Source organism: Sphingomonas sp. Leaf30, from assembly GCF_001422525.1.
Classification (GTDB): domain Bacteria; phylum Pseudomonadota; class Alphaproteobacteria; order Sphingomonadales; family Sphingomonadaceae; genus Sphingomonas; species Sphingomonas aerolata.
This window is the reverse complement of the sequence record NZ_LMKZ01000018.1, coordinates 1-47580: the sequence shown is the minus strand read 5'-3', so window position 1 is coordinate 47580 and position 47580 is coordinate 1. Positions and strand designations below refer to the sequence as shown.

Annotated in this window: 47 protein-coding genes; 28 read left to right on the top strand and 19 right to left on the bottom strand. The window is 69.0% G+C overall.

Annotation, left to right across the window (positions count from 1 at the left end; all coding sequences use genetic code 11):
- Nucleotides 1–200 precede the first annotated feature (200 nt).
- Genes ASE89_RS13975 through ASE89_RS13965 form a run of 3 tightly spaced genes read left to right on the top strand, consistent with a single transcriptional unit; the run spans nt 201 to nt 1769 of the window.
- A complete protein-coding gene (locus tag ASE89_RS13975) occupies nt 201–860 on the top strand; it encodes an HAD-IA family hydrolase (RefSeq protein WP_056678943.1) in 660 nt (219 codons plus the stop codon).
- On the top strand, nt 857–1075 hold the full coding sequence (locus tag ASE89_RS13970; protein WP_037532554.1) for a hypothetical protein: 219 nt from the start codon (nt 857–859) through the stop codon (nt 1073–1075). The genes ASE89_RS13975 and ASE89_RS13970 overlap by 4 nt, the downstream gene beginning before the upstream one ends.
- A gap of 13 nt (nt 1076–1088) precedes the next feature.
- Nucleotides 1089–1769: an ATP12 family chaperone protein gene (locus tag ASE89_RS13965; protein ID WP_056678940.1), complete on the top strand. Its 681-nt coding sequence runs from the start codon at nt 1089–1091 to the stop codon at nt 1767–1769.
- A gap of 39 nt (nt 1770–1808) precedes the next feature.
- On the opposite strand, the gene gmk is transcribed toward ASE89_RS13965, so the two are convergent.
- The 5 genes from gmk to ASE89_RS13940 all read right to left on the bottom strand — a co-directional run bounded on the left by gmk (nt 1809) and on the right by ASE89_RS13940 (nt 5256).
- On the bottom strand, nt 1809–2459 hold the full coding sequence (gmk, locus tag ASE89_RS13960) for a guanylate kinase (protein ID WP_031394372.1): 651 nt from the start codon (nt 2457–2459) through the stop codon (nt 1809–1811).
- A gap of 72 nt (nt 2460–2531) precedes the next feature.
- Nucleotides 2532–2735, bottom strand: coding sequence for a hypothetical protein (locus ASE89_RS13955; protein ID WP_031440271.1), 204 nt, complete (start codon nt 2733–2735; stop codon nt 2532–2534).
- Nucleotides 2732–2944 (bottom strand): hypothetical protein, encoded by a 213-nt coding sequence (locus ASE89_RS13950; RefSeq protein WP_056678937.1) that lies wholly within the window; start codon nt 2942–2944, stop codon nt 2732–2734. The genes ASE89_RS13955 and ASE89_RS13950 overlap by 4 nt, the downstream gene beginning before the upstream one ends.
- A gap of 269 nt (nt 2945–3213) precedes the next feature.
- Nucleotides 3214–4605, bottom strand: coding sequence for a class II fumarate hydratase (gene fumC, locus ASE89_RS13945; protein ID WP_056678934.1), 1392 nt, complete (start codon nt 4603–4605; stop codon nt 3214–3216).
- Nucleotides 4606–4770: 165 nt separating this feature from the next.
- Complete coding sequence (locus ASE89_RS13940; RefSeq protein WP_031394376.1) at nt 4771–5256, bottom strand: SspB family protein; 486 nt, start codon at nt 5254–5256, stop codon at nt 4771–4773.
- A 71-nt stretch (nt 5257–5327) separates the two neighbouring features.
- On the opposite strand from ASE89_RS13940, the gene hisB reads away from it, so the two are divergent.
- The 8 genes from hisB (at nt 5328) to ASE89_RS13905 (ending at nt 10970) form a co-directional block, all read left to right on the top strand.
- Nucleotides 5328–5915 carry an imidazoleglycerol-phosphate dehydratase HisB gene (hisB, locus tag ASE89_RS13935; protein WP_056678930.1) on the top strand — a complete coding sequence of 196 codons (588 nt, stop codon included), beginning with the start codon at nt 5328–5330 and terminating at the stop codon, nt 5913–5915.
- The gene (hisH, locus tag ASE89_RS13930) at nt 5912–6517 is read left to right on the top strand and encodes an imidazole glycerol phosphate synthase subunit HisH (RefSeq protein ID WP_056678927.1); all 606 of its coding nucleotides are present in this window, start codon (nt 5912–5914) and stop codon (nt 6515–6517) included. Before hisB ends, hisH begins: the two co-directional genes overlap by 4 nt.
- Entirely contained in the window at nt 6514–7248 is a 735-nt protein-coding gene (gene hisA / locus ASE89_RS13925; protein ID WP_056680627.1) for a 1-(5-phosphoribosyl)-5-[(5-phosphoribosylamino)methylideneamino]imidazole-4-carboxamide isomerase, read from the top strand. The genes hisH and hisA overlap by 4 nt, the downstream gene beginning before the upstream one ends.
- Nucleotides 7249–7495: 247 nt before the next feature.
- Nucleotides 7496–8269 (top strand): imidazole glycerol phosphate synthase subunit HisF, encoded by a 774-nt coding sequence (hisF, locus tag ASE89_RS13920; RefSeq protein ID WP_056678924.1) that lies wholly within the window; start codon nt 7496–7498, stop codon nt 8267–8269.
- Between the two features lie 5 nt (nt 8270–8274).
- Nucleotides 8275–8451, top strand: a complete 177-nt coding sequence (locus ASE89_RS20860) for a hypothetical protein (RefSeq protein ID WP_166747134.1) — start codon at nt 8275–8277, stop codon at nt 8449–8451.
- 32 nt (nt 8452–8483) lie between these two features.
- Nucleotides 8484–8804 carry a phosphoribosyl-ATP diphosphatase gene (locus ASE89_RS13915; protein ID WP_056678921.1) on the top strand — a complete coding sequence of 107 codons (321 nt, stop codon included), beginning with the start codon at nt 8484–8486 and terminating at the stop codon, nt 8802–8804.
- Nucleotides 8805–8946: 142 nt separating this feature from the next.
- Nucleotides 8947–9324: a histidine triad nucleotide-binding protein gene (locus ASE89_RS13910; protein WP_056408832.1), complete on the top strand. Its 378-nt coding sequence runs from the start codon at nt 8947–8949 to the stop codon at nt 9322–9324.
- Nucleotides 9325–9434: 110 nt separating this feature from the next.
- Nucleotides 9435–10970 (top strand): amino acid permease, encoded by a 1536-nt coding sequence (locus tag ASE89_RS13905; RefSeq protein ID WP_056408830.1) that lies wholly within the window; start codon nt 9435–9437, stop codon nt 10968–10970.
- A 176-nt stretch (nt 10971–11146) separates the two neighbouring features.
- Here ASE89_RS13905 and ASE89_RS13900 read toward each other — a convergent pair whose 3' ends face one another.
- The 3 genes from ASE89_RS13900 to ASE89_RS13890 all read right to left on the bottom strand — a co-directional run bounded on the left by ASE89_RS13900 (nt 11147) and on the right by ASE89_RS13890 (nt 15178).
- Nucleotides 11147–12145, bottom strand: a complete 999-nt coding sequence (locus tag ASE89_RS13900) for an adenosine kinase (protein WP_056678918.1) — start codon at nt 12143–12145, stop codon at nt 11147–11149.
- Between the two features lie 94 nt (nt 12146–12239).
- Nucleotides 12240–13148 carry a flagellin gene (locus tag ASE89_RS13895; protein ID WP_056678915.1) on the bottom strand — a complete coding sequence of 303 codons (909 nt, stop codon included), beginning with the start codon at nt 13146–13148 and terminating at the stop codon, nt 12240–12242.
- Nucleotides 13149–13159: 11 nt separating this feature from the next.
- A complete protein-coding gene (locus ASE89_RS13890; protein ID WP_082451552.1) occupies nt 13160–15178 on the bottom strand; it encodes a FlgK family flagellar hook-associated protein in 2019 nt (672 codons plus the stop codon).
- Here ASE89_RS13890 and flgG point away from each other — a divergent pair.
- The 5 genes from flgG (at nt 15177) to ASE89_RS13865 (ending at nt 18644) form a co-directional block, all read left to right on the top strand.
- Nucleotides 15177–15884, top strand: coding sequence for a flagellar basal-body rod protein FlgG (gene flgG, locus ASE89_RS13885; protein ID WP_082447031.1), 708 nt, complete (start codon nt 15177–15179; stop codon nt 15882–15884). The genes ASE89_RS13890 and flgG overlap by 2 nt on opposite strands.
- On the top strand, nt 15881–16339 hold the full coding sequence (gene flgA / locus ASE89_RS13880; RefSeq protein ID WP_056678908.1) for a flagellar basal body P-ring formation chaperone FlgA: 459 nt from the start codon (nt 15881–15883) through the stop codon (nt 16337–16339). The genes flgG and flgA overlap by 4 nt, the downstream gene beginning before the upstream one ends.
- An 11-nt stretch (nt 16340–16350) precedes the next feature.
- Nucleotides 16351–17082: a flagellar basal body L-ring protein FlgH gene (gene flgH, locus ASE89_RS13875; protein ID WP_056678905.1), complete on the top strand. Its 732-nt coding sequence runs from the start codon at nt 16351–16353 to the stop codon at nt 17080–17082.
- A gap of 157 nt (nt 17083–17239) precedes the next feature.
- On the top strand, nt 17240–18118 hold the full coding sequence (locus ASE89_RS13870) for a flagellin (RefSeq protein ID WP_031395278.1): 879 nt from the start codon (nt 17240–17242) through the stop codon (nt 18116–18118).
- A 220-nt stretch (nt 18119–18338) separates the two neighbouring features.
- Nucleotides 18339–18644, top strand: coding sequence for a hypothetical protein (locus ASE89_RS13865; protein ID WP_056678902.1), 306 nt, complete (start codon nt 18339–18341; stop codon nt 18642–18644).
- A gap of 46 nt (nt 18645–18690) precedes the next feature.
- Here the strand turns inward: ASE89_RS13865 and ASE89_RS13860 are convergent, their stop codons facing one another.
- Nucleotides 18691–19128, bottom strand: a complete 438-nt coding sequence (locus tag ASE89_RS13860; protein ID WP_056678899.1) for a hypothetical protein — start codon at nt 19126–19128, stop codon at nt 18691–18693.
- A 115-nt stretch (nt 19129–19243) separates the two neighbouring features.
- On the opposite strand from ASE89_RS13860, the gene ASE89_RS13855 reads away from it, so the two are divergent.
- The 3 genes from ASE89_RS13855 (at nt 19244) to glsA (ending at nt 22329) form a co-directional block, all read left to right on the top strand.
- Nucleotides 19244–19471 carry a hypothetical protein gene (locus ASE89_RS13855; RefSeq protein WP_056678896.1) on the top strand — a complete coding sequence of 76 codons (228 nt, stop codon included), beginning with the start codon at nt 19244–19246 and terminating at the stop codon, nt 19469–19471.
- Nucleotides 19468–21324, top strand: coding sequence for a hypothetical protein (locus ASE89_RS13850; RefSeq protein ID WP_056678893.1), 1857 nt, complete (start codon nt 19468–19470; stop codon nt 21322–21324). The genes ASE89_RS13855 and ASE89_RS13850 overlap by 4 nt, the downstream gene beginning before the upstream one ends.
- Nucleotides 21325–21393: 69 nt before the next feature.
- The gene (glsA, locus tag ASE89_RS13845) at nt 21394–22329 is read left to right on the top strand and encodes a glutaminase A (protein ID WP_056678890.1); all 936 of its coding nucleotides are present in this window, start codon (nt 21394–21396) and stop codon (nt 22327–22329) included.
- Between the two features lie 3 nt (nt 22330–22332).
- On the opposite strand, the gene ASE89_RS13840 is transcribed toward glsA, so the two are convergent.
- Both ASE89_RS13840 and ASE89_RS13835 read right to left on the bottom strand, forming a co-directional pair.
- The gene (locus ASE89_RS13840; RefSeq protein WP_056678887.1) at nt 22333–24768 is read right to left on the bottom strand and encodes a bifunctional diguanylate cyclase/phosphodiesterase; all 2436 of its coding nucleotides are present in this window, start codon (nt 24766–24768) and stop codon (nt 22333–22335) included.
- A 98-nt stretch (nt 24769–24866) separates the two neighbouring features.
- Nucleotides 24867–25880, bottom strand: a complete 1014-nt coding sequence (locus tag ASE89_RS13835) for a serine hydrolase (protein WP_082451701.1) — start codon at nt 25878–25880, stop codon at nt 24867–24869.
- 512 nt (nt 25881–26392) lie between these two features.
- Between ASE89_RS13835 and ASE89_RS13830 the strand changes: the two genes are divergently transcribed.
- Nucleotides 26393–29083, top strand: a complete 2691-nt coding sequence (locus tag ASE89_RS13830; RefSeq protein WP_056678884.1) for a TonB-dependent receptor plug domain-containing protein — start codon at nt 26393–26395, stop codon at nt 29081–29083.
- 47 nt (nt 29084–29130) lie between these two features.
- Here the strand turns inward: ASE89_RS13830 and ASE89_RS13825 are convergent, their stop codons facing one another.
- Genes ASE89_RS13825 through ASE89_RS13815 form a run of 3 tightly spaced genes read right to left on the bottom strand, consistent with a single transcriptional unit; the run spans nt 29131 to nt 33294 of the window.
- Nucleotides 29131–30660: a DHA2 family efflux MFS transporter permease subunit gene (locus ASE89_RS13825; protein WP_031396601.1), complete on the bottom strand. Its 1530-nt coding sequence runs from the start codon at nt 30658–30660 to the stop codon at nt 29131–29133.
- 10 nt (nt 30661–30670) lie between these two features.
- On the bottom strand, nt 30671–31855 hold the full coding sequence (locus tag ASE89_RS13820) for an HlyD family efflux transporter periplasmic adaptor subunit (protein WP_081874039.1): 1185 nt from the start codon (nt 31853–31855) through the stop codon (nt 30671–30673).
- A complete protein-coding gene (locus ASE89_RS13815) occupies nt 31852–33294 on the bottom strand; it encodes an efflux transporter outer membrane subunit (protein WP_056678881.1) in 1443 nt (480 codons plus the stop codon). The genes ASE89_RS13820 and ASE89_RS13815 overlap by 4 nt, the downstream gene beginning before the upstream one ends.
- Before the next feature lie 85 nt (nt 33295–33379).
- Between ASE89_RS13815 and ASE89_RS13810 the strand changes: the two genes are divergently transcribed.
- On the top strand, nt 33380–34012 hold the full coding sequence (locus tag ASE89_RS13810) for a TetR/AcrR family transcriptional regulator (protein WP_056678878.1): 633 nt from the start codon (nt 33380–33382) through the stop codon (nt 34010–34012).
- A 5-nt stretch (nt 34013–34017) separates the two neighbouring features.
- Here the strand turns inward: ASE89_RS13810 and ASE89_RS13805 are convergent, their stop codons facing one another.
- Nucleotides 34018–34710: a hypothetical protein gene (locus ASE89_RS13805; RefSeq protein ID WP_056678876.1), complete on the bottom strand. Its 693-nt coding sequence runs from the start codon at nt 34708–34710 to the stop codon at nt 34018–34020.
- Between the two features lie 166 nt (nt 34711–34876).
- Here ASE89_RS13805 and ASE89_RS13800 point away from each other — a divergent pair, with 166 nt between their 5' ends.
- The 6 genes from ASE89_RS13800 to ASE89_RS13775 are packed head-to-tail and all read left to right on the top strand — an operon-like array spanning nt 34877 to nt 40751.
- On the top strand, nt 34877–37702 hold the full coding sequence (locus ASE89_RS13800) for a monovalent cation/H+ antiporter subunit A (RefSeq protein WP_056678873.1): 2826 nt from the start codon (nt 34877–34879) through the stop codon (nt 37700–37702).
- The gene (locus tag ASE89_RS13795; RefSeq protein ID WP_192003252.1) at nt 37699–38061 is read left to right on the top strand and encodes a Na+/H+ antiporter subunit C; all 363 of its coding nucleotides are present in this window, start codon (nt 37699–37701) and stop codon (nt 38059–38061) included. The genes ASE89_RS13800 and ASE89_RS13795 overlap by 4 nt, the downstream gene beginning before the upstream one ends.
- Complete coding sequence (locus ASE89_RS13790) at nt 38058–39581, top strand: monovalent cation/H+ antiporter subunit D (RefSeq protein ID WP_056678870.1); 1524 nt, start codon at nt 38058–38060, stop codon at nt 39579–39581. The genes ASE89_RS13795 and ASE89_RS13790 overlap by 4 nt, the downstream gene beginning before the upstream one ends.
- A complete protein-coding gene (locus ASE89_RS13785; RefSeq protein ID WP_056678867.1) occupies nt 39578–40069 on the top strand; it encodes a Na+/H+ antiporter subunit E in 492 nt (163 codons plus the stop codon). Before ASE89_RS13790 ends, ASE89_RS13785 begins: the two co-directional genes overlap by 4 nt.
- Nucleotides 40066–40335: a K+/H+ antiporter subunit F gene (locus tag ASE89_RS13780; RefSeq protein WP_031395560.1), complete on the top strand. Its 270-nt coding sequence runs from the start codon at nt 40066–40068 to the stop codon at nt 40333–40335. Before ASE89_RS13785 ends, ASE89_RS13780 begins: the two co-directional genes overlap by 4 nt.
- The gene (locus ASE89_RS13775; RefSeq protein WP_056678865.1) at nt 40332–40751 is read left to right on the top strand and encodes a Na+/H+ antiporter subunit G; all 420 of its coding nucleotides are present in this window, start codon (nt 40332–40334) and stop codon (nt 40749–40751) included. Before ASE89_RS13780 ends, ASE89_RS13775 begins: the two co-directional genes overlap by 4 nt.
- A 43-nt stretch (nt 40752–40794) precedes the next feature.
- On the opposite strand, the gene ASE89_RS13770 is transcribed toward ASE89_RS13775, so the two are convergent.
- The 3 genes from ASE89_RS13770 to ASE89_RS13760 form a co-directional block, all read right to left on the bottom strand.
- Nucleotides 40795–42354, bottom strand: coding sequence for an alkaline phosphatase D family protein (locus tag ASE89_RS13770; RefSeq protein ID WP_056678862.1), 1560 nt, complete (start codon nt 42352–42354; stop codon nt 40795–40797).
- Nucleotides 42355–42479: 125 nt separating this feature from the next.
- The gene (locus ASE89_RS13765; RefSeq protein ID WP_056678859.1) at nt 42480–43454 is read right to left on the bottom strand and encodes a FecR family protein; all 975 of its coding nucleotides are present in this window, start codon (nt 43452–43454) and stop codon (nt 42480–42482) included.
- Entirely contained in the window at nt 43451–43990 is a 540-nt protein-coding gene (locus tag ASE89_RS13760; protein ID WP_056408788.1) for an RNA polymerase sigma factor, read from the bottom strand. Before ASE89_RS13760 ends, ASE89_RS13765 begins: the two co-directional genes overlap by 4 nt.
- A gap of 233 nt (nt 43991–44223) precedes the next feature.
- Here ASE89_RS13760 and ASE89_RS13755 point away from each other — a divergent pair, with 233 nt between their 5' ends.
- Nucleotides 44224–47232: a TonB-dependent receptor gene (locus ASE89_RS13755; protein ID WP_056678856.1), complete on the top strand. Its 3009-nt coding sequence runs from the start codon at nt 44224–44226 to the stop codon at nt 47230–47232.
- Between the two features lie 140 nt (nt 47233–47372).
- On the opposite strand, the gene ASE89_RS21280 is transcribed toward ASE89_RS13755, so the two are convergent.
- On the bottom strand, nt 47373–47580 hold a 208-nt coding region (locus ASE89_RS21280; RefSeq protein WP_236701805.1), incomplete at its 5' end, for a hypothetical protein.

The following is a 47580-nucleotide window of genomic DNA, read 5'->3' as shown; positions in this document are numbered from 1 at the left end:
CGGGGTGGTTATTATGGTGATGGTGAGGCTCCGCCTTGCTGCCCGTCCCCCGCGGGGGCGGGGGTCCAGGGGGCATGATCGGCAGCTCTGCTTAAGTCAGTCCCCCGCCTTTGCGGGGGAACATGACGGCGCGCGTTCCGGTTTGGCGTTCCCTCGTTCGCCCGGCTGATCTACGAGACGGGGATGCGCTGGAAAATCTCATGATCCGCCTCGCCGTGTTCGATTGCGACGGGACGCTCGTCGACAGTCAGGCGAATATCTGCGTCGCGTGCGAGCGGGCGTTCGAGACGGCCGGGCTCGTCCCGCCGCCGCGCGCCGCGATTCGCCGGATCGTCGGGCTCAGCCTGGTCGAGGCGATGCAGATCCTGGTGCCGCAGGGCGACGAGGCGCTGCACCGCACGCTCGCGACGGACTACAAGGCCGCGTTCCATGCGATGCGGACGAGCGGCGAGCTGATCGAGGAGCCGCTGTTCGAGGGGATCGCCGACGTGCTGGCGACGCTCGCCGACGATGGCTGGATGCTGGGTGTCGCGACGGGCAAGTCGGACCGCGGGCTCGCGCATGTCCTCGCCGCGCACGGCATCGCCGACCGCTTCGTGACGCTGCAGACCGCGGACCGGCATCCGTCGAAGCCCGATCCGGCGATGCTGTTCGCGGCGATCAAGGAGGCGGGCGCGACCCCGGCGACGACCGCGATGATCGGCGATACGAGCTATGACATGGCGATGGCACGCGCGGCGGGGGCCCGCGCGGTCGGCGTCACCTGGGGCTATCACGCGGTCGACGAGCTGGCGGAGGCCGGCGCGGACGTCGTCGCCGAGACGGTACCGGCGCTGCGTCATCTGGTGACCGCGTCGTGACGGAGGCCGATCGCCTGGCGCAGCGGCGCTGGTTCGTGCTGGTCGGCGTGCGGCTTGCGGGCGTGGCGGGCGCGGTGCTCGGGCTCGTGCTGATCGCGCGCGCCTATAGCTGGGGGCCGAAGATCCTCGGCACCGCGATCGTGCTGTCGGCGATGGCGATGATCGCGATCGTGCCGCGCAGCCTGGCGCAGCGCTGGCGCACGCCCACCGAATGACCGGACAGGACGCATGAAGAGATTCTGGACAGACGTGGCGATCGATGCGGATCGCGTGGTGACGCTCGACGGCAAGCCGGTCCGCACGCCCGGGCGACGGCCGCTCGCGCTGCCGACCGATGCGCTGGCACAGGCGGTGGCGGGGGAATGGCGCAGCGTCGGCGAGACGATCGATCCGCGGACGATGCCGCTGACCGGCCTCGCCAATGCCGCGACCGATCCGATCGCGAACGATCCGGCGCAGTTTGCCGCGCGGCTGGCGGCCTATGGCGAGAGCGACCTGCTCTGTTACCGTGCGGACGGGCCGCCGCCGCTGGTCGAGCGGCAGGCGGCACGCTGGGACCCGCTGCTCGACTGGGCGCGCGCGCGGTATGACGTGACGTTCGCGGTGACGGCGGGGGTGATGCACGTCGCACAGGCCCCCGCGACGATCGCGCGGCTGCACGAGGCGGTCGCCGCGCATGACGATTTCCACCTTGCCGGGCTGTCGCCGGTCGTCACGCTGACGGGGTCGCTGGTGATCGGGCTGGCGCTGGTCGAGGGAGAGATCGACGGCGATGCGGCGTGGGCGGCGGCGGGGATCGACGAGGACTGGTCGATCGAGATGTGGGGCGAGGACTGGCAGGCGGCGCAGCTGCGCGAGCTTAAGCGCCAGGAATTCGCGCGTGGCGTGGCGTTTCTGGGGATGCTGTAGGCTTTCGTCACCCTGGACCGGATCCAGGATGACGGGGGGTCAGCGCGTCAGGCGGCGGATGAAGCCGATCAGGCCGGTCTGGCGCGAGCGCTTGAGGCGTTCGGCGGCGAGGATCGTCTTCACGCCGCGGATGCAGCTGTCGACGTCGTCATTGACCAGGACGTAATCATAGCCGTCCCAGTGGCTGACCTCGTTCGCGGCGCGCGACATGCGCGCGTCGATCACTTCGGTCGAGTCGGTACCGCGGCTGGTGAGGCGGCGGTGGAGTTCCTCCATCGACGGCGGGAAGATGAAGACTCGAACGACGTCGCCGCCGGCGATCTGGAACAGCTGCTGCGCGCCCTGCCAGTCGATGTCGAACAACACGTCCTTGCCGGCGGCGAGCATCTCCTCGACCTGCGCGCGCGGGGTGCCGTAGCGGTGGTTGAAGACATGCGCCCATTCGAGGAATTCGTCCTTCGCGACCATGTCGCGAAAGCCCTCGAGATCGGTGAAATGATAATCCTTGCCGTCGACTTCGCCCGGGCGCATCGCGCGGGTCGTCACCGACACCGACATCTCCAGCTCATGCTCGTCGGCGAGCAATCGGCGCGCGATCGTCGACTTGCCGGCGCCCGACGGCGAGGACAGGACGAACAGGACGCCGCGGCGACGGAAACCATGCGGGTCGGACGGAAGTGTGTGGGGCATGCGCGCCCTTGCCGCGGACTGCGCATGGGCGTCAACCCATGCACAGCCCGCGCGTGTCATTCTGGCGGCGGATCAGTAGCCCGACTTGCGCGCCCGGTTGCGGTCATAAGCCTTCTTGGCAGCATAGCCGCCGCCGAGGATCATGCCGAGCGGCCCCATGCGACGCAGCACGCTCATCGCGACCACGCCCTTGACCGCACCCGAGGTGCCGCCGCTGCCGCCGCTGCGCCGACCCATTTCGCGGCCAACCAATGCACTAATGATACGTCCGATCATGACTTAACCTCTCCGAAAACCTGGTCCTTGAGTTCCGTTGCACCGCGCAGCACCGCCCAGCCGATCGCGTAGGTCACGGCCAGCGGCACGACGATCTTGAGCACGTTGGCGGTGACCGCACCGATGATCGCGCCGTCCGCATTGCCGTCATCGCCGCTGAGCGAGTCGATGCCTGCGCCGATCAGCGCGCCTATGGTCGTTGCGCCCACGTAATTTCTCCTTCGCGTGTGGCGGGTTAGCGCGCGAACCGCGTTTGGGTTCCCCGCCTCACCACCATCCGTCATCCTGACGAACGTCAGGACCCAGAGCCACGATCGTCTCGCTGAGTAATCCTGGATCCTGACTTTCGTCAGGATGACGAAGGGGGAGGTCGTACAGACCATCCGTCATCCTGGACTTGATCCAGGATCCAGAGTTACGACGCGCACCGTTTATGGCTCTGGGTCCTGACTTTCGTCAGGATGACGGGGTGGGTCGGTTAGCGGCCGAGCATCGACTCGGGCCGCACGACCCGGTCGAACGTCTCCGCGTCGACCAGCCCGAGTGCGAGGCCGGCCTCTTTCAGCGTCAGCCCCTCGACATGCGCGTGCTTGGCGATCTTCGCGGCCGCGTCATAGCCGATCTCGGGCGCGAGCGCGGTGACGAGCATCAGCGAGCGGTCGAGCAGGTCGGCGATGCGGTCGCGATTGGGTTCGATGCCGTCGACGCAGCGTTCCGCGAAACCCTCCATCGCGGTCGCCAGCAGGTCGATCGAGCGGAGCACGTTCGCGCCGATCAGCGGCTTGAAGACGTTGAGTTCGAGATGCCCCTGCATCCCGCCGATGGTGGCCGCGACGTGATTGCCCATCACCTGGCCTGCGACCATCGTCAGCATCTCGCACTGGGTGGGGTTGACCTTGCCGGGCATGATCGAGCTGCCTGGCTCGTTTGCGGGCAGGTCGATCTCGCCAAAGCCGCAGCGCGGGCCACTGCCCAGCAGGCGGATGTCGTTGGCGATCTTGGTCAGCGCGACCGCGAGCGTGTTGAGCGTGCCCGACAGGTGGACGAGCGGGTCGTTCGAGGCGAGCGCCTCGAAGCTGTTCTCGGCGGGGATGAACGGATGGCCGGTCAGGTCGGAGACCGCCTTGCAGAAATCCGCGGCGAACCCCCTGGGCGCGTTGAGCCCGGTGCCGACCGCGGTGCCGCCCTGCGCGAGCCGGTTGGTGCCGTTGGTGACGCCCGGCTCGATCCGGCGGCCGCAGCGATAGACCTGATTGGCATAGGCGCCGAATTCCTGCCCGAGCGTGAGCGGCGTCGCATCCTGCAGATGCGTGCGGCCGATCTTCACGATGTCGTCCCACGCATCCGCCTTGGCCTGCAGCGCGGTCTTCAGCCGGTCGAGCGCGGGGAAGAGACGGCGCGTAACGGCGAGCGAGGCGGCGATGTGGAGCGCGGTCGGGAAGCTGTCGTTCGACGACTGGCTCATGTTGACATGGTCGTTGGGGTGGACCGGCGACTTGCCGCCGCGCGTGCCGGTGAGCAGCTCGTTGGCGCGGCCGGCGATCACCTCGTTGACGTTCATGTTCGACTGGGTGCCGCTGCCGGTCTGCCAGATGACCAGCGGGAACTGGTCGTCGAGCGTGCCGTCGATGACTTCCTGCGCGGCGGCGTCGATCGCGTCGGCGATTGTGGCGTCGAGGCCGTGCGACCGGTTCACGCGGGCGGCGGCCTGTTTGACGAGCGCGAGAGCGTGGACGATCTCGATCGGCATGCGTTCGCGGGTACCGAACGGGAAATTCTCGACCGATCGCTCGGTCTGCGCGCCCCAATAGGCCTGGGCGGGGACTTGGATCGGGCCGATCGAGTCGGTTTCTGTGCGGGTGTTGGTCATAGCCTACCTACGCCGTCATGCCGGGCTTGTTCCGGTATGGCGGCGTACAGCAGAAGCCCGACATGGGAGTAAATCCCATGTCGTCGACCGCGCGGTGCGCGTCGGCCGGCCGTTCGCGTCGCTTTGCGACCGGCGATCAGCTTTGCCTGATCGCCTCGCTCCAGCTCACTTCTTCCGTTTGAAATCCACGGCGACGACGTTCGAGCCGTCTTCGATCGGCACCGCGGTCGGGCCGTCATTCTCGGCCGGGTCATGCTCGCCGAGCGACTCGTCCGCGCCTTCCTGCGCCTGGAAGCGCAGTTCGAAGCTGACCGCGGGATCCTGGAATGCGGTGATCGCCGAATAGGGGATGACCAGCTTCGACGGGACCTGGTTGAACGACAGGCCGATCGAGAAGCGCTCGTCGTCGACGACGAGGTCCCAGTAGCGGTTCTGCATGACGATCGTCATCTCGTCCGGGAAGCGTTCGATCAGCCGCTTGGGGATGTCGACGCCGGGCGCCTGCGTCTTGAAGGTGATGTAGAAATGATGCTCGCCGGGCAGCCCGCCGGCCTCCGACACGGAACCGAGCACGCGGCCGACGACGGCACGCAGGGCTTCTTGCACGATCTCGTCGTACGGAATCAGGCTATCGGGCAGTCCATCACTCATTCCCTCTGGGTAGCGGTATTCGGATCGCGGTCAAGATTGCATGCGTCGTGGCGCACGTTATGGGAGGTGGCATGCGCACCGCCACGATTTCCCGCTCCACCGCCGAGACGGCGATCGACGTCACCATCAACCTCGACGGGACCGGCGTTTACGACGTCGAGACCGGCGTCGGCTTCTTCGACCACATGCTCGAACAGCTCTCGCGCCATTCGCTGATCGACTTGCACGTCCGGACCAAGGGCGACCTGCATATCGACGAGCATCACACCGTCGAGGACACCGGCATCGCGATCGGCCAGGCCTTCGCGCAGGCGCTCGGCGACAAGCGCGGCATCGCGCGCTACGGCGATGCGCTGTCGCCGATGGACGAGACTCTCACGCGGGTTGCGCTCGATATCTCCGGGCGGCCGTGGCTGGTGTGGAAGGACCTGTTCTCGCAGACGCGGCTGGGCGGCATGGACACCGAGATGTTCGAGCATTTCTTCCACAGCTTCGCGCAGGCGGCGGGCATCACGCTGCACGTCGAGACGCTGTACGGCACCAACAACCACCATATCGCCGAGGCCGCGTTCAAGGGCGTCGCGCGCGCATTGCGCACCGCGATCGAGATCGACCCGCGCAAGGCCGACGCGATCCCGTCGACCAAGGGGATACTGTGACGCTCGCGCTGATCGATTACGGCGCGGGGAACCTGCATTCGGTCGAGAACGCGCTGCGCACCGCGGGCTGTAGCGACCTGATCGTTACCGCCGATGCGGACGTCGTCGCGAGGGCCGAGCGGATCGTGCTGCCCGGCGTCGGCGCGTATGGCGCATGCGCGGCGGCGTTGCGCGCGGTGCCGGGGATGGTCGAGGCGATGAACCGGCGCGTGCGCGACGAGGGTGCGCCGTTCCTCGGCATCTGCGTCGGCATGCAGCTGATGGCGGACGCGGGCGAGGAAATGGGGACGCATGCCGGGCTCGGCTGGGTGCCGGGGCGCGTGCGACGGCTCGAGCCGGGGACGATGGACGCGAAGGTGCCGCATATGGGCTGGAACGACGTCGTGCCGGCCACCGCGCATCCGCTGATCGCGCCGGGCGAGGCCTATTTCCTGCACAGCTTCGGCTTCGAAGGCGCCGATGTGCTTGCGACCACCGATCATGCCGGCCCCGTCACCGCGGCGATCGGCCGCGACACGATGATCGGCGTGCAATTTCACCCTGAGAAGAGCCAGCGCTACGGCCTGGCCTTGCTCGAACGTTTTCTGGAGTGGCGGCCGTGAGCCTTATCGTTTTCCCCGCGATCGACCTCAAGGCAGGGCAAGTCGTCCGCCTTGCCGAGGGCGATATGGACCGCGCGACCGTCTATGGCGACGATCCCGCCGCGCAGGCGATGCTGTTCGCAGATGCAGGTGCCGAGCATCTGCACGTCGTCGATCTCGACGGCGCGTTTGCGGGGGCTTCGGTCAATGGCGACGCGGTGCGCGCGATCGTTTCGCAGTTTCCGGGGCATGTGCAGCTCGGCGGCGGGATCCGGACGCGTGCGAATGTCGAGGGCTGGTTCGATCTGGGCGTGTCGCGCGTCGTGATCGGCACCGCGGCGCTCGAGGATCCCGACTTCGTGCGCGGCGTGGCGAAGGATTTCCCTGGCGGGATCGTCGTCGCGGTCGATGCGAAGGACGGCATGGTCGCGACCAAGGGCTGGGCCGATGTCTCGACCACCAGCGCGGTCGATCTCGCGCGGCGGTTCGAGGACGCGGGCGTGGCGTCGCTGCTGTTCACCGATGTCGGGCGCGACGGGATGCTGAAGGGGTGCAACGTCGAGGCGACGGTCGACCTCGCGCGGTCGGTCGACATTCCGGTGATCGCGAGCGGCGGGGTGAAGGGGATCGCCGAGATCCACGTGCTGGCGCTGCACGTCCGTGATGGCGTGGAAGGCGTGATCACGGGGCGGGCGTTGTACGACGGGCGGCTCGATCTTGCGGCGGCGTTGAGCGTGGCGAAGGCGGCATGAGGGTTCACGCGGAGACGCGGAGACGCGGAGATAGTGGTTTCGCGCAGAGGCGCAGAGGACGCAGAGCCGACCGCGTCAGCGGCCCCTCCATCCTCGCAAACGTTAAAATCCTGCACGCTGCTGCAGGCACGCGCTTCTCTCTCTTCTCTGCGCCCTCTGCGCCTCTGCGCGAAATAGCCTTCTCAGCGGCTCCGCCGCGTCTCCGCGTCTCCGCGTCTCCGCGTGAACCACTTCTTCGAGACGCCGCATGACCGTCCGCGCGCGTGTGATCCCGTGTCTCGACGTCGCCGACGGCCGCGTCGTGAAGGGCGTGAACTTCCTAGAGCTGCGCGACGCGGGCGACCCGGTCGAGCAGGCGCGCGCCTATGACGCCGCCGGGGCGGACGAATTGTGCTTCCTCGACATCGGCGCGAGCCATGAGGGCCGGGGCACGATCCTCGACGTCGTGCGGCGGACCGCGGCGGTGTGCTTCATGCCGCTGACGGTCGGCGGCGGCGTGCGGACCGCGGACGATGCGCGCGCGCTGTTGCTGGCGGGTGCGGACAAGGTCGCGGTCAATTCCGCCGCGGTCGAGCGGCCGGAGCTCGTCGCCGATATCGCCGAACGTTTCGGCAGCCAGTGCTGCGTCGCGAGTGTCGATGCGCGGCGCTCGGGCGAAGGCTGGGAGGTGTTCACGCATGGCGGCCGGCGCGCGACCGGGATCGACGCGATCGCGCATGCGGTGAGGCTCGCAGACCTCGGCGCGGGCGAACTGCTGGTGACCTCGATGGACCGCGACGGGACGCGCAGCGGCTATGACCTCGACCTGATCCGCGCGATCGCGGACCGCGTCGCGGTGCCGGTGGTGGCGAGCGGCGGGGTCGGCGGGCTCGACGATCTGGTCGCCGGGATCCGCGACGGGCATGCGAGCGCGGTGCTCGCCGCATCGATCTTCCATTTCGGCCAGGCGTCGATCGGCGACGCGCACGCCGCGCTGGCGGCTGCGGGTATCCCGGTGCGGACCCCGTTGCGGTCGGCCTGACCGGCATGGCGACGCTACCGCTGGTCGCGGTGCAGTCGGGGCATAGCGGCGTGGTGCATCCGCGCACCGGCCCCGAAGCGTCGGACATCGCGCTGTTCGCGGTCGCCGCGATCGGCGTCTGGCTGGTCCGCCGCGCGCTGCGCAAGCGGTTCCTGAAGCGGCCGCCGCGCGCAAAGGATTGACCCGCCCGCGCGCCTGCGTCAGCACGCGCGGCATGGCAGACCCCGTTTTCGACCGCCTGGAGGCGACCATCCGCGCGCGCCGCGATTCGCCCGCCGACACCTCCTACACCGCCAGCCTGTTCGCGCGCGGCCGCCCGAAGATCGCGCAGAAGCTCGGTGAGGAAGCGGTCGAGACGGTGATCGCGGCCTGTTCGGGCGACGAGGCGAGCATCGTCCCCGAGGCCGCCGACCTGATGTTCCATCTCGCGGTGCTGCTGGCGGACGCCGGGCTGAGCTTCGACGATGTGCGGGCCGAGCTGGAGCGGCGCGAGGGGGTCGGCGGGTTGGTCGAGAAGGCCGCGCGAACCGGCTGATCCGCCAGCTCCGTCATTCCTGCGGAGGCGGGAACCCGGACTGGCTGGCCGTGCCGCGGGATCGCTGACGTCCGAGGATATGGATCCCCGCCTTCGCGGGGATGACGAAGGTTGGTAGGATGCCTGAAAAGGAGCCTGCCCCATGCCGATCGACGCCACCCAGCCCTATGACGACCAGAACATCTTCGCGAAGATCCTGCGCGGCGAGATTCCGTCAAACCGCGTCTATGACGACGACTTCGCGATCGCGTTCCACGACATCAATCCGCAGGCGCCGACGCATCTGCTGGTGATCCCCAAGGGCGCCTATGTCTCGTGGGACGATTTCTCCGCGCGTGCGGGCGATGCGGAGATCGCCGGGTTCATCCGCGCGGTCGGGACGGTCGCGCGCGCCGCGGGGCTGGTCGAGCCGGGCTATCGCCTGCTCGCGAACATCGGCCAGCACGGGCATCAGGAGGTGCCGCACCTGCACGTTCATGTCTTTGGCGGGCGTCCGCTTGGCCCGATGCTGGCCGGATAGCGCGGCTTTCCGCCACTAAAGGATTGCGCGTAATAAAATTGCCATTAGGCTTCCCGGCTTGAGCAAGGGGGCCAGTGAACCGGCCCTCACAACCCCCGGGGGGAACCGAATTGATTTTTGGTCGCGTTAAGTCACTGGACGCCATTCTGGCGACGGCGGAGAAGAAATCGCTCCACCGATCGCTGGGCGCGTTCCAGCTAACCATGCTCGGCATCGGTTGCGTGATCGGCACGGGCATCTTCGTGCTGACCTCCGCCGCCGCGCAGAAGGCCGGGCCGGGCATGATCCTGAGCTTCGTCGTCGCCGGCGCGGTCTGCGTCGTCGCCGCGCTCTGCTATGCCGAGATCGCGGCGATGGCCCCGGTCGCGGGCTCCGCCTATACCTACACCTATTCGGTCATGGGCGAGCTGCTCGCCTGGACGGTCGGATGGGCGCTGATCCTCGAATATGCGGTGGCCGCGAGTGCCGTGTCGGTCGGCTGGTCCGGCTATTTCGCGGGCTCGATATTGCACGAGACGTTCGGGATAACACTGCCGACCTGGCTGTCGCACGGGCCGTACATGCCCGGCGGGTTCATCAACCTGCCCGCGGTCGTCATCTCGCTGCTGATCACCTGGCTGCTGATGATCGGCACGACCGAGAGCGCCCGCGTCAACGCGGTGCTGGTGACGATCAAGGTCGTCGCGCTGACGGCGTTCGTCGCGCTGACGCTGCCCAAGACGCATGGCAGCAATTTCGAGCCGTTCCTCCCCACCGGCATCCTCGGCAGCAACGGGCTGGGCGTGGTCGGCGCGGCGGCGACGATCTTCTTCGCCTATGTCGGCTTCGACGCGGTCTCGACCGCGGCCGAGGAGACCAAGGATCCGCAGCGCAACGTGCCGATCGGGCTGATCGCCTCGCTCGGTATCTGCACCGTGTTCTACATGCTGGTCGCAGCGGGTGCGATCGGCACGATCGGCGGACAGCCGCTGTTCGGCGCCGACGGCGTGCCGTTCACCACCGGGTCGGCCGAGCTCGCGCGCGCCTGCCTGATCCCCGCCAACGCGCAGGCGCTGGTCTGTTCGAACGAGGCGCTGGCGCATGTCCTGCGTCAGGTCGGCTATGCCAATGTCGGCAACTGGATGGGCTATGCCGCCGGTCTTGCGCTGCCGTCGGTGATCCTGATCCTGATGTTCGGCCAGACGCGCATCTTCTTCGTGATGAGCCGTGACGGCCTGCTGCCCGAAGTGCTGAGCCGCGTGCATCCCAAGTGGAAGACGCCGCATATCGTCACCGCGATCACCGGCGTGTTCGTCGCGTTCGCCGCCGCGTTCCTGCCGGTCGGGCAGCTCGCGGACATCGCCAATGCGGGCACGCTCTACGCGTTCATGATGGTCGCGATCGCACTGCTGATCCTGCGCAAGCGCGAGCCGAACCGGCATCGTCCGTTCCGCACGCCGGCGGCCTGGATCGTCGCGCCGCTGACGATCGTCGGCTGCATCGGGCTGTACTTCTCGCTTCCCTACGAGGCGATGGCGGTACTGCCGATCTGGGGCGCGGTCGGCCTCGTGATCTATTTCCTCTATGGCTACCGCAAGAGCTATCTCGGGCGCGGCATGGCCGACGGCGGCGAGCCGATCGACATGGCGCCCCCGGGCAGCCACTGATCCGGGACGCAGCAAAAAGGGCCGCGGGAGGAAACTCCCGCGGCCCTTTTTTTGTGCGTAGTACCGAACGCGTCATCCCCGCGAAGGCGGGGATCCCTATCCTCCAGCGGTTGCGAGTCTATCGCGCGGCCGGCCAGTATGGGTTCCCGCCTGCGCGGGAATGACGGTTCGGTTCGTCAGCCGATATGCTTGGCGGCGAGCGCCTTCATGTCGACCATCGGGCGGGCGCCGACATGGCTGATGATCTCGGCCGCGCAGACCGCACCGAGCTTCAGCGAGGCGTGGAGGTCGTGGCCCTGTGCCTGGCCGTGGAGGAAGCCCGCCGCGAACAGGTCGCCCGCGCCGGTCGTGTCGACAACCTTGGCGATCGGCTCGGCCTTCACTTCGGCGCGCGTGCCGTTCTGGATCGCGCAGGCACCGTGTTCGCCGCGCGTGACGACCAGGGTCGGGACCTGGGCCGAGATCTTCGCGACTGCCGCGTCGAAATCCTCGGTCTCGGCGAGGGCCGCCAGTTCGCTCTCATTGGCGAACAGGATGTCGATCAGGCCGTCCGACAGCAGCTGGCGGAAATCGCCGCCGTGGCGCGAGATGCAGAACACGTCGCTGAGCGTGAAGGCGACCTTGCGCCCCGCACCGCGTGCGCAATCGATCGCGGCGCGCATCGCGGCGCGCGGCTCTTCGGGATCCCAGAGATAGCCCTCGAGATACAGGATCGCGCTGTCGGCGATCATCGCGGTGTCGATCGCCGCGGCGGGGAGGAACTGCCCTGCGCCCAGGAAGGTGTTCATCGTCCGCTGGCCATCGGGCGTCACGAAGATCAGGCAGCGGCCGGTGGTCGGGTCGCCGGCGCGGACCGGGGTTGCGAACTCGATGCCGATGCTGCGGACGTCATGCGCGAAGACCTGGCCGAGCTGGTCGTCGGCGACCTGGCCGATGAAACCGCACTTGCCGCCGAGCGCGGCGACGCCGGCGACGGTGTTGGCGGCCGACCCGCCCGAAATTTCCATGCCCGGCCCCATCTTGGCGTAGAGCGCATCGGCTTCTTCCGACGAGAACATCAGCTGCATCGAGCCCTTGGCGACACCGATCTCGGCGATGAAGGCGTCGTCGGCGCTGCTTAGAATGTCGACGATGGCATTGCCGATCGCGACGACGTCATAGGTAGGCGTGCTCAAGGGGAGGTCTCCGGACCGAACGGGAAAAGCCCGCCGTAATTGGCGCAGGCGGCAGGCGCAACCGCTGCGGCGCCGGGTGCCCGGACCGCGGGCGTCAGCGCAGATAAGCGACGAGGCTGAGCCCGGCGACCTTGCCGAACACCGAATAGCTCGCCTCCAGCATCGTCTTGCGCTGCATCAGGTCCATCGAGATCTGGCCGTAATCCGCGTCCTCATTGTCCGAGACGATCTTCTCGAGCAGCGCGGCGCGATCGGCCGCGCGCGCGCCGAGCGTCTCGATCTGCGCCTGGCGGAGGCCGTTGGCGGCGTTGAGCCCGCGGACCTGCGGCAAGGCGGCGTCAAGCTGCGCGATCGCGGTCTTGAGCGCCGCGGCCTGGCCTGCGCTGGGGGTGGCGCCGATCGGTCCGGCTTCGGCCAGCGTCCGGAACGCGGCGAGCACGCCATCGCCGAGCTCGCTCGCGGTGACGCCATAGGTCAGCGTCGCGCCGCCGCCGATCGACGCCGAGGCGCGGACGTCGTCATTGCCGAATGCGGCCTGCGTCGTCGTGCCCGCGGTCTCGGCGAGCGTCGCGGGCTTGAACGGGATCGCGTCGCCCTGCGCACCGGCGAACAGCGGCTCGCTGCCATCGGTCGCGTTGAGCGCGGAGCGGAACTGGCTGAAGGCGCTTTCGATCGCGCTGCCGAGCGCGGGCGTCGCGCCGGTACCGACCGCGGTCATCAGCTGCGTCCGGAGATCGCCGGCGATCGTGTCGATCGCGGTGATATTGGCCTCGTAGAGCGACAAGGTCGTGCCGAGCCGGGTCGTCGCCGCGCTCTGCGCCGCCTGCATCGACAGTGCGCTGCGCGCGGACAGCGTGCGGACCGCGGCGCTGCCGAGGTCGGCGAGATCCTTCGCCTTCTTGCCCGAATTGAGCTGCAGCTGCGTCTGCGCGAGCCGCTGCTGCGCCTTCTGGACCGCGTCGGTCAGCGTCCGCTGGAGCGGGATGGTGGCGATGCGGGTCATCGATGCTGGTCCTATCTGATCATGCCGAGAAGCGTGTCGTACATCTCGCTCGCGGTGGTCATGACGCGCGCGGCGGCGGCGTAGCTGTTCTGAAGCACGACCATCTGGCCGAGCTCCTCGTCGATATTGACGCCCGAGACGCTGTCGCGGCGGTTGATCGCGTCGTCGCGGCGTGCGCCCATCTGGTCCGCGCGATCGGTAGCGCGCGACGCGGCGGATCCCGCATCGCCCAGCACGACCGCGGAGAAGCGCGCGATCGTCATCGTCCCCGCGTCGCCGAGATCGACCGCGCTCGCCAGCGCATCGACCAGCGCGGTCGCGCCGCGCCGGTCGCTCGGCCCCAGCGCCTTCGTTCCCACCGCGACGGGCTGGAGCCGGGCGAGCGGGAGGCGGGTCGGATCGGCGAGCACGTCGCGGCGGACACCGGCGCTGTCGAGCCCCGCCCCCGCCGCGCCCAGCCCGGTGATCGCCGCAAAGCCGCGTCCGGTGCCGCCGCGGTCGGTCGTGTCGGACAGGACCGAGAGCATTGCCCCCGATTCGGCCCGGGTGGCCGAGAACCGCAGGCGTCCGACATCGTCGAGCGCGAACTGGCCATAACCGCCGAGTGGACTGGCGTTGAGCTCGTCGATCAGGTCGCCATAGCTCGGCCCCGTCGCCCCCGTCAGCGCATAGCGCGCGACCAGCCGGCCCGACGAATCGCGCAACGCGAAATCGACCGCCTCGCCGGCGGCGAAGCGATGCGGATCGGCGGTGGTGAACCCCGACGGCACCAGCATGCTCGTGTCGCTGCGGACGATGTCGTTCAGCCCGAAATAGTGCGACAGGCCGATCCCGGCCCGCGCGCTCGGCCGCGCGGTGTCCTGCGCCACGGCGACGCCGGTCCCTGCCCCGGTCGCGGCGATGGTGAGCGTGCCGTTGGCGAACGACGCGGTCGCCGCACCGCCCAGGCCGGTATTGATCGCCGCGATCGCATCGTCGACGGTTGCTGCCGCGCCGAGCGCGTCGAAGTCGAGCGTGGTGCCGGCGACCATCGTGCCGTCCGACCGCGTCACCGCGATCAGCGCCGCGCCGGTGAACCCCAGCCGGTCGCCACCGGTCAGCGCGGTCGCGCGGCCGGTGAGTATCGCCGGCGGGGGCACCGCAGAGCCGGTGTTGGACGCGGCATTGATCGTCCGCGCGAGCCCCGTGAACAGCGTCTCGACCCGCGCCGAAAAGGCGGGCAACTGCCGGTCGCGCAGGTCGAGCAGTCCGCCGAGCCGCCCGCCCATCGCCGGTGTGTCGAGCGTCGTCCCGGTCGCCGCGCCGAGCGTGCCGTCCGCCTCGGCGAACCGCACGTCGATCGTCGGATAGACCGGCTGTGCGCTGCCGACGCCGCTGGCGGGATAGGAGAGCTGGCGCAGCCGCTGGTCGAGCAGCGGGACGCCCGAGGCGGTATCGATCGTCACCCGCCCGCTCGGCTGTTCGCGCGCGGTGATGCCGATCAGCGCGCTGAGCTCCTCTAGTGCGGTGGTGCGGCGGTCGGCGGGGCCCGACGCGCTGCGCCCCAGCCCCTGCAGCCGCGAAATCGAATCGTTGAGCGTGTCGACCGTGCGCAGCAGCGCGTTGACCCGCTCGACCGTGTCGCCGACCTCGCCCTCGATATCGCCGCGCAGCACGTCGACGTCGCGACCGAGCTGGCGCATCGATCCGATCGCGTCCTCGACCATGCCGACAAAGGGCGCGGTGACCGCGGAGCCGCCATTGGCGCCGGCCATCGCGGTCGCGGTCGCCGCGATCGCGTCGAGCCGCGCGGGCAGCGCGGATTCGGACCCGGTCGCGCCGAGCAGCGACTGCAACCGGTCGAGATAGCCCGCCTCGACCTCGGCGCGGCCCGCGTCGCCGCTGCGGCCATAGACGGTCGCTTCGAGGAACTTGTCCGCGACGCGGCCGGGTTCGCCGACCACCACGCCGTTGACGCGGCCCGCGGTCACCCCCGTCTGCAACGCGACCGTCTCGCGCGCATAGCCCGGCGTGTTGACGTTCGCCAACATGAACACCACCGGGTTCAAGCGCCAGCGCGCGGCGTTTCAGGACCTGCTCTATCAGCAGGAGACGCGCCCCGGTTCGGCGGCAGGCGGCGACGGCCAGGCCAAGGTGCCGACCGGGATCCAGATCGGCGCGGGCGTGAAGACCGGCGGCGTTTACCGCATCACCGAACAGGGTGCGCCGAACCAGACCGGCAACCGCTATGACATCGCGATCCAGGGGCGCGGCTATTTCCAGGTGACGCTGCCCTCGGGGCAGATCGGCTTCACCCGCGACGGATCGTTCCAGCTGTCCGAACAGGGCGAGCTGGTCACCGCGGACGGCTTCCGCGTCGAGCCCGCGATCGTCATCCCGCCCGAGGCGGTCGACGTCGCGATCTCGAAGACCGGCGAAGTCCAGGTCAAGCTCGCCAACGATCCCGCGCTGCAGACCGTCGGCCAGATCCAGCTCGCGACCTTCGTCAACGAGGCGGGGCTCGAGGCGCAGGGCGGCAACCTCTTCCTCGAAACCGCCTCGTCGGGGCAACCGACCGTCGCTTCGCCGGGCCAGCCGGGCTTTGGCGACACGCTGCAGGGCTTTGTCGAGGCGTCGAACGTCAACCCGGTGTCCGAGATCACCGCGCTGATCACCGCGCAGCGCGCCTATGAGATGAACAGCCGCGTGGTGAAGACCGCGGACGAGATGCTCGCCACCTCGAGCCAGCTCCGGTGAGCCGCCTGGCAATTGCCCTCGTGCTGCTGCTGGCATCGCGGGCTGCGCTCCCGGCGCAGGCGGCGGACCCCGTCGAGACGCCCGTCGCCGTGCTCACCCGCGCGATCGCGCGTGGCGACATCCTGAGCGCGACCGATTTCGAGCTGCAGCCGCGGGCCGCGGTCGCCGCACGCGGCGTGCTGGCGGCCGACGCGGCGAGCGGACGCGAGGCGGTGCGCGCGCTGCCCGCGGGCACGATGGTCCGCGCCGGCGACCTCGTCGCGCCCCGGCTGGTGCGCCGCGGCGAGGCGGTGACGCTGTCCGTGCAGGGTCGCGGGTTTGCGATCACCACCGCGGCGCGGGCGCTGGCGGCGGGCGGCATGGGCGACGTCGTCCGCGTCGTCGCGCTGTCCACCAACCACAGCGTCGATGGCGTCGTCACCGGCGCGGGCAGCGTCCGCGTCGCCGCGCAATGAGGAGAGTTTCGATGACCAGACCCGCGACGATGTTCCTGATCCTCGCCGGCGCGACCGCGCTGTCGGGCTGCGGCACGATCGGCCAGCTCAAGACGATCGGCAAGGCGCCGAAACTCAGCGAGATGACCGCGGTCGACACCCCGCTGACTGAGGATTCGCTCGGCCAGCCGAGCCGTCGCCCGGCCGCGCCGCCAATGGCGCTGGCGCCCCCCGACGCATCGCTGTTCCGCGCGGGCGCGGGTGCGTTTCTCGGTGACCAGCGCGCGGCGCGCAAGGGCGACATCCTGACCGTGCGGATCAACGTGGCGGACCGCGCCGAGGTCGGCAACACGACCGCACGCACGCGCGGCGGCTCCGAGAATGCGGGGCTGACCGCAGCACTCGGGCTCGGCGTCGCGACGCCCGACCCGCTGATCGCCGGCAATTCGAAGTCGCAGTTCAACGGATCGGGCAATATCAGCCGGTCCGAGACGATCAGCATGACGATGTCGGCGATCGTCACCGACGTGCTGCCCAACGGCAATCTGATGATCCGCGGCCGCCAGGAGATCCGCGTCAATTACGAGCTGCGCGAGCTGATCGTGACCGGCATGGTGCGCCCGCAGGACATCAGCCGCGACAACAGCATCCGCCACACGCAGATCGCCGAGGCGCGGATCAGCTATGGCGGCCGCGGCCAGCTGACGCAGGCGCAGCAGGCGCGCTGGGGCCAGCAGATCTACGACGCGCTGTTTCCGTTCTGACGCGCGCGCCCGCGCTGCAAATAATCCGCGCAGCGCGACCAAGTCCCCGGATTTCTTCCCAGAATAAGGAGCGGGTCGGATCTGACCGCTCCGTCGGCGAGCCGCCGTACGGCTCAAGGACGCAGAAGCGACCGACTATTCCAGAAGGAAGAATATCATGGGAATGTCCGTTAACACCAATGTTGGCGCGATGGCGGCCCTTCAGGCCCTCAACGAGACCAGCAAGGGTCTGTCCGTCGTCCAGAGCCGCATCAACAGCGGCCTGAACGTCGCATCGACCAAGGACGATTCGGCAGCCTTCACGATCGCCCAGGGCCTTCGCGGCGATCTGGGTGGCCTCAAGGCGGTCAACTCCTCGCTCAGCCGGGCGAAGAGCGTGGCCGACGTTGCGGTCGCAGGCGCAGAGCAGATCTCGGACGTCGTCAACCAGATGAAGACGCTCGCCAAGCAGGCGTCGGACGATGGCATCAGCGACGAGAGCCGCGCTGCGTATAACAAGGACTTCACCGCCCTTCGCGACCAGATCAGCACGATCGTCGATTCGTCCGAGTTCAACGGTACGAACCTGCTCAAGACCGGCGGCGGCACCGTGAGTGCGTTGCAGTCGCTGACCAACAAGGCAACCGGCACCGACACCTACGATCCCGATACGCTCTCCATCGCCAACCAGGAAATCGACCTGCCGGCGACGGAAACCGCGTCCGCGGGCGTGGGTACCGGCGTGCTCGGCCAGGATTCGGAAATCGACACGGCTGCCAAGGCCAAGGCGATGGTCGATACCCTGGACACGCTGGGCAGCTCGCTCAACACCAAGCTGAGCGATCTCGGCTCGGGGTCGCGCAAGATCGACGCACAGATGACGTTCACCAGCAAGCTGTCGGACGCGATCGAAAGCGGCGTCGGCAAGCTGGTCGACGCGGATCTGGCCAAGGAATCGGCGAAGCTGCAGGCACTGCAGGTCAAGCAGCAGCTTGGCGTTCAGGCGCTGTCGATCGCCAACCAGGCACCGCAGACGATCACCTCGCTGTTCCGGTAAGCCGGTACGAGACACGATCCCGCCAAGTCCCCCAAGCACATCGGCGGGGGGTCGTGGAAACCGGGGTGGCCGATCGGCCACCCCGGTTTTTTCATGCCTGTTTTCAGGCGGCGGCGCGCCTGGATACGGGTAATCCCTTAATAGCCGTGCGGCCCGGTTCGACTAGGGTCGAGCGAACCGGCGGGCGGACCAGCCACGAACGACCGGAGAGGATGAGGTCATGGACTACCGCGTTTCGCTGTCGCTCTCGGTCACCGACCCGCATGCGCTGTGGTCCGCCGCGGCGGCCTGTGCGCTGACCGCGCCGGGCATGACGCTCGACGACGTCGTCGAGACGATCGGCAGCGAGCATGATCCCGACATCGCCGACTGCATCGCGCTGCTACTGCTGTCGCCGCGGATCACCGGCGCGCGGATCGAAGACTTCGCCTGCCGTCGCGCCAGCAGGCCCGAGCGCGTGGCCGACGTCACCCCGCTGCCGACCCGCCCCCGCGCCACGCGGCACGGGCTGAACGCCAACGCCTGAGATACGCCGGGCCGGGGTTCGGCGCAGCGCGCGGGCTCCAGCGCGATCAGGCGCGGCGCGCCGCCACCTCGACCAGCAACACCGCCGCGATCGTCGGATCGACCCGGCGCAGGGCCGTGGAGACGTCCTGCGCCAGTCGCCGTGCATCGACCGGCGTCGACGCGGAGGCATGCAACCGCGCGAATTCGATCGACGCGACCAGCGCCGCCTCGCGCAGTTCGGGCCGACGCGTCTCGATCGCCCCCGCGCCTGCGACATCCGCGGCCTGGAGCACGAGCTTGACCTTCAGCCGTCCGTCCGCACGATCGCCTTCGACGATCGGCACGTCGAGCGGATCGAGCATCACGAACAGCGGCGACGGCCGTACGGGTTCACCTTCCGCCCCGCCCCCTTCGGACGCCGCGGCGCCCGGCGCCATGACCGGCGCGGTCAGCAGCGCCGCGATCAGCAGCGCGATCTGCTTGGGTGAAGGGCGGGTGCGCATCGCTCGGGCTCCGGTTTGTGGTTTCGTCGGGACGTCGCCCCGAATGCCGGCCGACGCCGACGATCCGCAGGTCTTTGCCTCTATAATAGGAGGATAGCGGAGGGATGGAGCGCAAGTGAGCCACGATCAGAAACCCGCGCGCGTCAGGATCGTCGCGAACGGTGCCGAGACGGACGCCCGTCGGCGCGGCGATGCAACGGCGATCGCGCCGATGCCCGCGGCCGGACCGGGCGATGGTCATCATGCCGCTGCAGGCAACAGGGTCGCGACGATCGTGTTCGCGCTGCTGTTCCTCGGCGCCGCCGCCGCTGCCGCAGTCGCGGTGACGCTGGCCTTCGCATGATCCGCCTCGCCATCGCGCTGGCGATCGGCGCGGGGCTGGCCGGACCGCACCCCGCACGCGCCGCCGAGACGGCGCACCCGAGCGCGCCGCACCCGAGCACGCCGCACCCAAGCACGACGCCCGCGCAACCGTCGCCACCCGCCCCCGCCCGCCCGGCGCCTATACCCTTTGCCGCCGAGCTCGCCGCGCAGCCGCTGCCGCCGGCGCGCATCGCCTGGACCGAGATGAGCGAGCAGGCGGCCTGGGCGGCGCTCGCGACCGCCACGCCCGCGACACGGCAAGCGACACGCTGGCGCTATGCGGTCGCCCTGATCGCGCGCGACCGCGCCGGCGAGGCGCTCGGCGTGCTCGACGTGATGGCGGCCGACGATACCGGGCTTGCAAAGGTCGCCGCGTGGCGGCGCGCGCGCGGCGTCGCGCTCGGGCGCCTCGGGCGGACCGATCCGGCGATCGCGGCGCTCGACGACCCTGCGCTCGCGACCGATCCCGAGACCTGTCTGTGGCGGATGCGGATCCTGGCGGAGGCGGGTCGTGCGGCGCCGGCGCTGGGCGTCCTCGGCTGTGCGATGCCCGCGCTGAACGCGCGTGGCGCCAAGGCGCGCCGCCCCTTCATCCTCGCCGCCGCGCGCGCGGCGATCGACGCAGGGAGGCCCGGCCCGGCGCGCGACTGGCTCGATCGCCTCCCGGCGACCGACGCGGCGGCCGCGCTGTTGCACGGCGAGGCGGACCGTGCGCTCGGCGCCGCGGCGACGAGCCGTCGCTGGTTCGATCTGGCCGCACGCACCGGCGATCCCGAACAGCGCGCCGCAGCCACGCTCGGCACGATCGAGACCGATCTGGCCGCGCGCACGCTCGCCCCGCCGGTCGCGGCGCGGCGGCTGGCGGCGCTGTTGTTCCGCTGGCGGGGGGGCATGGTCGAACGCCGCGGGCTGACGCTGGCAATGAGCCTCGCCACCCGCCGCGGCGACGAACCCGCATTGCTGGCGGCGGCTGCCGCGCTGCTACGCTACGGCAATGTCGGCGCCGACGCGGCGCCGCTGTCGGCGACCGTCCAGGCGCATCTCGTCGCACTGGTGGCGCCGCAATCGACCATGCCGCTCGACACCGCCGCCGGTCTGCTCTGGGATTACCGCGACCTGATGCCGACGGGGGCGGAAGGCGACCGCGTGGTGTGGATGCTTGCCGACCGGCTGCAACAGGCCGGGCTCTATCGCCGCGCCGCCGAACTGCTCGAACGCCGGCTCGGCACCACGCAGCGCGACGTCGAACAGGGCCCCCTGTCGATCCGCGTCGCGACGCTGCGGATCCTGGCGGGCGCGCCCGAAGCCGCGGTCCGCGTGCTGCGCGACACCGCGATGATCCCCTATCCCGACGCGATCCAGGACGAGCGGCGCCGCCTCCAGGCGGTCGCGCTCGAACTGCTCGGCCGCCACGCCGAAGCGGTGGCGACGCTCGCCGACATCCGCGACGCGACGCCGATCCGCGCCGAATTCGACTGGCACGCGCGCGACTGGTCGGGCTTAGCCGCCAGCGGCACCGCGCTGCTGCCCGCCCCCGGACCGCGCGGCGGCCTGTCTGCGGAGGGCCAGGCGATCGTCCTGCGCCAGGCGATCGCCCATGCGATGCTCGGACAGGAGGCCGCGCTGGCACGGCTCAACCGGCGCTATGCCCGCGCCTTCGCGCCGCTGCCGACCGCGCCGGTGTTCGCGATGCTGACCGCGCCGGTCGGAGGCTTCGACCCGGCGCGACTCGATTCCGCGATGACCGCGCTGTCCGCGGCAGGCCCCGCGGGCGCGATCGGCGACCTGCTGACCGCGGGACAGGCGGCGCGGACGTCGACGCGACTGGACTAGGTCGCCGCGCCCCTGCCCACGGATCATGCGCGCCACCTGCGAGTTGACCCTGTTCACCAGGAGAGCCGCATGCCCAGCACGATCGCGCAGATCATCACCGAGATCGCCGCCGAGATCACCGACGACGCCGCGCGGATCGAGGCATCGGCGGACCGCAAGGAGGACGCCGCGCCCGGGCCGATCGGCATCGCGGTCGCGCTGACGTCGGGCACGCTGCTGACCGCGGGCGCGGCGACGACGGCATTCCCGATCCAGAGCATCTCGAAGCTGTTCGCGCTCGACCTCGCGCTCGCGGCGATCGGCGACGACGTCTTTGCACGCGTCGGGAAAGAGCCGTCGGGCGACCCGTTCAACTCGATCGTCGATCTCGAGCGGACCAAGGGCGTGCCGCGCAACCCGTTCATCAACGCAGGCGCGCTGGCGGTCGTCGATATCCTGGTCGAACACCCGCCCGAGGACGGCGACGATCCGGCGGTCGCCCGGCTGATCGGGCGCGAGACCGGGTCCGATGGCGTCACGTTCGACGAGGACGTGATGGCGTCCGAGCAGGAGGGTGGCGATCTCAACCGCGCGATGATGAGCTTCATGCGGCATCACGGCAATCTCCATGCCGATCCCGATGCGGTGATGGCCGCCTATGTCCGCAACTGTGCGATCGCGCTCGATTGTCGTGGCCTTGCCAAGGCGGGCGCGTATCTCGCGGCGACGCGGCGGACGCCCGATGACCCGAAGGCCGACGCGGTCGCCAAGCGCCACCGCACGGTGCTCGGCCTGATGATCACCTGCGGTCATTATGACGGGTCGGGAGATTTTGCGGTGCGGGTAGGCTTGCCCGCCAAGAGCGGCGTCGGCGGCGGCATTCTCGCGATCGTGCCGGACCGGGCGGCGATCGCGGTCTGGTCGCCCAATCTCGACCAGCACGGCAACAGCATCCTCGGCATCCGCGCGCTCGAGATGATCGCGCACCGGACCGGCTGGTCGGTGTTCGGGCCGCCGCTGGTCTGACGCTCAGGCGGCGAGCCGGGTAACCGCCACCCCCGAGGATCGCGGGTCGGTGTCGCCGGGTGCGCCGATGATCGTGTCCCCCGGCAGCTCGGCAAAGTCCGCCGTCGCATCGGTGAACGGCACGACCGGCCGCCCGAGCAGATAGCCCTGCGCCACGTCGCAGCCGATATCGTGCAGCACGTTGAGCTGTTCGCGCGTCTCGACCCCCTCGGCATGCGTCAGCACGCCCAGTTCCTTGCCGATCGCGACGGTCGCGCGCAGCACCGCCATGCAGCGCGGATCATTCGCCGCCTCGGCGACGAAGCTGCGGTCGATCTTGATCCGGTCGAAACGGAAGTCGCGCAGATGCGCGAGCGACGATTGACCGGTGCCGAAATCGTCGAGCGACACCTTGATGCCGAGCTTGCGGATCCGGTCGAGCATCACCGCGGTCCGGCCCGCATCGTCGATCAGCGCGGTCTCGGTGATCTCGATCTCGACCCGCTCGGGAGCGACGCCGTGGATCAGGATCGCCTGCGTCAGGCTGTGGAGCAGCCCTTCCGACTTCAGCTGCGCGGCGGAGATGTTGATCGCGACGTTGAGATGCGGCGACCAGCCCGCGAGGTGGCGGCACGCCTCCATCATCACCCAGCGGCCGATATCCTCGACCAGCCCGCATTGCTCGGCGATCGGGATGAAGACGCCCGGCGGGATCCAGCCGCGCACCGGGTGGTTCCAGCGGATCAGCGCCTCATAGCCCGTCGTGCCCCCGGTCAGCAGATCGACGACCGGCTGGAAGGCGAGTGCGAAGCCGCCCGTCTGGACCGCTTCGTGCAGGTCGTCGACGATCCCCTGACGTTCGGCGAGCCGTTCGGCGAGCCCGGGCAGATAGGCCTGCGCGCGCCGCCGCCCGAGCCGCTTGGCCTCGTACAGCGCCATGTCCGCGCGCTTCATCAGGTCGTCGGCGGAACAGGCGCCCGAAAAGTGGGAAATGCCGATGCTGCAGCTCGGCAGCAGCCGGCAGCCGTTGATGACGACCGCGCCGCTCAATTGCGCGACGATCGAATCGGCGAGCGCCGCCGCCGCGTCACCCGTCTCGCTGGCGAGGATCGCGAGCTCGTCGCCGCCCATCCGCGCGATGAAGCTGTCCTGGGGCAGCAGCCGCGTCAGCTCGGCCGCGACATGGACCAGCAGCTGGTCGCCGACCGCGTGACCAAAGGCATCGTTGATCCGCTTGAAATCGTCGAGGTCGATCATCAGCAGCGAGAAGGGCGTGCCGATCCCGATCCGCGCCTCCTTCTGCTCGCGCAGCGACCGGCGGTTCCCCAGCCCGGTCAGCGGGTCGTGATAGGCCAGGTGCGTCAGGTTGCGCAGCGCCTGCCGCTCCGCGCTGACGTCGTTGAAGGTCAGCACCACGCCCTTGGACTGCATCGGACGGCACTGCATCCGATAGACGCAGCCATCGTCCATCGCCCATTCGCGGTCGAACGTCGCGTCGGTCCGGATCCATTGCTGCATCGCCGCGCGGATCTCGGCGCGCCGCTCGGGCCGCCAGCCGCGATGACGCGCGACGATGTCGATACAGGCGGTGATCGTCATGCCCGGCGCGATCGCCCCGTCCGGGATTGCGTACATCTCGAGGAACCGGTGGTTGAAATGCTGCAGCCGGGCATTGCCGTCGATGAACACCAGCCCGTCCGACATGCTTTCCAGCACCGCTCTCAGCGTGTGCCCCTCTTCCTCGCGCGTCGTCCTGAACCGCTCGAAGGTCAGCAGGCTGGCGAGGCAGGTGACCGACACGCCGAACGCCATGCAGGCGGCGACGAGGCCCGGCGACAACAGGCTGCCGCGCACGTCGCCGATGCTGCCGATCACGATATCGCCCGACAGCGCGACGAAATGCGTCGTGCAGATCGCGAGCGCGAACAGCATGCAGGCGGCGGTGCGCGAGCGCGCCCAGCCGCGGTGGAGCTGCCACGTCGCCATCAGCACCGTCCCGAGCACCAGCCCGGTGATGTTCGTCGGCCAGGAAAACACGTGGACGCAATCGGTCATGCCCGTCAGCCCGACCGCATGCATGCACCAGATGCCCGCGCCCGCGATCGTCGCCGCGGCGATCCGCGCGACGCGGCGGCGCAGGCGGGTGACCGCGACCAGCGGCACGCCGACCAGCGCGATGCCGACCACCGCGGACAGGATCGTGATCGGCACGTCGTAGCGGAGCAGAAGGTCGGGACGATAGGCGAGGATCGCGATGAAATGCGTCGCCCAGACGCCGAGCCCCGCGGCGAGTGCGAGCGCGGCATGCCGCCAGCCGAGCGGTTCGCCGGGCTCTGCCGCGGTCCGGTCGAGATCGATCGCCAGCATCGCCACCGACCAGCTCGCGGTAAGGCAGATTCCAATAGCGACGGCGACCAGCGACCCCGAATGCTCGAAATGAAGATTGAAAAGGGGGACCACGATCTTTGCTCTCAGGAAGTCACTCCCAATCGCATGAATTTATTAAAGAAAGTTATAACCGAAACGGCTTGATAGGGCCCCTTGCCCGGCCGGCACGATCAATTGCCCGCCGAGGCGACGACGGCCCGGGTCACATCGCCCATCAGCCGCATCCGCACCGGAATCGGCTCGCGCGTGCTGGCGATCATCACCGCGACCGCATAGCGATGGCCGTTCGGCGCGACGAGCAGCCCGATATCGTTATAGCCGGTCGACAGGCTGCCCAGATCCTGCCCGGTGCCGGTCTTGTGCGCGAGCGACCAGCCCGGCCGCAGCCCCGACTTCAGCCGCAGCGGCCCGGTCTTGCTCGACCGCATCAGCGTCAGCAGCGATGCGGTCGAACGCGCGCTCAACAGCTTGCCCTGCGCGAGCAGCGACAGGCCGAGCGTCACGCCATTGGCGGATGCACCGTCGTAGGGCGCCGCGAGATAGCGGTTGAGCGCCTTCGCCCGCGCCTCGTAGGTCATCGCCGCGCGCGCCTGGAGAAAGCCCCAGCCCCCCGCCCATTCGGGCCGCCATTCGAGCCCCGCGGTCTTCGCCTGCAGCACCCGTTCACCCGGGCCGAAGGTCACGCCCTCGACACCCTTGGCGTCGAGCATCCGGTTGATCGCCGCGGGCCCGCCGACGCGCCACAGCAGCACGTCGTTGCAGGTATTGTCGCTGCGCGTCATCGCGCCGCGCAACAACTCGTCGATCGTCGTCGTATAGCCGTCCGCGCCGATGAGTGCGCGGATCGGCTGGTGGAACAGCGTCAGGTCGGCACGCGTCAGCGTGACGCGGTCGGACAGCGAAATCTGCCCGCGGTCGACGGCGTCCATCACCGCGATCGCCACCCACAGCTTGCTGACGCTTTGCTGCGGACGCCGTGTGTCACCGTCCCAGGCCACCACCCAACCCTCGTCGATGTCGCGCACGGTGATGCCGACCTGTCCCTTGAAGCTCGCGCCGAGCGCCTGGACGGCGTTGAGCAGGTCCGCCGCGGGCTGGGGTCTGGTCGACGGCCGCGCCGGCGCCGATGGCCGGGGCGCCGGCGCCACGGTCGTGACGGTCAACGGCGGCGGTGCGGGGCGCATCGGCTGGCGCCCCGCGGGGACGCACGCGCCCAGGCTGGTGACCGCGGCAAGGATCCCGGCGAGGCGATGAGACACTGAAATTGGCACGATAAGTTCCCCTTGTCCGCTGCTTAGCGCGCTGAGCGCTGCGCGGAACCCGAAAGCTGCCGCATCCGCCGCGTTTCGGGTTCCGCCGGTCGCACGCCGCCGATCCGCCGCGACGCGGCTTTGGCTCCGGTGGCGCTGCCCGGCCCACCACGTCCACCGCCCCTTGTCTGGCTGAAACCGGGACAATCGATTGCGTCAATTCTGCAACATTATGACGTCCATATGAAAGTCGTGCGTATTTTCGGTTGCAAAGACGGGACCGCTATGGCCGTTTGTTGCCAGGACAGGTCAAGGACGAAGCCGGACAGGCGGCCGTCCTTGCGTGTGACAGGGCAATTTCCGCAGGCGCGCCAAGGGGAATCGGCGGTCTGGAACGGCGATGATGGGGGAGGATCCTGAGAGCCACTTTTCAAAGGGGGCTTAGGATGATCAGATACACGACCTCGACCGTCGCACTGGCGGCCGCACTTCTTGCCGGGTCCGCCGCCTTCGCAGCGACGCCCGGCAGCGGCCAGGATGGCGCCGCGCCCACGCCCGCACCGGCCAGCGCCGTGCAGGAAAGCGTCCCCGACGCCGCCAGCGCGACCCCCGAGCCGTCGAACGACATCGTCGTGCTGGGCACGCGCCGGACCGATCGCACGCTCGCCACGTCGCCGTCGCCGGTCGACGTGATCAGTTCGGCCGAACTGACGTCGCAGCCCGCCGCCAACATGATCGACGCGCTCAAGAATATCGTGCCGTCCTTCTACGCCGGCCAGAATTCGATCTCGGACGCCTCGACCTTCGTCCGCTCGCCGTCGCTGCGCGGCCTCTCGGGCGATCAGGTGCTCGTGATGATCAACGGCAAACGCTATAATCGCTCGGCACTCGTCCAGGTCTATGGCGGCAGCGACACCGGGCTCGGTCGCGGCGCGCAGGGGCCCGACATCTCGGCGATCCCGTCGCTCGCGATCGGCAATCTGCAGGTGCTGCGCGAGGGCGCGACCGCGCAATATGGCTCCGACGCGATCGCCGGCGTGCTCAATTACGGCCTGCGCGAGGATCAGGGGATCGAACTGGTCGGTCGCGCCGGCCAATATTATGCGGGCGACGGCGAAAGCTATCAGATCGCGGGCAACGCGGGCGTGAAGGGCGACTGGGGCTTTATCAACGTCACCGGCGAATATGTCGACGAGGGGCAGACCAGCCGCGGCCGCACCCGCCCGTCGGCCGCCAATTTCGCGCAGAATTTCCCGGCGCTCGCGAACCAGCTCCCCAATTATCCGCTGCCCGTGCAGATCTGGGGCAATTCGCCCTCGCACGGCTTCAAGTCGGTCTACAACTCGGCGATCAACGTCACCGACAGCAGCAAGATCTACGTCTTTGCCAATTATGCGCAGAGCAAGGGCAATCAGAGCTTCAACTACCGCGCCTCGGTGTCGAGCACCGCGGTCGACACGAACGGCGTGGTCCGCAATCAGGGCGCGAACGGCGCGTTCAACAACACCTTCTTCCTCACCCCCTGCCCGGCCGGCAACGCGACCTGCCCGAGCGGCGGCTTCGTGCGCGACGGCAACACCTTCCGCTTCGGCACGCTCTACCCCGCCGGCTTCACGCCGCGCTTCGTCGGCAAGACGCAGGAGGCGTATGGCGTGCTCGGCTACAAGGGCACGTCCGGTGCGTTCAGCTACGACCTGTCGGGCACGCTGGCGCGCAACAAGCTGTCGCTGTCGATGTATGACTCGGCCAATTTCTCTTACGGCCCGGCGACGCAGACCAGCTTCGACTTTGGCGACCTGATCCAGAAGGAAACCAACTTCAACGCCGACTTCACCTATGCCGCCGACCTCGGTCTCGCCGCACCGCTGACCATCTCGGCGGGCGGGGAGTTCCGCAAGGAAACCTACGAACAGACCGCGGGCGACACGCAATCCTATGCCGCGGGGCCCTATGCGATCGCGCAACAGCTCTTCACCCAGACCGCGCCGGGCGTGTACGTCGCCTCCGGCACGACCGCGGCGCAGGGCGTCGGCGCGAGTGGCTATGCCGGCACCAGCCCCGCCACCGCGGGCAAGTTCAGCCAGAAGGCCTATGCCGCCTATGTCGGTCTCGAAACCGACCTGACTGACGCGCTGACGGTCGGTGCGGCGGGCCGGTACGAACATTACAACACCTTCGGCGATGCCTGGGTCGGCAAGGTGAACGCGCTGTACAAGTTCGCCGACGCCTTCTCGGTCCGCGGCAGCTTCGGTACCGGCTTCCACGCACCGTCGCCGGGCCAGTCGAACGTCTCGATCGTCACGACCTCGTTCAACAACGGCGTCGCGTTCCAGGCGGGCACCTACCCGACCAACACCGCGGTCGCGCAATATTATGGCGCGAGCAACCTGACCCCGGAAAAGTCGACCAATTACGGCCTCGGCTTCATCCTCGAACCGGTCCGCGGGATGACGGTCACGGTCGATGGCTACCGGATCAACCTGCGCAACCGGATCGGGCTGACCTCGCCCTTCATCGTCACCGCGGCGGACCTTGCCGCGCAGCCGGCGCTGCTGCCGGTCGGTGTCGGCGGCCAGGTCCAGTATTTCACCAACGGCTTCAAGACGCGGACCCAGGGCATCGACGTCGTCGGCACCTACCGCACGCGGTTCAGCGAGGCGGAGCTGAACTTCTCGCTGGCGTATAACTACAACGACACCAAGGTTACCGAGTTCGATGCCCGGGTGGTCGGCACCGCGCAGCTGATCGATGCGGAAAATCTGGCGCCAAAGCACCGCGTCGTCTTCAACGCCGGCTGGACGCTCGACAATCTGAGCCTGAACGTGCGCGAGAATTACTACAGCTCGTTCACCAGCGCGCAGGATTACGGCCAGACCAACGGCGTGCCGAACCAGGTCTTCAGCGGCAAGTTCGTCACCGATCTGGAGCTCAGCTACACGTTCGCCGAGCATTTCACGGTCGCGGTCGGCGCGCAGAACTTCACCGACGAGCATCCCGACCGGCTCAAGCCGACCTCGACGGTGCAGATCTATCCGCTCACCGGCGGCACGTCGGACGGCCAGGTCTATCCACGCAACGGCGGGCCGTTCGGCTTCAACGGCGGCTTCTACTATACGCGTCTCCGCGTGAAGTACTGAGATTGGACGGGGGGCGCCGCGGTGCCCCCCGTCTTTTCACCACCGGATCAATGCGCGGCGGCGGGGTCCACCGGTCGGGCGGGCCGCGGCGCCAGCCAGATGATCGCGGCGGATACAAAGAAGATCAGCGCGGCAAAGGCGAACAGGTGGTTCGTCGCCAGCGCGAAGCTTTCCTGCTCGACGACCCGCTCGATCAGCCCGCGCCCCTGTTCCGCGCTCAGTCCGTGCTGCTGCGCGTTGGCGATCACCTGATCGCCATTGTTGAGGATGTTGGTCAGCTCGGCGCGGTTCGTCTGCGCGTTGTTCTGCCACATGGTGCTGCCGATCGAGGTGCCGATCGCCGCCGCCAGCGTCCGCAGAAAGCTCATCACGCCCGCCGCCGACGCGGTCTCCTCGGGATTGACCGCGCCCAGCGCGATGATCGTCAGCGGGATGAAGAAGAACGGCATGCCCAGCCCCTGGACGAGCTGCGGGGCCGCCAGAATCCAGAAATCCGCGCCGCTGAACCAGAAGGTCCGCAGCACCGACGTCAACCCGAGCCAGAAGATCCCGAAACACACCAGCGCGCGCGGGTCGACCTTGTTGCTCAGCTTGGCGACGATCGGCGAGAAGATCACCGCGAGCACGCCGTTGAACGCGGTGACATAGCCCGCATCGCTCGCGGTATAGCCCATCGTCGACTGCAGCCATTGCGGGATGATCACGACCGAGGCGAAGAACGTCCCGAAGCTGAAGGCGAGCGCGGTCACCGCGACGGTGAAACCCCGGTGCCGGAACACGCGCAGGTCGACGATCGGATTGCCCGCGGTCAGCTCCCAGATCAGGAAGGTGACGAAGCCGATCGCCGCGATGATCGCGCAGCCGACGATGAAGCTCGACCCCAGCCAGTCATGCTCGCGCCCCAGATCGAGCATGATCTGCAGCGCCGCGATCCACACGACCATCAGGAACAGGCCGAAACGGTCGATCGGCACGATCTCGGTCTTGGTCTCCGATTTGCGCAGCAGCGTGAAGACGCCGACGATACAGAAGATCGCGATCGGCAGGTTGATGTAGAAGATCCACGGCCAGGACCAGTTGTCGCTGATCGTCCCGCCCAGGATCGGCCCGAGGATCGGCGCGGTGACCGTCGTCATCGCCCAGGCGCCCATCGCCGCCGCGCGCTTCTGCGGGGGGAAGATGGTCAGCAGCAGCGTCTGGGTCAGCGGCATCAGCGGGCCGCCGCAAAAGCCCTGCCCGATCCGGAACGCGACCATCGCGCCAAGCGACGAGGCAAGGCCGCACAGCGCGGAGAAGACCGCAAAGCCGATCATCGCCGCCATGAAGACGCGGATCGTGCCGAACCGCCGGACCAGCCACCCGGTCAGCGGCACGCAGATCGCCTCGGCGACCGAATAGGAGGTGACGACCCAGGTCCCCTGGGTCGGCGACACGCCGAGCCCGCCCGAGATATGCGGCACCGACACATTGGCGATGGTCGTGTCGAGCACCACCATGAAGTTGGTCAGCGCCAGCACGAAGCCCGCAAGGATGAGGCGCGGGCCGGTCAGCACCGGCGCGGACGTGTCGGCGGCCATCGATCCGTTCCTAGCGATCGCCCGAGATGTCGATCTCGGCGTCCATCGACAGCCCGACGCGCAACGGATGATCGCGCAGCTCCTTGGGGTCGAGCGCGATGCGCACCGGCAGACGCTGGACCACCTTGATCCAGTTGCCGGTCGCGTTCTGCGCGGGGATCAGCGCGGACGACGCGCCGGTCCCGCCGGCGAGCCCGACGACGCGGCCGTGATAGACGACGTCGTCGCCGTGCAGGTCGGAGATCAGCGTCGCATGCTGGCCGACGCGGACATGCTGCAGCTGGCCCTCCTTGTAGTTCGCGTCGACATAGAGCTGGTCGACGGGCACGATCACCATCGCCGCGGTGCCGGGCGCGAGCCGCTGGCCGATCTGGACGTTGCGCTGCGAGATCACGCCGTCGATCGGCGCACGCACGACCGCGCGCGACAGGTCGAGCCGGGCCTGGCGCAGCTTGGCGCGCGCGGCGAGGACCTCGGGGGCGTTGTCGCGCGTCGTGCCGCGGGTCAGCGCGGTGTTGGCGGCGCGATCCTCGAGCGCGGAGGCACGCGTCGCGGTCGCCTGCGCGATCCCCGCCTGCGCGATCGCGACATTGGCGCGCGCGGTGCGCAGCGCGTTCGTCGCCGCGGTCACCTCGTCGCCCGATACCGCGCCCGCCGCGACCAGCGCCTGGCGACGCTGATAATCGATCTGCGCGCGGTCGAGATTGCCCTGGGCGAGCAGCAGCTGCGCGCGGGCGGCACCGATATCGGCACCGCGCGCATTGGCCTGCGCCTGGAGCGCATCGCCCGTCGCCGCGGTCTGGCCATAGCGCCGCTCGGCGCCTGCCAGATCGGCTTCGGCCTGCGCGACCGCGATCTGCAGGTCGGCATCGTCGAGCCGCATCAGCACCTGCCCGCGCTTGACGGTCTGCGTGTTGCTCACCGTGACCGCGATCACCTGCCCGCTGACCAGCGGCATGACCTGCGCGGTTTCCGCCGCGACATAGGCGTTGTCGGTCGTCACGCGCTTCGAGAGCACGAGCGCATCGTAGACGAAATACAGGACGGCGATCACGACCAGCACGGCCGCGAAGATCAGCAGCAGCCGCTTGCGCTTGCCGGGGTTGGCGGTGTCGACCTTGGGGCTGTCCTTGGGATCGGCCTTGGGCTCCTCGGCGGGAGTCTGGTCGCTGTCGTGGGATGGGGTGTCCATCATCGTGTCCCGCTGGTCTGGATAAGGGGTTGGAAGCCGCCGCCGAGCGCGCGCACCAACTGCACGTCGAGCGCGAACCGGCGCGAATCGATCGCCGCGACCGAACGCCGCGCGGTCAGCACCGCTTCCTCGGCGCTCAGCACGTTGAGAAAGGTCGACAGGCCGCCGCGATAGCGCAGCTGCGCGACCTGATACGCGCCTTCGGCATCGACCAGCGACGCGCGCGCATCGCGCATCTGTGCGGCGACCTGGCGCCGGCTGGTCACGACATCCGCGACCTCGCGCAGCGCGTTGATCACGATGCGGTCATAGCTGCCGACCGCCTCGTCATACTGGCCGCGCGCCTGCCGATACTGGCCCTGCAGCGCGCCGCCGCGAAAGATCGGCAGGCTGATCGCCGGGCCGACATTGCCGATGCTCGATCCGCCCTTGAACAGGTTGTCGAGGCCGAGCGATTGCAGCCCGATCAGCCCCGACAGGCTGAGATTGGGGTAGAAATCGGCGCGGGCGACCTTGATCCGGCTCGCTGCCGCTTCGGCGCGGGCGCGCGCGGCGGCGACGTCGGGACGCCGGCCGATCAGGCCGATCGCCGCGTCGGCGGGCAGTTCGGTGGTGAGCACGGGCACCGCCGGCCGGGTAATCGTCAGTGCGCGATCGGGCCCGGCGCCGAGCAGCGCGGCGATCGCGTTCTTGGCGAGCGCGATCTGTTCGGCGTTGCTGGCCAGGTCGACCCGCGACGCCGGCACCGCGGAGCGCGCCTGTTTGAGCTCGGCCTGCGTGTCGAGCCCGATCGCGACGCGCTCGTTCACCAGCCGCTCGCTCGCGCTGCGCACCGCGTTCGCCCGCTGCAGCACGTCCTGTTCGGCATAGAGCCGCGCGAGATCGGCATAGCGCGCGGCGATATCGGTCGCGAGCGTCAGCGCCGCCTGCTCGCCATCGAGCCGCGCCGCCTCGGCCTCCGACGTCGCCGCGACCAGCGCCGCGCGGTTACGCCCGAACAGGTCGAGATCGAGACCTGCGTCGAGTGCCAGCCGGCCCGTGTCGTTCCAGCCCTTCGGAATGAATTCCGCGGGGATGCCGTTATTGTAGCTCTGCTTGTTGAGCCCGACCGTGCCCTCGGCGTCGAGCCGCGGCTGGTTGGCGGCGCCCGCCTGCTGCACCGCGCCGCGCGCGGTCCGCACGCGGGCCGCCGCGATCGCGATATCGGGCGATCCCGCCAGCGCCTCGGTAATCAGCGTGTCGAGCTGCGCATCGCCGTAGCCCCGCCACCACTGCGCCGCCGGCCACGCCGCATTCGACGCCGGGCCGTTCGACGCGAGGCTGTTGCGCGATGCGTAGGTGTCCGCGGATGCCAGGACGGGCGGCGGTCCCAGATCGGGCACCGCGCAGCCGGCAAGCCCGGCTGCGATTGCAGTGCAGCCGGCGAATCGAATCAGTCGCATTGAATCATCGTACTCCTGCGTACGCTCGGCAGATGGTCCCGGGTCGCGGACTTGTCAATAAATAATCGTACCGTATAGTACGGCTATGTCCGAGCCGAAAACCCGCCGCGATCTGAACCGCGAAGCCCGTCGCGAGACGATCGTGGCGACCGCGCGCGAGGCGTTTCTCGACCATGGCTATGCCGCCACCTCGATGTCGACGATCGCCACGCAGCTCGGCGGGTCGAAGGGGACGCTCTGGGCGTATTTCCCCTCCAAGGAGGATCTGTTCAGCGCGGTGCTCGACGACGTCACGTCGAACTTCCGCCAGAGCCTCGAGGATGCGCTGCGCCCGGGGCGCGACTGTGCGACGACGCTGCTCGATTTCCTCGAACGCTTCCAGGCCAAGCTGCTGCATCCCGACAACATCCGGCTGCACCGGCTGATCGTCGGCGAGGGCGGGCGGTTTCCCGAGATCGGTCGCATCTTCTATGCCCGCGGTCCGCAGATCGTGATCGAGCAGCTTTCACTCTATCTGCGCGGCCGGATGGACGCCGGCGACCTGCGCGCCGATGATCCAGTGCAGGCGGCAATGCACCTGCTGCTGCTCGCCCAGACGCAACAGAATCTGCGGCTCTGGGGAGTGGTCGGCATGCCCGGTCCCGACGAAGCGCGCCAGCAGGCGGCGCGCGCGCTCGATCTGTTCACGCGCGCTTATGGGGCAGAGGTCGCGCCGTAACGGCGTTACGCGCGGGCACCGGGAGCCGGAGCGTCCTCCCCCGCTGCAACCGTGTCGCCGCCCCCGCCGCCGCCGCCCTGTCCACCACCGCCGCCGCCACCGCCCGCCCCCCGGCCTGCAGCGGCCCCCTCGCGCTCGCCCTTGCCGCGTCCGCCGCCGGCAGCGGGCCGCGTCGGGCCCTGCGCGGGCAGGATCAGGTCGGTCGGAACGGGGGCGAGATCGAGCGCGGCGCGCACGAAATCGCGCAGTGACACGACCAGCGCGTGCGTCGGGACCGGCCGGCCCGCTGCAAGTTCGCCCGCGGCCTGTGCGGCCAGCCGGACCTGCTCGTCGGTGCCGAGCAGGATGATGTCCGACAGCGCCGCCTCGACCGCGTCGCGGATCCGCCGGCCGCGGTCCGATCCGGTGTCGATCGCGACATCCGCCGCATCGGCAGGGACCGCCTCGCCCCGGCGACGCAGGTCGCGGCGATGCGCGGGGTCGACCGTCAGCGTGCCCGTGAACGAGCCGCCCAAGGTCTTGTAGGCCGCGATCAGCGTGCGCAGCCGTTCGTTGATCTGCCGGTTGATCCGTTCGCGGCGCTGCTGGATCGTCATCATCGTGACGAGGCGGATGCCGACACCGATCGCCGTCACCAGCGCGAGCCCGAACAACGTCAGCAACGTGGTCTGCCAGGAACTGAAGTCGATCGTGCGCATGGTCGCTCCGCTATTCCGGGTCTGCGTGAGTCCCGATGCGGCACCAACGCGCATCGCGGGTCGATGCCCCCGGGATATCGTCAGGGCCGCTGGGCGTCGTCCGGTCGACCCGGAAGCCATATCGTGCGATGGCAAGTCTCGTGACGTCGCCGGGAAACGATCTGCCATGCTCCTGATGCTCCTGATGGTGCTGCCGTTCGCGGCGGCGCTGATGCTGGCGCTCGGCGCACGTGGCGGCCGTCGCATGCATGTCGGGATCGCTGCCAGTGCGAGCGCGGCGGGGCTCGCGCTGCTGTTTCTCGCCGCGCCCGCGGTCCTTGCGGGAACCCCGCTGACCGCGCGGATCGCGTGGATCCCGGCGCTCGGGCTCGATCTCAGCCTGTGGCTCGATCCGCTCGGGCTGCTGTTCGCCGGGCTGATCCTCGGCATCGGCCTGCTCGTCGTGATCTATGCGCAGGGCTATCTCGCCGTGTCCGAGCCGACCGGGCGGTTCCTGTCGTTCCTGATGCTGTTCCAGGGCGCGATGATCGGCATCGCGCTGTCGAACAACATCTTGCTGATGCTGATATTCTGGGAACTGACCAGCCTGTCGTCGTTCCTGCTGATCGGCTTCTGGCGCGACCGCGCCGACGCGCGGCAGGGCGCGCGGATGGCGCTCGCGGTGACGGGCGGCGGCGGGCTCGCGCTGATCGCGGGGATACTGCTGCTCGGCCAGGCGGCGGGATCCTATGAGCTCGCGACGATCCTGACGCGCGGCACCGCCGTCCAGGCGTCGCCGCTCTATCCTGCGATCCTGACGCTTGTCCTGCTCGGCGCGTTCACCAAATCGGCGCAGTTCCCGTTCCATTTCTGGCTGCCGCACGCGATGGCCGCACCCACGCCGGTCAGCGCCTATCTCCATTCCGCGACGATGGTGAAGGCGGGCGTCTTCCTGCTCGCGCGGCTGTGGCCAGTGCTCGCGGGCAGCGAATTGTGGTTTTATCTGGTCGCCTCGACCGGGCTCGTGACGATGCTGTTCGGCGCGGGCGTCGCACTGTTCCGCAACGATCTGAAGGCGATCCTCGCCTATTCGACGATCAGCCAGCTCGGGCTGATGGTGATGCTGCTCGGTTTCGGCACGCCCGCGGCCGCCGCGGCGGCAGTATTCCACATTCTCAACCACGCCGCGTTCAAGGCGGCGCTGTTCATGAACGCGGGCATCGTCGATCACGAGACGGGGACGCGCGACATCCGTCGGCTGGGCGGGCTCGCCGCGCTGATGCCGCTGACCGCGACGCTCGGCACGCTGGCGGTCGCGGCGATGGCGGGGCTGCCACCGCTCGGCGGGTTCATCTCCAAGGAGATGATGCTCGAACAAAGCCTGCATGCCGCGCACGATGGCCGGTCCTGGCTCGTGCCCCTGCTCGCGACGATCGCGGCGACGCTGTCGGTCGCCTATTCGCTGCGCTACGCCACCGGACAGTTTTTCGGGCGTCGCGCGACGGGGAATGTCGCCGCGCCGCACGATCCCGGGATGGCGATGATCGGACCGTCGATCGTGCTCGTGCTCGTCGCGCTCGGTTTCGGGCTGTTGCCGATGACGATCGCCGGGCCGCTGGTGCGCGCCGCGACGGGGGCGGTGATCGGTGGCAGCCCGCCCGCGCTGGATCTGGCGCTGTGGCACGGGATCAACCCCGCCCTGGGGATGAGTGCGCTCGCGGTCGTGATCGGTGCGCTGCTGCTGTGGCGTCGCGCGCCGGTCGCGCGCTGGCTGGACGGGCGGCGCACACTCGATGCCAAGCGGCTGTTCGATGGCGCGATGGCGGTGATCGTCGCGCGCAGCCGCGACGCCTCGCTCGCGATTCACGCGCCGTCGCTGCAACGCTATCTGTTCATGCTGTTCGCGGTGGCGGTGCTGTTCGGGATCGATGCCGCGCTGACGCCCGGCGGGCTGCCCGCGGGGACGCGCGCGACGCTGCCCGCGTCGCCGGTCGCGGTCGTCGCCTGGTTCGCGCTGGTCGTCGCGACCGGCATCGTCGTGGCCATGCAACGCCAGCGCTTCCTCGCGCTGGTCTTCATCAGCGTCATCGGCCTCGTAATCGCGCTCGCCTTCGTCCATCTTTCCGCCCCCGATCTGGCGCTGACCCAGATCGCGGTCGAGGTCGTGACGATCCTGCTGATGCTGCTCGCGCTGCACCTGCTGCCCAAGGTTCCGCCGCAACTCTCGAGCCTGCCGCGCCGCAGCCGCGATGCGCTGCTGGCGGGGGTCGCCGGGATCGGCACCGGCTGGGCGGCCTGGGCGGTGATGACGCGCGACCTGCGCGACACGGTCTCGTCCTTCCACTGGGCGAACAGCTATCCGGGCGGCGGCGGGACCAATGTCGTCAACGTGACCCTGGTCGACTTCCGCGCGTTCGACACGCTCGGCGAGATCATCGTGCTCGGGATCGCGGGGCTGGCCATCTATGCGCTGCTCGAGCCCGCGGCGCGCGGCACGGCGGGGCGGCGGTTGCGCGAATGGCGGCACGACATGCCGCATTCGCCCGAGCGCCACCCGATGATGTTCGTGATGGCGACACGGCTGCTGCTGCCGCTCGCGCTGCTGGTCGGCCTCTACATCTTCCTGCGCGGGCATAACCAGCCCGGCGGCGGGTTCATCGCCGCGCTGGTCGTCTCGATTGCGATCCTGCTGCAATATCTCGCCTCGGGCTTCGACTGGACCGACGACCGCCGCCGGATCGGCGAACATCCGCTGATCGCGGTCGGCGTCTTGATCGCAACCGCGACGGGGCTCGGCTCGCTCGTCTTCGGCGCGCGGTTCCTGACGAGCAGCTTCGGCTATTTCCACATTCCGCTGATCGGCGAGGTCGAGCTGGCAACCGCGATGTTCTTCGATACGGGCGTCGCCTGCGTCGTCGTCGGCGCGGTGATGATGGCGCTCGCCCAGCTCAGCCACGTCGCGCAGCGCGCGGCGCGCAACCGCGATCAGGCCCACGAGGAGACATCGGCATGAGCCTGGAATTCCTGATCGCCAGCGGAATCGCGGTGCTGACCGCGGGCGGTGTCTATCTCGCGCTGCGCGGCCGCACCTTTCAGGTCGTGCTCGGGCTGACCTTGCTGTCCTACGCGGTGAACCTGTTCCTGTTCGCGATCGGCCGGCTCGTCGTCGACCGCCCGCCGCTGTTCGCCAAGGGCGTGACCGACCATGCCGATCCGCTGCCCCAGGCGCTGGTGCTGACCGCGATCGTGATCACCTTCGGGATGACCGCGCTGGTCGTCATCCTGTCGCTGCGCAGTTTCCTCGAAAGCGGATCGGACCAGGTCGACGGCATCGCCGACGCCGTCCCCGGCCCGGAAGAGGATCGCGCATGACGCTGCTCGACCATCTCGTGATCGCGCCGGTCGTGATCCCCGCGATCATCGCGCCGCTGACGCTGATGGTGATGCGGCGGCGGCGCCATGTCGGCGTCGCGCTGTCGCTCGCCGGCTGCGTCGCGATGCTGGTCGTCGCGCTCGCGCTGTTCGGCATCGCGCAGGACGATGCGATCCGCGCCTATCCGCTCGGCGGCTGGCCGGCTCCGTTCGGGATCGTGCTGGTGCTCGACCGGCTGTCCGCCGGGATGCTGGTGCTCGCGGCGGTGCTGGCGCTGGTGGTGATGCTCCACGCGGTCGTCACCGCGGTCGACCGCAAGGGCTGGCATTTCCACCCCCTGTTCCAGTTCCAGCTGCTCGGGCTGAACGGCGCGTTCCTGACCGGGGACCTGTTCAACCTGTTCGTGTTCTTCGAAGTGCTGCTGATCGCCTCCTACGGGCTCATGCTCCACGGTCAGGGCGCGGCGCGGCTGAAGGCGGGGGTCGCCTATGTCGTCGTCAACATCGTCGGCTCGGCGCTGTTCCTGATCGCGCTGGGGCTGCTCTACGGGCTGACCGGGACGCTCAACATGGCCGATCTCGGCCAGCGCATCGCCGTACTGGGCGCGGCGGACCAGGGGCTGATCCGACTCGCCGGGCTGTTGCTGCTCGCGGTGTTCGCGCTGAAGGCGGCGGTCGTGCCGCTGCATCTGTGGCTGCCGCGCACCTATGCCGCGACCACGCCGGTCGTCGCTGCGCTGTTCGCGATCATGACCAAGGTCGGCGTCTATGCGATGATCCGGGTCGTGCCGCTGATCTTCGGCGATGCCGCAGGCGCCGCCGCCTGGGTGCCGGCGCCCTGGCTGCTGCCCGCCGCCGTGCTGACCGCGATCATCGGCTTCGTCGGCGTGCTCGCGGCGCGCGCGATGCGTGAACAGGCGGCGTTCGCGATCCTCGGCTCGACCGGGACGCTGCTGCTCGCGGTATCGTGCTGGACGCAGGCGACGACCGCCGCCGCGCTGTTCTATCTCGTCCACGCGACGCTGGCGGGCGCGGCGCTGTTCCTCGTCGCCGATGTCACGCTGCGCCGACGCGGCCAATATGGCGACGCGATCGTCCCCAGCCCGCGCTTCGCGGGCCAGCAGGCGACCGGGCTGCTGTTCCTCGCCGCGACGATCGCCGCGGTCGGCCTGCCGCCGCTGTCGGGGTTCGTCGCCAAGCTATTCATCCTCCAGACCAGCGTCACGGCCGAGGCATGGCCGCTGATCTGGGCGACGGTGCTGGGCACGACGCTGATCGGCGTGGTCGGCTTTGCCCGCAGCGGCAGCACGCTGTTCTGGAAGGCGGCCGACGATGCCGACCCGATCGCCGGCGCGGACCGGTCGCGGGCCGAACTGATCGCGCCGGCGACGCTGCTCGTGCTGCTCGCGCTGCTGACGCTCGGTGCCGGCTGGGCGACCGCGCAGGCACAGGCGACCGCCGCGCAGATCTATGCCCCCGATCGCTATGCGGCGGCGGTCCTGACGGAGGCGACGCGATGATCAAGCGCCTCCTCCCCCACCCCGCGCTGACCGCGATGCTCGTCGTCGTCTGGCTGCTGATGGCGAACAGCATCACGGTCGGCGGGATCCTGCTCGGTCTGGTCTTCGGGATCGTCCTGCCCAAGTTCACCGAGCCCTTCTGGCCCGATCGCCCCCGCGTCCGCTTCGGCCGCGCGCTCATCGGCTATGTCGGCCTCGTGCTCTACGACATCGTCGTCGCCAATTTCGAGGTCGCGCGGCTGATCCTGTTCCGGCGCAACCGCGATCTCCGCTCGCGCTGGCTGGTCGTGCCCGTCGCGCTGTCGTCGCCCGAGGCGATCACCGTGCTCGCCGCGACGATCAGCCTGACGCCGGGGACGGTCTCGTCCGACGTCTCCGCCGACGGGCGCTTCCTGCTGGTCCACGCGCTCGACGTCGCGGACGCGGCCGCCGAGATCGCACGGATCAAGACCCGCTACGAGGCGCCGCTGCTAAGGATCTTCGCATGATCGCCACCGCGTTGCAGATCGCCGCCATCGCCATCGCGCTCGCGCTGCTGCTCAACGGCTGGCGGCTGTACCGCGGGCCCGCGCTCGCCGACCGGATCCTCGCGCTCGACACGATGGTGATCAACGTCATCGCGGTGATCGTCGTGATCGGCATGATGGGCGGCAACGACACCTATTTCGAGGCCGCGCTGCTGCTCGCGATGGTCGGGTTCGTCAGCACCATCGCCTATTGCAAGTTCCTCCTGCGCGGGGACATCGTCGAATGAGCGGCCTCGTCGAGATCGTCATCGCCGGGCTGATCCTGCTCGGCGCGGCATTCGTGCTGATCGGCAGCTGGGGGCTGGTCCGCCTCCCCTCGACGATGGAGCGGCTGCACGGCCCGACCAAGGCGACGACGCTCGGGCTTGGCGGGCTGTTGCTGGCGTCGGTCGTATTCTTCCAGGTCCGGCTCGGCGTCTGGACCGCGCACGAGCTGCTGATCTCGCTGTTCCTGTTCATCACCGCACCGATTTCAGCGAACATGATCGCCAAGGTCCATCTCCACCGCGCGCGGACCGGCGACCGCCCCGATCACGACGGCGTTGCGGGGCCACCGCCCCGGCCCGACCCGGATGGCGAAGGCGAATGGGCGACGTTCGAGGCGCCGCATACCGACACGCAGGCCTCGATCGAAAACCACTGAGATCGAAAACCACTGAGCGTCGGCACGGGGTCGCGCAGCCACGTCAGGCCGGCTGTGGCCCGGGCTGTTTCGGATCCACCACGAACTTGGCGAAGGTGGAGATCGACCCGCCCGGCCGATCGACCTGATCCATCACCTTCACCTCGGCAAGCCAGCGGTCCGGCGTCACGGTGAACAGCTGATAGCCGCGCTGGTTGTTGAGCAGGCTGACGTTCGGATTATGGTCGAGCGCGCGCGTCTCGCCCGCATAGCGCGCACCGCCGGTGCCGCCCGACGAGATCGAGGTCGCGAGGAACTCGGTCGCGATCGCGGGACCGCCAAGGTCGTTCGCGTCGCGCGGGACCGAACCGACGACATTCTGGTGCAGGTCACCGCTGCCGATCACGACATTGGTCAGCCCGCGCCGCGCGATGCCGTCGACGAGCCGCTGCCGCGCCAGCGGATAGCCGTTCCAATTATCCTTGCCGACCACCGGCGTCGTCGCGCCGTCCTTGCGCGCGTCATAGGGCATGAACAGCACCTGCTGCGCGATGAAGTTCCACCGGGCGTCATTGGCGAGCCCGTCGTCCAGCCAGCGCTCCTGCGCGGCCCCCAGCATCGTGCGCCCCGGCCGGTCGACGGGCACGCAGGCGTCGAGTTCGCCCCGCGCGATCCCGGGCCGCTCGCAAAGCTGGTCGCTGCGGGCCGAGCGCGTGTCGAGCACGTGCATCCGCGCCAGCGTGCCGTAATCGAACCGGCGATAGGCGCGCCCGGTCCCGGGCCGTTGCGCGCGGCGGACGGGGACATGCTCGTACCAGGCCTGCAACGCCGCGGCCTTGCGCGCGGCGAACACCGGCGGCGGGTTGCCGTCCTTGTCGAATTTGCCCGCCCAATTGTCGTCGATCTCGTGATCGTCGAACGACATGATGAACGCGACCGCCGCGTGCGCCGCCTGCAGGTCGGGATCCGCCTTGTACTGCGCATAGCGGCGACGATACTGGTCGAGCGTATAGGTCTCGGCGCCGAGGTGCTTGCGCGGACTGGGCTCGGCCCGGGTCGCCATCTCGTAGATATAGTCGCCATAATGGAAGACCGCGTCGAGATCGGGCTCGCGCGCGACATGCGCATAGGCGGTGAAGAAGCCCGTCTCGAAATCCTGGCACCCCAGCATCGCCAGCCGCAGCCGGTCGAGCGACGCGCCCGCCGCAGGCGCGGTGCGCGCGGTCCCCACCGGGCTCGACCCGGCACCCTGGACGAGGAAGCGATACCAATAGGGCCGATGCGATCGCAGCCCGTCGACCTCGACATGGACCGAATGCGCAAGCGCCGCGTCGGCGACCGCCGCGCCCGTCCGGACGATCTTGCGGAAACCGGGATCCTCGGCGATGTCCCAGCGGACCGGAACATCATGCGGCGGCATGCCGCCATCCGGGGTCTGCGGCTCGGGCGCCAGCCGGGTCCAGATCACGAACCCGTCGGGCCAGGGGTCTCCGGAGGCGACACCGAGCGTGAACGGATCGCGCGTGAACGTCGCCTTCGCGAGCAGCCGCGGCGCCCCCGCCCCGCCCAGCATTGCGAGCGAGAGGCCGGCCTTGACCAAATTGCGGCGATCGAACTGAGCCATAAGGACACTCCCTGCGGCAGCGCGCGCCTGCTGCGCCCGACCGGCGTCGCAGCGCGACCTGCTATGCCGGAAAGACGGAGCAGCCGGGCAAAACCCGACAGACAAAAGAACGGGCGGCGGCGATCCTACGGATTCCCGCGGTCACCCGCCGGGCGGATGGCGATCGCGTCTTTCCCGTAAGCGACATCGACCTGATAGGCCGCCTGCACCGCCTGCAATGCGCGGTCGGTGTCGGAAATATGAAAGCGGCCGCTGATCGGAAGCGCCTGCAGGCGGCGATCCTGCAACAGGATCGGCCGCGCCGAGTAACGCTGCACCTTGCCGATCAGCACCGCGAGCGGAACGTCGGACGCCTCGAACCACCCCGACTTCCACTCGGGCGCGCTGGCCGCGATGCGCGGTTGCGCCGTGACCTGCCCGTCGACGACGCGTGCGCCGTCGCCCTTGTGCAGCACCAGATCCGCTTCCCCGGCGACGCCGACCTCGACCGCACCGCGGTAGACGACCACGGCGGTGCGCGTCGGCGACTGGCGATCGACGTTGAACGCGGTGCCCAGCACGCGGACGGACGTGGTGCCGCTCGCGACCCGGAACATCCGGCTGCGTTCGTGGCGGATATCGAAATAGGCCTCGCCGCGGACGAGCTCGGCACCGCGGTGCCACGGCAGAATTCGCACGCGCAGCTCGGTGTCGCCGCTCAGGTCGACGCGCGACCCGTCCGCGAGCACGACGGTGCGGCTCTCGCCAGGGCCGGTACGATAGCGCGTCGTCACCAGCATCGGCACGAGCAGGAGAATCGCGACCAGCATCGCGCAGGCCGCAACGGCCAGCCGCGCCGCCGATCGCCGACCGCGACGCGCGCGATCGACCCGCGGGGCCGGCGGGATCGCAGCCGCGGGGACGCACGCCGCGGTCCCGAGCGCCTCGACCAGCGCCTCCGATTGCCAGAGCGCCTGCATTTCGGCGAACACCGCGCGGTGCCGCGGTGACGCTGCCATCCATGCATCGAAGTCCGGCCCCGCCGCGGCATCGAACGCCGGCTGGTTGAGCCGGTCGATCCACGCGGCGGCGTCCTCAGCGATCTGGCTCTCGCGGCTCATCGTCCGCGTCCGCACGCGATCGCCTCTCCCGGCATCGCCTTGTGAAGGTCTGCCAGGCCGCGGGTGATGTGTTTCTCGACTGCCTTCGGGCTCAACCCCAGATCCCTCGCTATCGCCGCACAGCTTTGCCCCTGCAAACGCCGGCGAACAAGCACGTCGCGGCGCAGCGGCGGCATGGCGTCGAGCGCCTCCCGGAGGATCGCGACCGCCTCGCGGCCGACCAGCACCCGGTCCGGCAGGGGCGCCTGGCTGACGGGCTCCTCCGCGCGTTCGGCGACATAGCGGCGGTCCCTGCGATGATGGTCGACCAGCAGGTTCGCGGCGATCCGGAAGCCCAGCGCATAGATGCTGACCAGCTTCTGCACGCGCCCCTGGTGCACCAGCCGCGACAGCGTCTCCTGCACGACGTCCTCGACGACATCGACGCGGCTGGTGCGCGCGCGGACATAGCGGCTCAGCGTCGCCGCGATCGCGCGCCAGTCCTCGACCGCGGGCTCGCCCGCGCGGGTGTCGATCTGGGGAAGCGTCGCTGGCATGGCTCGTCCGGGTTGTTGATCCCGGCGACCTAGGCTGCGTTTGTGACAATTTCGGAGAGGGTGCGACAAGGAGTTCGCGCGGACGCTGCCCGATCCCCCAAATTGCGCAGCGCCACCGTCAGTATACACACCGACCTGCATCAGACTTCAGTGTCATATAACTGAAACGAAATACTTTGTCGGGTTTCCGGGCGCCTGCCCGTCTTGCCCTCGAACCATCTCGGGGGGAAATCATGTTTCATAGAATTCGTCTGGCGCGGCGTCTGCTCGCGTCCGTCGCACTGTCCGGCTTTGTCTGCGCGCCTGCGATCGCGCAGACCGCACCACCGGCACCACGCCAGTTCAGCTTCGACGTTCCCGCACAGGGTCTCGCCGACGCGCTCCTCGCCTTCTCGCGACTGACCGGGCTGCAGCTCGCGACGTCGCCGTCACTGCTGCAGGGCGCACGCAGCCAGCGCCTGCGCGGCCGGATGACCGCGGAACAGGCGCTCGCGCGGATCACCGCGGGCAGCGCGGTCGACGGCAGGATCGTCGGCGGTACGGTCACCGTCGCACGGCACATGGGGCCGGTGACGACGGCATATGCTCCTGCCGCATCCCCCGGCGGGACCGAAGCCCAGGCGATCGCGCAGGCCACGCAGCCTGCCCCCCTCGCCGATGACGGTGCCGACATCGTCGTCCGGGGCTACCGCCAGAGCGTCGCCAAGGCGCAGCAGATCAAGAAGGCCGCAACCGGGTCGCAGGAGGTGATTCTGGCGCAGGACATCGCCGCGTTTCCCGACCAGAACCTCGCCGAGGCGCTTCAGCGCATCCCCGGCGTCGCAATCACCCGCGACAGCGGCGAGGGTCGCCAGATCTCGCTACGCGGCCTTGGTGCGGATTTCACCCGCACGCAGCTGAACGGCATGGAGGTGCTGACCAATACCTCCTCGGGGCTCGACAGCCGCTCGTCGGTCAGCCGATCGCGCGCGTTCGACTACAGCATCTTCGCGTCCGAGCTGTTCAACAAGGTCGTCGTCGAGAAATCCTATGCGGCGCAGCAGGACGAGGGCGGCATCGGCGGCACGGTCGGGCTGCACACCGCCAAGCCGTTCGACTATGACGGGCTCACCGTCGTCGCCTCCGCCCGCGGCCAGGCGAACCAATATACCAAGACGGTCACACCGCGCCTCGTCGGGCTGATATCCGATCGTTGGGGAGATTTCGGCGTCCTCGCCTCGGTCGCGTACAGCACCGCCGAGACCGTCGAGTTCGGCTATCGCAACTGGAACTGGTCGCAGATCAAACTCGGCGCGGCCAATGTCGGGCCCGCCGTGTCCGCGGCGGACCGTGCGCTCCTGGTCGGAGCGACGGGTGCCGCGCGCGTCTGGAACAGCCGTGCGCAGACTTACGCCACCTTCTTCAACAAGCGCGAACGCCTCGGCGTCACCACCGCGCTGCAATATCATCCCGACGACCGCACCGACGTCTCGCTCGACCTCCTTTATGGCCGGCTGAACAACGACCGGCGCTCGGGCGTGATCGGCGCCGCGGGGACCAACGGCGTCGCCGCGAACAACGTCACGGGCACGCAGGTGCTGACCGGCGTCACCTTCGACGATTTCAACGACATCGTCGGCGCGTCGTTCGACCGCGTCGACATGCGCACCGAATCCAAGGTGACGCATGACCAGACGACCTTCTGGCAGGCCGCGCTCAACGCGCATACCGATCTCAGCAGCAACCTGACGCTCAACGTCCTGGGCGGCTGGTCGCGATCGACCTTCGCGTCGCGCTATGCCCAGGTCTATCTCGAGGCGGTCGGCAAGAGCTATTCCTTTTCCGGGCTGAACACCGCCTCGCCGCGGACCGACTATGGCTTCGACACCACCGACGCGTCGCAATGGGATCTGCAGGGCCTCGAAACCCGCGCCGACCGGATCGAGAGCGAATTCTACAACAGCAAGGCAGAGCTTGCCTGGACGGTCGCCACGGGGTCGACGATCAAGGCGGGTGCGGGGTTCAAGCGCTTCACCAATGGCGGCTGGCAGCGCAAGGTTGCGCCCAGCTACGAGAACAAGCCGGGCGTGCCCGACGTCCCGACCAGCGTCCTGACCGACAGCACGCTCGCCCCCTATGTGATCGGTGATGTCGCCGGCACCTATGCGCTGCTCGGCCAGAGCATGACCGTCGACGCGAACAGCACCGTCGCCGGCACCGCCTATGACCTGACCGAACGGACCTATGGCGCCTATCTGCAATATGACCTTGCCACCCGGCTCGGCGCGATCGGCCTGCGCGCCAATGTCGGCGTGCGCTATTACCATACCGATCTGGGATCCGCAGGGACCGCGCTGGTCGGCAGCGCGCTCGTCCCGGTCAGCGTGACCAACCGCTATGACGGTTTCCTGCCCGCGGCGAACCTCGCCTTCGACCTCAGCCGGTCGATCGTCTTCCGGCTGAGCGGCAATCGCAATCTGAGCCGCCCTGCGCTCAGCGACATGCGCGCGGCCGGGACGCTCAATCTCGCCTCGTTCGGCGGCACGATCGCGGCCGGCAACCCCAATCTGAAGCCGTTCATCGCGGATTCGATCGAGACGTCGCTCGAATATTATGACGGCACGCGCGGATCGCTCGCGATCGGTGCCTTCTACAAGCACATGGACTCGTACATCACGTCGGAAACGCGGCTCGTGTCCTATGCCTCGACCGGTTATCCGGCCGCGCTGCTGCCCGTCGGCGTCGACCCTGCGGTGCTGGTGAACTATACGCGCCCGATCAACGGCCCCGGCGCGTCGATCAAGGGGATCGAGGTCGCCGCAAAGCGCGACTTCGACTTCCTGCCCGCACCGTTCGACAAGCTGGGCGTGCTCGGCAACGTCACGGTCGCCAGCGGATCAACCGACGTCTTCTATGCCGGCGTGCCGGTCCGCTTGCCGCTGCCGACGCTGTCGAAATTCTCGTCGAACGCAACGCTCTACTACGACACCGATCGCTGGGGCGCGCGTGGCTCGATCGCGACCCGGTCGCGCTATCGCTGGGGCGATGGCGGCAACGGCAATATCGGCGAGTATATCAAGGGCACCACGAACCTCGACGCCTCGGCCTATGTCAATCTGACGCCGCGGTTCAAGCTGACGCTCGACGTGATCAACATCACCGACGAGCCGATCGTCCAATATGCCGACGGCACCGCCAAGCGGGTGATGACCAACACCGTCAGCGGCCGCACCGTCGCGTTCGGCGGGACGATGCGCTTCTGAACGAGCACAGGGGCAGGTCGGTCACCGGCCTGCCCCACGCACCGGGATCGTGTGGCCCTTCACCGATCCGGAGCATCATCTGCCCCCTGGGGCCCGCAATCGAGCGATACCGACGATAGCGCGCGCGCCGTGCGGCAGCATTATCCTGATGCCGGGATCCCACAAACGAACACCCGCACCGGCACGGCCGGTTCGGCATTCCTGTCGAGCGGTCTGTCGCGACCGGCGAAGGACACCGCAAACGACGACAGCCCCGAAGCTTTCGCTTCGGGGCTGTCGTAGGATTTGGTTGCGGGGACAGGATTTGAACCTGTGACCTTCAGGTTATGAGCCTGACGAGCTACCGGG

Excerpts from the sequence above, each read along its gene's own strand:
- ASE89_RS13975 (WP_056678943.1), top strand. The coding sequence starts at position 201 with ATGATCCGCCTCGCCGTGTTCGATTGCGACGGGACGCTCGTCGACAGT.
- ASE89_RS13965 (WP_056678940.1), top strand. The coding sequence starts at position 1,089 with ATGAAGAGATTCTGGACAGACGTGGCGATCGATGCGGATCGCGTGGTG.
- gmk (WP_031394372.1), bottom strand. The coding sequence starts at position 2,459 with ATGCCCCACACACTTCCGTCCGACCCGCATGGTTTCCGTCGCCGCGGC.
- ASE89_RS13955 (WP_031440271.1), bottom strand. The coding sequence starts at position 2,735 with ATGATCGGACGTATCATTAGTGCATTGGTTGGCCGCGAAATGGGTCGG.
- fumC (WP_056678934.1), bottom strand. The coding sequence starts at position 4,605 with ATGACCAACACCCGCACAGAAACCGACTCGATCGGCCCGATCCAAGTC.
- ASE89_RS13940 (WP_031394376.1), bottom strand. The coding sequence starts at position 5,256 with ATGAGTGATGGACTGCCCGATAGCCTGATTCCGTACGACGAGATCGTG.
- hisB (WP_056678930.1), top strand. The coding sequence starts at position 5,328 with ATGCGCACCGCCACGATTTCCCGCTCCACCGCCGAGACGGCGATCGAC.
- hisF (WP_056678924.1), top strand. The coding sequence starts at position 7,496 with ATGACCGTCCGCGCGCGTGTGATCCCGTGTCTCGACGTCGCCGACGGC.
- ASE89_RS20860 (WP_166747134.1), top strand. The coding sequence starts at position 8,275 with ATGGCGACGCTACCGCTGGTCGCGGTGCAGTCGGGGCATAGCGGCGTG.
- ASE89_RS13915 (WP_056678921.1), top strand. The coding sequence starts at position 8,484 with ATGGCAGACCCCGTTTTCGACCGCCTGGAGGCGACCATCCGCGCGCGC.
- ASE89_RS13910 (WP_056408832.1), top strand. The coding sequence starts at position 8,947 with ATGCCGATCGACGCCACCCAGCCCTATGACGACCAGAACATCTTCGCG.
- ASE89_RS13895 (WP_056678915.1), bottom strand. The coding sequence starts at position 13,148 with ATGACCCGCATCGCCACCATCCCGCTCCAGCGGACGCTGACCGACGCG.
- flgG (WP_082447031.1), top strand. The coding sequence starts at position 15,177 with ATGAACACCACCGGGTTCAAGCGCCAGCGCGCGGCGTTTCAGGACCTG.
- ASE89_RS13890 (WP_082451552.1), bottom strand. The coding sequence starts at position 15,178 with ATGTTGGCGAACGTCAACACGCCGGGCTATGCGCGCGAGACGGTCGCG.
- flgH (WP_056678905.1), top strand. The coding sequence starts at position 16,351 with ATGACCAGACCCGCGACGATGTTCCTGATCCTCGCCGGCGCGACCGCG.
- ASE89_RS13870 (WP_031395278.1), top strand. The coding sequence starts at position 17,240 with ATGGGAATGTCCGTTAACACCAATGTTGGCGCGATGGCGGCCCTTCAG.
- ASE89_RS13865 (WP_056678902.1), top strand. The coding sequence starts at position 18,339 with ATGGACTACCGCGTTTCGCTGTCGCTCTCGGTCACCGACCCGCATGCG.
- ASE89_RS13860 (WP_056678899.1), bottom strand. The coding sequence starts at position 19,128 with ATGCGCACCCGCCCTTCACCCAAGCAGATCGCGCTGCTGATCGCGGCG.
- ASE89_RS13850 (WP_056678893.1), top strand. The coding sequence starts at position 19,468 with ATGATCCGCCTCGCCATCGCGCTGGCGATCGGCGCGGGGCTGGCCGGA.
- glsA (WP_056678890.1), top strand. The coding sequence starts at position 21,394 with ATGCCCAGCACGATCGCGCAGATCATCACCGAGATCGCCGCCGAGATC.
- ASE89_RS13835 (WP_082451701.1), bottom strand. The coding sequence starts at position 25,880 with ATGCGCCCCGCACCGCCGCCGTTGACCGTCACGACCGTGGCGCCGGCG.
- ASE89_RS13830 (WP_056678884.1), top strand. The coding sequence starts at position 26,393 with ATGATCAGATACACGACCTCGACCGTCGCACTGGCGGCCGCACTTCTT.
- ASE89_RS13825 (WP_031396601.1), bottom strand. The coding sequence starts at position 30,660 with ATGGCCGCCGACACGTCCGCGCCGGTGCTGACCGGCCCGCGCCTCATC.
- ASE89_RS13820 (WP_081874039.1), bottom strand. The coding sequence starts at position 31,855 with ATGATGGACACCCCATCCCACGACAGCGACCAGACTCCCGCCGAGGAG.
- ASE89_RS13815 (WP_056678881.1), bottom strand. The coding sequence starts at position 33,294 with ATGCGACTGATTCGATTCGCCGGCTGCACTGCAATCGCAGCCGGGCTT.
- ASE89_RS13810 (WP_056678878.1), top strand. The coding sequence starts at position 33,380 with ATGTCCGAGCCGAAAACCCGCCGCGATCTGAACCGCGAAGCCCGTCGC.
- ASE89_RS13805 (WP_056678876.1), bottom strand. The coding sequence starts at position 34,710 with ATGCGCACGATCGACTTCAGTTCCTGGCAGACCACGTTGCTGACGTTG.
- ASE89_RS13800 (WP_056678873.1), top strand. The coding sequence starts at position 34,877 with ATGCTCCTGATGCTCCTGATGGTGCTGCCGTTCGCGGCGGCGCTGATG.
- ASE89_RS13795 (WP_192003252.1), top strand. The coding sequence starts at position 37,699 with ATGAGCCTGGAATTCCTGATCGCCAGCGGAATCGCGGTGCTGACCGCG.
- ASE89_RS13790 (WP_056678870.1), top strand. The coding sequence starts at position 38,058 with ATGACGCTGCTCGACCATCTCGTGATCGCGCCGGTCGTGATCCCCGCG.
- ASE89_RS13785 (WP_056678867.1), top strand. The coding sequence starts at position 39,578 with ATGATCAAGCGCCTCCTCCCCCACCCCGCGCTGACCGCGATGCTCGTC.
- ASE89_RS13780 (WP_031395560.1), top strand. The coding sequence starts at position 40,066 with ATGATCGCCACCGCGTTGCAGATCGCCGCCATCGCCATCGCGCTCGCG.
- ASE89_RS13775 (WP_056678865.1), top strand. The coding sequence starts at position 40,332 with ATGAGCGGCCTCGTCGAGATCGTCATCGCCGGGCTGATCCTGCTCGGC.
- ASE89_RS13770 (WP_056678862.1), bottom strand. The coding sequence starts at position 42,354 with ATGGCTCAGTTCGATCGCCGCAATTTGGTCAAGGCCGGCCTCTCGCTC.
- ASE89_RS13765 (WP_056678859.1), bottom strand. The coding sequence starts at position 43,454 with ATGAGCCGCGAGAGCCAGATCGCTGAGGACGCCGCCGCGTGGATCGAC.
- ASE89_RS13760 (WP_056408788.1), bottom strand. The coding sequence starts at position 43,990 with ATGCCAGCGACGCTTCCCCAGATCGACACCCGCGCGGGCGAGCCCGCG.
- ASE89_RS13755 (WP_056678856.1), top strand. The coding sequence starts at position 44,224 with ATGTTTCATAGAATTCGTCTGGCGCGGCGTCTGCTCGCGTCCGTCGCA.